General features: G+C 71.5%; 56 protein-coding genes, 1 tRNA gene and 1 riboswitch (2 of these 58 only partly in view). Of the genes, 21 read left to right on the top strand and 36 right to left on the bottom strand.

The features are described from left to right. Positions 1–233 carry the 3' portion of an LLM class F420-dependent oxidoreductase gene (locus ACFYWG_RS11790; protein WP_389200919.1) on the top strand. The gene continues 634 nt to the left of window position 1, outside the view, so only the last 233 of its 867 coding nucleotides appear in the window; its start codon lies off the left edge, out of view; the stop codon is at positions 231–233. 41 nt (positions 234–274) lie between these two features. On the opposite strand, the gene ACFYWG_RS11785 is transcribed toward ACFYWG_RS11790, so the two are convergent. The 5 genes from ACFYWG_RS11785 to ACFYWG_RS11765 form a co-directional block, all read right to left on the bottom strand. After that, positions 275–820, bottom strand: a complete 546-nt coding sequence (locus ACFYWG_RS11785) for a hypothetical protein (protein ID WP_389200917.1) — start codon at positions 818–820, stop codon at positions 275–277. 59 nt (positions 821–879) lie between these two features. Further along, positions 880–2,760 (bottom strand): serine/threonine-protein kinase, encoded by a 1,881-nt coding sequence (locus tag ACFYWG_RS11780; protein ID WP_389200915.1) that lies wholly within the window; start codon positions 2,758–2,760, stop codon positions 880–882. A 315-nt stretch (positions 2,761–3,075) separates the two neighbouring features. Beyond that, entirely contained in the window at positions 3,076–3,933 is an 858-nt protein-coding gene (locus ACFYWG_RS11775) for a fumarylacetoacetate hydrolase family protein (protein WP_376334575.1), read from the bottom strand. A gap of 144 nt (positions 3,934–4,077) precedes the next feature. Next, a complete protein-coding gene (locus ACFYWG_RS11770) occupies positions 4,078–4,788 on the bottom strand; it encodes a YidC/Oxa1 family membrane protein insertase (RefSeq protein WP_376334576.1) in 711 nt (236 codons plus the stop codon). A gap of 86 nt (positions 4,789–4,874) precedes the next feature. Then, on the bottom strand, positions 4,875–5,186 hold the full coding sequence (locus ACFYWG_RS11765; protein WP_383499409.1) for a DUF6412 domain-containing protein: 312 nt from the start codon (positions 5,184–5,186) through the stop codon (positions 4,875–4,877). Positions 5,187–5,434: 248 nt separating this feature from the next. On the opposite strand from ACFYWG_RS11765, the gene ACFYWG_RS11760 reads away from it, so the two are divergent. After that, positions 5,435–6,451: an SEC-C metal-binding domain-containing protein gene (locus tag ACFYWG_RS11760; protein ID WP_383499412.1), complete on the top strand. Its 1,017-nt coding sequence runs from the start codon at positions 5,435–5,437 to the stop codon at positions 6,449–6,451. Positions 6,452–6,638: 187 nt separating this feature from the next. Next, complete coding sequence (locus ACFYWG_RS11755) at positions 6,639–9,785, top strand: DUF3427 domain-containing protein (protein ID WP_389200912.1); 3,147 nt, start codon at positions 6,639–6,641, stop codon at positions 9,783–9,785. A gap of 50 nt (positions 9,786–9,835) precedes the next feature. Here the strand turns inward: ACFYWG_RS11755 and ACFYWG_RS11750 are convergent, their stop codons facing one another. From ACFYWG_RS11750 to ACFYWG_RS11735, 4 genes are all read right to left on the bottom strand, one after another. Further along, positions 9,836–10,210 (bottom strand): VOC family protein, encoded by a 375-nt coding sequence (locus tag ACFYWG_RS11750; RefSeq protein ID WP_389200910.1) that lies wholly within the window; start codon positions 10,208–10,210, stop codon positions 9,836–9,838. A 77-nt stretch (positions 10,211–10,287) separates the two neighbouring features. Next, positions 10,288–10,467, bottom strand: coding sequence for a hypothetical protein (locus ACFYWG_RS11745; RefSeq protein ID WP_389200908.1), 180 nt, complete (start codon positions 10,465–10,467; stop codon positions 10,288–10,290). Positions 10,468–10,692: 225 nt separating this feature from the next. Continuing rightward, positions 10,693–11,190, bottom strand: a complete 498-nt coding sequence (locus ACFYWG_RS11740) for a DUF2267 domain-containing protein (RefSeq protein WP_389200906.1) — start codon at positions 11,188–11,190, stop codon at positions 10,693–10,695. Positions 11,191–11,343: 153 nt separating this feature from the next. Further along, the gene (locus tag ACFYWG_RS11735; protein WP_376334587.1) at positions 11,344–11,766 is read right to left on the bottom strand and encodes an Hsp20/alpha crystallin family protein; all 423 of its coding nucleotides are present in this window, start codon (positions 11,764–11,766) and stop codon (positions 11,344–11,346) included. Between the two features lie 310 nt (positions 11,767–12,076). Here ACFYWG_RS11735 and ACFYWG_RS11730 point away from each other — a divergent pair, with 310 nt between their 5' ends. Further along, positions 12,077–12,391: a hypothetical protein gene (locus ACFYWG_RS11730; protein WP_385418879.1), complete on the top strand. Its 315-nt coding sequence runs from the start codon at positions 12,077–12,079 to the stop codon at positions 12,389–12,391. A gap of 655 nt (positions 12,392–13,046) precedes the next feature. Here the strand turns inward: ACFYWG_RS11730 and ACFYWG_RS11725 are convergent. Together ACFYWG_RS11725 and ACFYWG_RS11720 are read right to left on the bottom strand one after the other, a co-directional pair. After that, entirely contained in the window at positions 13,047–14,573 is a 1,527-nt protein-coding gene (locus ACFYWG_RS11725; RefSeq protein ID WP_383499430.1) for an MFS transporter, read from the bottom strand. Between the two features lie 53 nt (positions 14,574–14,626). Beyond that, the gene (locus ACFYWG_RS11720; protein ID WP_383499433.1) at positions 14,627–15,967 is read right to left on the bottom strand and encodes a DUF445 domain-containing protein; all 1,341 of its coding nucleotides are present in this window, start codon (positions 15,965–15,967) and stop codon (positions 14,627–14,629) included. 196 nt (positions 15,968–16,163) lie between these two features. Between ACFYWG_RS11720 and ACFYWG_RS11715 the strand changes: the two genes are divergently transcribed. Next, on the top strand, positions 16,164–17,498 hold the full coding sequence (locus ACFYWG_RS11715; protein ID WP_389200903.1) for an SGNH/GDSL hydrolase family protein: 1,335 nt from the start codon (positions 16,164–16,166) through the stop codon (positions 17,496–17,498). Positions 17,499–17,618: 120 nt separating this feature from the next. On the opposite strand, the gene ACFYWG_RS11710 is transcribed toward ACFYWG_RS11715, so the two are convergent. The 4 genes from ACFYWG_RS11710 to ACFYWG_RS11695 are packed head-to-tail and all read right to left on the bottom strand — an operon-like array spanning position 17,619 to position 21,001. After that, on the bottom strand, positions 17,619–18,344 hold the full coding sequence (locus ACFYWG_RS11710; protein ID WP_383499439.1) for a DUF1707 domain-containing protein: 726 nt from the start codon (positions 18,342–18,344) through the stop codon (positions 17,619–17,621). Positions 18,345–18,377: 33 nt separating this feature from the next. Continuing rightward, positions 18,378–19,385 carry an ATP-binding cassette domain-containing protein gene (locus ACFYWG_RS11705; protein ID WP_389200901.1) on the bottom strand — a complete coding sequence of 336 codons (1,008 nt, stop codon included), beginning with the start codon at positions 19,383–19,385 and terminating at the stop codon, positions 18,378–18,380. Between the two features lies 1 nt (position 19,386). Then, positions 19,387–20,208 (bottom strand): ABC transporter permease, encoded by an 822-nt coding sequence (locus ACFYWG_RS11700; protein ID WP_389200899.1) that lies wholly within the window; start codon positions 20,206–20,208, stop codon positions 19,387–19,389. Next, positions 20,201–21,001 carry an ABC transporter permease gene (locus tag ACFYWG_RS11695; protein WP_383499506.1) on the bottom strand — a complete coding sequence of 267 codons (801 nt, stop codon included), beginning with the start codon at positions 20,999–21,001 and terminating at the stop codon, positions 20,201–20,203. The genes ACFYWG_RS11700 and ACFYWG_RS11695 overlap by 8 nt, the downstream gene beginning before the upstream one ends. 473 nt (positions 21,002–21,474) lie before the next feature. Between ACFYWG_RS11695 and ACFYWG_RS11690 the strand changes: the two genes are divergently transcribed. Then, on the top strand, positions 21,475–23,862 hold the full coding sequence (locus tag ACFYWG_RS11690; RefSeq protein ID WP_389200897.1) for a transglycosylase domain-containing protein: 2,388 nt from the start codon (positions 21,475–21,477) through the stop codon (positions 23,860–23,862). Positions 23,863–23,943: 81 nt separating this feature from the next. Here the strand turns inward: ACFYWG_RS11690 and ACFYWG_RS11685 are convergent, their stop codons facing one another. From ACFYWG_RS11685 to ACFYWG_RS11675, 3 genes are all read right to left on the bottom strand, one after another. Further along, positions 23,944–24,264 carry a DMT family transporter gene (locus ACFYWG_RS11685; RefSeq protein WP_389200895.1) on the bottom strand — a complete coding sequence of 107 codons (321 nt, stop codon included), beginning with the start codon at positions 24,262–24,264 and terminating at the stop codon, positions 23,944–23,946. A 34-nt stretch (positions 24,265–24,298) separates the two neighbouring features. Further along, positions 24,299–24,368: riboswitch (guanidine-III (ykkC-III) riboswitch) on the bottom strand. Between the two features lie 57 nt (positions 24,369–24,425). After that, complete coding sequence (locus ACFYWG_RS11680) at positions 24,426–24,782, bottom strand: co-chaperone GroES (RefSeq protein ID WP_333933571.1); 357 nt, start codon at positions 24,780–24,782, stop codon at positions 24,426–24,428. A gap of 44 nt (positions 24,783–24,826) precedes the next feature. Then, entirely contained in the window at positions 24,827–25,156 is a 330-nt protein-coding gene (locus ACFYWG_RS11675) for a DUF3618 domain-containing protein (RefSeq protein WP_383499451.1), read from the bottom strand. A gap of 95 nt (positions 25,157–25,251) precedes the next feature. Between ACFYWG_RS11675 and bcp the strand changes: the two genes are divergently transcribed. The 4 genes from bcp (at position 25,252) to ACFYWG_RS11655 (ending at position 27,125) form a co-directional block, all read left to right on the top strand. Next, a complete protein-coding gene (gene bcp / locus ACFYWG_RS11670) occupies positions 25,252–25,719 on the top strand; it encodes a thioredoxin-dependent thiol peroxidase (RefSeq protein ID WP_383499454.1) in 468 nt (155 codons plus the stop codon). 162 nt (positions 25,720–25,881) lie between these two features. Beyond that, on the top strand, positions 25,882–26,544 hold the full coding sequence (locus ACFYWG_RS11665; protein ID WP_389200892.1) for an HNH endonuclease signature motif containing protein: 663 nt from the start codon (positions 25,882–25,884) through the stop codon (positions 26,542–26,544). After that, positions 26,541–27,035, top strand: a complete 495-nt coding sequence (locus tag ACFYWG_RS11660; protein ID WP_389200890.1) for an HNH endonuclease — start codon at positions 26,541–26,543, stop codon at positions 27,033–27,035. The genes ACFYWG_RS11665 and ACFYWG_RS11660 overlap by 4 nt, the downstream gene beginning before the upstream one ends. A gap of 15 nt (positions 27,036–27,050) precedes the next feature. After that, a tRNA-Leu gene (locus tag ACFYWG_RS11655) sits at positions 27,051–27,125 on the top strand. A 43-nt stretch (positions 27,126–27,168) separates the two neighbouring features. Here ACFYWG_RS11655 and rdgB read toward each other — a convergent pair. The 4 genes from rdgB to ACFYWG_RS11635 all read right to left on the bottom strand — a co-directional run bounded on the left by rdgB (position 27,169) and on the right by ACFYWG_RS11635 (position 29,514). Continuing rightward, entirely contained in the window at positions 27,169–27,771 is a 603-nt protein-coding gene (gene rdgB / locus ACFYWG_RS11650; protein WP_389200888.1) for an RdgB/HAM1 family non-canonical purine NTP pyrophosphatase, read from the bottom strand. Between the two features lie 128 nt (positions 27,772–27,899). Then, on the bottom strand, positions 27,900–28,298 hold the full coding sequence (locus ACFYWG_RS11645) for a hypothetical protein (protein ID WP_383499466.1): 399 nt from the start codon (positions 28,296–28,298) through the stop codon (positions 27,900–27,902). 142 nt (positions 28,299–28,440) lie between these two features. Continuing rightward, entirely contained in the window at positions 28,441–29,178 is a 738-nt protein-coding gene (rph, locus tag ACFYWG_RS11640; RefSeq protein WP_383499469.1) for a ribonuclease PH, read from the bottom strand. Positions 29,179–29,280: 102 nt separating this feature from the next. Further along, the gene (locus tag ACFYWG_RS11635) at positions 29,281–29,514 is read right to left on the bottom strand and encodes a PTS glucose/sucrose transporter subunit IIB (RefSeq protein WP_279552360.1); all 234 of its coding nucleotides are present in this window, start codon (positions 29,512–29,514) and stop codon (positions 29,281–29,283) included. A 176-nt stretch (positions 29,515–29,690) separates the two neighbouring features. On the opposite strand from ACFYWG_RS11635, the gene ACFYWG_RS11630 reads away from it, so the two are divergent. Continuing rightward, positions 29,691–31,004: a PTS transporter subunit EIIC gene (locus ACFYWG_RS11630; RefSeq protein WP_385418854.1), complete on the top strand. Its 1,314-nt coding sequence runs from the start codon at positions 29,691–29,693 to the stop codon at positions 31,002–31,004. A 176-nt stretch (positions 31,005–31,180) separates the two neighbouring features. Then, on the top strand, positions 31,181–32,443 hold the full coding sequence (locus ACFYWG_RS11625; protein ID WP_383499475.1) for a PTS transporter subunit EIIC: 1,263 nt from the start codon (positions 31,181–31,183) through the stop codon (positions 32,441–32,443). Positions 32,444–32,511: 68 nt separating this feature from the next. On the opposite strand, the gene ACFYWG_RS11620 is transcribed toward ACFYWG_RS11625, so the two are convergent. Further along, positions 32,512–33,264, bottom strand: coding sequence for an MBL fold metallo-hydrolase (locus ACFYWG_RS11620; protein ID WP_376334475.1), 753 nt, complete (start codon positions 33,262–33,264; stop codon positions 32,512–32,514). Positions 33,265–33,476: 212 nt separating this feature from the next. Here ACFYWG_RS11620 and ACFYWG_RS11615 point away from each other — a divergent pair, with 212 nt between their 5' ends. Next, positions 33,477–33,926 (top strand): type II toxin-antitoxin system PemK/MazF family toxin, encoded by a 450-nt coding sequence (locus ACFYWG_RS11615; RefSeq protein ID WP_376334473.1) that lies wholly within the window; start codon positions 33,477–33,479, stop codon positions 33,924–33,926. 105 nt (positions 33,927–34,031) lie between these two features. On the opposite strand, the gene ACFYWG_RS11610 is transcribed toward ACFYWG_RS11615, so the two are convergent. The 7 genes from ACFYWG_RS11610 to clpS form a co-directional block, all read right to left on the bottom strand. Beyond that, a complete protein-coding gene (locus ACFYWG_RS11610) occupies positions 34,032–34,982 on the bottom strand; it encodes a PLP-dependent cysteine synthase family protein (protein WP_389200883.1) in 951 nt (316 codons plus the stop codon). A gap of 2 nt (positions 34,983–34,984) precedes the next feature. Further along, positions 34,985–35,263 carry a MoaD/ThiS family protein gene (locus tag ACFYWG_RS11605; RefSeq protein WP_383499481.1) on the bottom strand — a complete coding sequence of 93 codons (279 nt, stop codon included), beginning with the start codon at positions 35,261–35,263 and terminating at the stop codon, positions 34,985–34,987. 112 nt (positions 35,264–35,375) lie between these two features. Continuing rightward, positions 35,376–35,471 carry a putative leader peptide gene (locus ACFYWG_RS11600; protein WP_311688247.1) on the bottom strand — a complete coding sequence of 32 codons (96 nt, stop codon included), beginning with the start codon at positions 35,469–35,471 and terminating at the stop codon, positions 35,376–35,378. 100 nt (positions 35,472–35,571) lie between these two features. Next, positions 35,572–35,994: a Mov34/MPN/PAD-1 family protein gene (locus tag ACFYWG_RS11595; protein WP_385418844.1), complete on the bottom strand. Its 423-nt coding sequence runs from the start codon at positions 35,992–35,994 to the stop codon at positions 35,572–35,574. Between the two features lie 131 nt (positions 35,995–36,125). Continuing rightward, positions 36,126–37,553, bottom strand: a complete 1,428-nt coding sequence (locus ACFYWG_RS11590; RefSeq protein ID WP_383499489.1) for an amino acid permease — start codon at positions 37,551–37,553, stop codon at positions 36,126–36,128. Positions 37,554–37,915: 362 nt separating this feature from the next. Then, positions 37,916–38,524, bottom strand: coding sequence for a DUF2017 domain-containing protein (locus ACFYWG_RS11585; protein WP_376334463.1), 609 nt, complete (start codon positions 38,522–38,524; stop codon positions 37,916–37,918). Between the two features lie 32 nt (positions 38,525–38,556). Next, positions 38,557–38,874, bottom strand: a complete 318-nt coding sequence (gene clpS, locus ACFYWG_RS11580) for an ATP-dependent Clp protease adapter ClpS (RefSeq protein ID WP_020270284.1) — start codon at positions 38,872–38,874, stop codon at positions 38,557–38,559. A 107-nt stretch (positions 38,875–38,981) separates the two neighbouring features. On the opposite strand from clpS, the gene ACFYWG_RS11575 reads away from it, so the two are divergent. After that, complete coding sequence (locus ACFYWG_RS11575; RefSeq protein ID WP_389200879.1) at positions 38,982–40,331, top strand: nicotinate phosphoribosyltransferase; 1,350 nt, start codon at positions 38,982–38,984, stop codon at positions 40,329–40,331. Positions 40,332–40,443: 112 nt separating this feature from the next. Further along, on the top strand, positions 40,444–41,034 hold the full coding sequence (locus ACFYWG_RS11570; RefSeq protein ID WP_376334459.1) for a nicotinamidase: 591 nt from the start codon (positions 40,444–40,446) through the stop codon (positions 41,032–41,034). 13 nt (positions 41,035–41,047) lie between these two features. On the opposite strand, the gene ACFYWG_RS11565 is transcribed toward ACFYWG_RS11570, so the two are convergent. Next, on the bottom strand, positions 41,048–41,392 hold the full coding sequence (locus ACFYWG_RS11565) for a hypothetical protein (protein ID WP_333933591.1): 345 nt from the start codon (positions 41,390–41,392) through the stop codon (positions 41,048–41,050). A 122-nt stretch (positions 41,393–41,514) separates the two neighbouring features. Then, a complete protein-coding gene (locus tag ACFYWG_RS11560) occupies positions 41,515–43,869 on the bottom strand; it encodes an immune inhibitor A domain-containing protein (protein ID WP_389200876.1) in 2,355 nt (784 codons plus the stop codon). A 413-nt stretch (positions 43,870–44,282) separates the two neighbouring features. On the opposite strand from ACFYWG_RS11560, the gene ACFYWG_RS11555 reads away from it, so the two are divergent. Continuing rightward, entirely contained in the window at positions 44,283–44,558 is a 276-nt protein-coding gene (locus ACFYWG_RS11555; RefSeq protein WP_385419032.1) for a hypothetical protein, read from the top strand. Between the two features lie 17 nt (positions 44,559–44,575). On the opposite strand, the gene ACFYWG_RS11550 is transcribed toward ACFYWG_RS11555, so the two are convergent. After that, the gene (locus ACFYWG_RS11550; RefSeq protein ID WP_389200874.1) at positions 44,576–45,358 is read right to left on the bottom strand and encodes an RDD family protein; all 783 of its coding nucleotides are present in this window, start codon (positions 45,356–45,358) and stop codon (positions 44,576–44,578) included. Positions 45,359–45,493: 135 nt separating this feature from the next. Then, positions 45,494–47,362 (bottom strand): RDD family protein, encoded by a 1,869-nt coding sequence (locus ACFYWG_RS11545; RefSeq protein ID WP_389200872.1) that lies wholly within the window; start codon positions 47,360–47,362, stop codon positions 45,494–45,496. Positions 47,363–47,606: 244 nt separating this feature from the next. On the opposite strand from ACFYWG_RS11545, the gene ACFYWG_RS11540 reads away from it, so the two are divergent. Beyond that, a complete protein-coding gene (locus ACFYWG_RS11540; protein ID WP_383504338.1) occupies positions 47,607–48,017 on the top strand; it encodes an SsgA family sporulation/cell division regulator in 411 nt (136 codons plus the stop codon). Positions 48,018–48,086: 69 nt separating this feature from the next. On the opposite strand, the gene ACFYWG_RS11535 is transcribed toward ACFYWG_RS11540, so the two are convergent. Next, positions 48,087–49,493 (bottom strand): FAD-binding oxidoreductase, encoded by a 1,407-nt coding sequence (locus ACFYWG_RS11535; RefSeq protein WP_389200869.1) that lies wholly within the window; start codon positions 49,491–49,493, stop codon positions 48,087–48,089. Between the two features lie 92 nt (positions 49,494–49,585). Between ACFYWG_RS11535 and ACFYWG_RS11530 the strand changes: the two genes are divergently transcribed. Further along, positions 49,586–51,010: a tetratricopeptide repeat protein gene (locus tag ACFYWG_RS11530; RefSeq protein WP_389200867.1), complete on the top strand. Its 1,425-nt coding sequence runs from the start codon at positions 49,586–49,588 to the stop codon at positions 51,008–51,010. A gap of 93 nt (positions 51,011–51,103) precedes the next feature. Here the strand turns inward: ACFYWG_RS11530 and hppD are convergent, their stop codons facing one another. Further along, positions 51,104–52,249, bottom strand: a complete 1,146-nt coding sequence (gene hppD, locus ACFYWG_RS11525; protein ID WP_383504346.1) for a 4-hydroxyphenylpyruvate dioxygenase — start codon at positions 52,247–52,249, stop codon at positions 51,104–51,106. Positions 52,250–52,372: 123 nt separating this feature from the next. On the opposite strand from hppD, the gene ACFYWG_RS11520 reads away from it, so the two are divergent. The 3 genes in view from ACFYWG_RS11520 to ACFYWG_RS11510 are tightly spaced (at most 19 nt apart) and all read left to right on the top strand, a layout consistent with a single transcriptional unit that may run on beyond the window. Then, positions 52,373–52,843: an Lrp/AsnC family transcriptional regulator gene (locus tag ACFYWG_RS11520; RefSeq protein ID WP_333933600.1), complete on the top strand. Its 471-nt coding sequence runs from the start codon at positions 52,373–52,375 to the stop codon at positions 52,841–52,843. 19 nt (positions 52,844–52,862) lie between these two features. Further along, a complete protein-coding gene (locus ACFYWG_RS11515; RefSeq protein WP_376333355.1) occupies positions 52,863–53,510 on the top strand; it encodes an ABC transporter permease in 648 nt (215 codons plus the stop codon). Next, positions 53,503–54,130, top strand: partial view of a betaine/proline/choline family ABC transporter ATP-binding protein gene (locus tag ACFYWG_RS11510; protein ID WP_383504350.1) — the 5' portion only. Its footprint extends 614 nt past the window's final position; 628 of the gene's 1,242 nt are visible here — the first part of the coding sequence; the start codon lies at positions 53,503–53,505; the stop codon falls past the right edge of the window. Before ACFYWG_RS11515 ends, ACFYWG_RS11510 begins: the two co-directional genes overlap by 8 nt.

Below are 54,130 nucleotides of genomic sequence, written 5' to 3'. Positions count from 1 at the left end.
ACACCGGCAACTTCCTGCGGCACGGCTTCACCGAGGACGACCTGCGGGACGGCGGCAGCGACCGGCTGGTGGACGCCCTGTTCGCCTGGGGCGACGACGCGGCGATCCGCGCCCGGCTCGACGCGTTCTTCGCCGCGGGCGCGGACCACCTGGCCCTCCAGGTCCTGGACGGCGCCCCGCGCGACGGCCTGCCGCGGAAGGCGTGGCGCGAGGTGGCGTCCCTGCTGGACTGACACCGGCCGCGAGCGGCCGGCACCCCGAGGGCACGTCGGTGTCAGCCCCCGGAGGTCTGGCGCACGTAACTGACGCCGTCCAGCAGGAGGTTCTCGAAGGTGTACCCGTACCCGGCGTCGAACTCCTCGACGAACCAGTACGCGTAGGCGATGGGGCCTCCCGGCACGTACAGGGTCAGGGAGGTGCCCTTGGCGACCGCCGTTCCCTCCAGGACCAGGCCGTTGGCGTAGAGCAGGCGCACACCGCCGTCGCCGGCGAAGCGGATCCTGTCGAACCGCAGGGCCGTGCCGTCCCCGTCCCACTCGCCGACCAGCCGGGCGGGGACGGAACCGCGCGGCGCGGCGAACGCCGGCGGCGACGACGGCTCCGCCACGGTGGGCGTGGGCGTGAGCACGGGCGTGAGCGGATCGGGGGTGCCGCCGGCGGGCGCCCGGGGCGTCGCTCCGGTGACGGTCCCGGCCGGCCGGTCCGGGGCCGAGGGGGCGGTGGTGGGCGTATCGGCCGCCCGCCCGGAGCCGCCGCAGCCCGCGACGACGGCGGCCACCAGCACTGCTCCCGCGATCGCGCGCGCAGGTGAGTAGGTCATGAGCTGAGCCCTGTCTGCGAGGGGAGGCGGACCGCCGCCCGCCCGGGTGCGTGCCGTCGCTACTCCGCGGCCACGAACCGCAGTCGGCGCCGGGGCCGCGGACCCGGCGCCCGCCGCCGGCCGCGCACCTCCTGCACGACGGCCACGAGTGCGGCCAGCGCCCAGCAGACGCAGAACACGCCCAGCTGGCCGTCCTCGTCGAAGGCCAGCCAGCTGACCGCCAGCCCGGCCAGCGTGATGCCGGTGGCCGCCAGGAGCGCGGAGAGCCGCCCGGTGCGCAGCGCCCGCGCCAGGCACAGCACGGCGAGCAGCACGACCGGGAGGCCGAGGAAGGGCATCGGCTCGTGCCCGGTGTAGTACGTGGTGACCATGGCGGAGGCCGGCTCGTACGCACCGCCGTAGCCCTGCTCGAAGAGGGTGCGGCCGGACGGGTCCTGGGACAGCTGGTAGTACTCCTTGTAGAGGGAGCCGTAGTAGTAGAGCGAGCCGCCGAAGTCGCTCTCGGTCACGTAGGTGTAGTCGCTCTCGGACGAGGCCGCCCCGGCGGTGACGCTGGCGATGGACAGGGCTCCGGCGCCCCACCACAGCAGGGTGGACGTCAGGGGCAGCCAGCGGAACACGGCCAGTCCGAGGACCGCGCTCAGCACCAGGGGCCCGCCGAGGTCGGCCTGCGGCTCGGCGTCCAGGTGGGAGACGACGACCAGGGCGGAGACGACGAGCCCGAGCAGGGCCATCACGCGGTTCCCGGCCGGGCCGCGCCACCATCTGCGCCCCGGCGCCGCGGCGGCGGAGCCGGCGACGGTCGCCCCGGCCGGCTCGCCGTGCTCGCCGGGACCGGTGGAGGCCGGTGCCGAGGCGGTGGCCCGTGACCGGCGGGGATGCGGGGTGGCCGGGGGCGTGTGGTCTGCGGGGTCCGCGGGGGCCGGTCCGGCGTCGCCGCCGGTGCCGGTCGCCGGGCCCGGGGCGTGGGGAGGCGGTGGGGGCGTGGTGGCCGCCTGCCGGGGCAGCGCGGCGGCCTCGGTCTGCTGCTGCGCGAGCATCGTCCGCCCCGGCCCGGCACCCGGCAGGGGTGCCGGAACCGGCGGAAGCGGCGGCACAGGCGGCGGTGCGGGAGGCCCTGCGGCCGCGCCGGCCAGGGCCTGCTGCAGCTCGGTGATACCGGCGTAGCGCTGCTCCCGGTCCTTGGCCAGCGCGCGCAGGACGACGGCGTCGACCTCCGCGGGGATCTGCGGGCGCAGCCGGGAGGGGGCCAGGGGCTCCTTGCTGATGTGCTGGTGCATCACGGCGAACGGCGAGTCGCCGAGGAACGGCGGGCGTCCCGTGAGCAGTTCGTACAGCAGGCAGGCCGTGGAGTACTGGTCAGAACGGCCGTCGACCGCCTCGCCCGTCAGCTGCTCCGGGGAGAGGTAGGCCGGGGTCCCGACCGTCATGCCGGTGGCGGTCAGGCGTGTGCCGGTCTCCGCCACCACCTTGGATATCCCGAAGTCGAGGACCTTGACCCCGCCGTCGGCGGTGAGCATGACGTTGGACGGCTTGATGTCCCGGTGGACCAGGCCCTGGCCGTGGCTGTGGGCGAGGGCCTCGGCGACGCCCCGGCCGACGTCCAGGGCCCGGCCGACCGTGAACGGCCCCTCGGCCAGTGCCTCCGCCACCGTGCGGCCGTCGATGAACTCCATGACGAGGAACGGTGTGTTCTCGCCGTCCCGGACGTCCTCGCCGACGTCGTGCAGGACGGCGATGTTCCCGTGGCTGAGCGAGGCGATGGTGCGCGCCTCGCGGCGGAAGCGGACCCGGAACTCCTCGTGCCGGGTCAGCTCCGGTGGCAGGACCTTCACGGCGACCACCCGGCCGAGCTCCCGGTCCAGGGCGCGCCACACCTGGCCCATGCCGCCGCGCCCTGCTTCCTCGATCAGCTCGTACCGCTGCGCAAGTACCCGCATGTGCTCCCCGTTCGCGTCAGGGTGCGATACCCGGCGCAGGGGCCGCCTCTTGGGAGCGCGCCACGGATCGGTTCACCCGAGCGCCCACCGTACTGGCTGATATCCATACATCGGGTGCCATCCGGGCCCGAGTGGGAGCGCGGGCCGGTCCCGCGCTCCCCTCGCGCACCACTGCGCCGGACGACACCTCCGCGGGCGCTCGCCTCCACGCCGAGCGCCCGGCGGAACGGGCCGCATCACCTCACACCGCCGGCCCTGGGAGCCGCTGCTCAGGCGTCCTCGTCACCTCACGGCGCCGGCCCCGGGAGCCGCTGCTCAGGCGTCCTTGATCTCCTGGCGCTGCCGCCCGAGCCCTCCGACCTCCAGCTCCACCACGTCCCCGGCCCGCAGGTAGGGCTTCGGCTCGGGCTGCCCCATGGCCACGCCCGCCGGGGTCCCGGTGTTGATGACGTCTCCCGGGTACAGGGTCATGAACCGGCTGACGTACCGCACGACTTCCCCGACGGGGAAGATCTGCTCGGCGGTGGTCCCGTCCTGTTTCAGCTCGCCGTTCACCCACAGTCTCAGTGACAGCGCCTGCGGATCGGGCACCTCGTCCGCGGTCACCAGCCACGGCCCCAGCGGGTTGAACGTCTCGCAGTTCTTGCCCTTGTCCCAGGTGCCGCCCCGCTCGATCTGGAACTCCCGCTCGGACACGTCGTGCGCGACCGCGTACCCGGCGACGTGCGCGAGCCCGTCCGCCGCGGACTCCAGGTACCTGGCCGTACGCCCGATGACGACGGCCAGTTCCACCTCCCAGTCGGTCTTGCGGGAGCCGCGGGGGACGAGCACGGTGTCGTCGGGGCCGACCACCGTGTCCGGCGCCTTCATGAACACCACCGGTTCCGCGGGCGGTTCGGCCCCCGTCTCCCGCGCGTGGTCGTGGTAGTTCAGCCCGATGCACACGATCTTGCCGATCCGTCCCAGCGGCGGACCGATCCGCAGCCCGGCCGCATCCAGGGCGGGCAGGGTGCCGGCGTCGGCGGCGGCCCGCACCCGGGCGAGCGCCTCCTCGTCGGCGAGCAGCGCGCCGTCGACGTCCGGGACGACACCCGACAGGTCCCGCAGGATCCCGTCGGTGTCGAGCAGCGCGGGCCGCTCCGCCCCGGCCGTACCGACTCGCAGCAGCTTCATGATCAGTCTCCCTCGATCGCGGGCGCCCGTCCGATGCGCGCGACCCGGATGCGGCGGGGAGCCATCGGCAGGGCTGGACGATCCTCCAAGGTCGGGGTCCGGTCCGCAAGACCCCGTTCACGTACTGGACCCCGGCCGGGCCGGTCAGCGGTACAGCACGGCCCGCTCGGCGACGCTCCACGTCGTACTGGTGACGACGTACAGCGCCGCGGCCAGCGGCACCACGGCGACGGTGACCAGCGTGAAGAACGACATGAACGGCATGACCCGGGTCACCGCCCCCATGCCGGGCACCTGTTCGGCGTCACCGGAGGGAGCCGGGGGATCGGCGGCCAGCATCCGCTTGCTGAGCCGGTAGCTGAACACCGCGACACACGCGACGACCGCGAACAGCCCCAGGTACACCAGCCCCGCCCCGCCGAACAGGCCGCCCTGGAGCGCGTCGGCCCACCGTCCGCCGAGCGGCGCGGCCAGCAGCCGGTGACCGAGCAGCCCGTTGGCCTCGCCGCCGATGGTGTCGCTGGAGAACAGGTGGTAGAGCAGGAAGAAGGCGGGGATCTGCAGCATCCCGGGCAGGCAGCCGGCCAGCGGCGACACCTTCTCCTGGGCGTGCAGGTCGAGCACGGCCCGCTGCAGCCTCTCGGGATCCCCGGCGTGCTTCCTGCGCAGCTCGGCGATCCTGGGCCGGAGCGCGGTCCGCGCCTTCTGGCCCCGCGCGGCGGCCCGGGACAGCGGATGGACGAGGAGCCGTACGAGCGCGGTGAACAGGACGATGGCGGCGGCGGCAGCTGAGGCGCCGAACAGCGGCCGGAGCAGGTCGGCGAGCTGCTCGACCAGGTGAGCGAAGACGGACATGGGTGAGCCCTCCGGGGGTCTCGTCGTGCCGGGACGGAACAGAACGGCATGACGACCCGCGCGGGGTCACCTACACGGAGACACCCCTACGCGACGGTCGCCCGGAGGGCGTGACCGGGTGCCCGGGGCCGGGTGCGCCCCCGGGCGTCGGGGTCGCGCTGGGGCAGGAAGGCCGTACGGCGGTCACGGTCGCGGATGGCCGTGCGCACCCGGGTGCGGGGCACGGCGGGCGCGCAGCGCGAGGCGACGAGGGAGCAGACCGCGAGGGCGGCCGAGACGGCGGCGGTCGCGGCGAGGGCGACGGTGGCGGAGAGACTGCCGGTGTCGAGCAGCAGCACCCCGGCGACGAGGAGGACCAGCGCGAGGACGGGACGCAGTGCGGAACGGGTCCGGTTCACCGTCTGCCCCTCCTCTCCTCGTACGCGCGCTGTTGTCGCGGGCGCGCAAGTCCTGTTGTCGCCACAGCCGTTATACAGGATGGCCCTCCGTGGACGGCGCGGGCGGTTGCGGGGGTGGGTCGGGGGCCCGGGGGACCCGAGGGGGGACGAGCCGGGCGAGGACGAGCCGGGGACCGCGGGGGGCTGTCGCCGGGGTCCGGCCCGTGCATCTCTCACGCTTGTCACCTCCCGGCAGTACGGTGTCCCCCATGCGCCCCGACACGCCTGCCGAAAACGTCGACCACACCGCCGAGGCGGCACGCCTGGAGCGGACCGCCGGCCTGTACCCCGAGGACGCCGAGGCCCTGCTGCTGCGCGCGGCGGCCCACCTGGAGCTTTCCGGCGACCGCCCCAGCGCGACCAAGCTCTACGACCGCCTCCTGGCCTCACCCGACGGCCTCGACAACCCGCACCTGGTCCGCGCCCTCAAAGCCTCGAACCTCTGGGAGTACGGCCACGAGGCCGAGGCCCGGGCGATCATCGAGGGCGTTCGGGCCTCGGCTCCCCGGGACCCGGCCCCCTGGGTCATCGTCGCGGAGGCCCTGGAGAACCACGACGAGCTGGAAGCAGCGCACGAGACCTTCACGGAGGCGGTGCGCCACCTCCTGACCGATGTGCCGCACCCCGCGCAGCCGACCCACCCGCTGCTCTTCGGCCGCCACCGGGTCCGCCGCATGCTGGGCCGCTCCCACGACGAGTGGGACGCCCTGGCGGACTCGGTGCACTCCCTGCCGGTCTCCCTGGACGAGCTGCACGACCCCAAGCGCGTGTGGTCGCTCGGCTCGGAGAACCCGGCGGAGCTGGAGGCCGAGATCCTCCGCCTCCGCGCGGAACTGGGTGCCTACCGCGCGGCCCTCTCCCGCCCGTTCCCGGTGGCGATGCTCCACTGGCCGGCGGCGGAGCTGACGGAACTCCTGGAGACCTATCCGGCCTTGGCCGAGGAGTACCCGTCCCACGAGGAGCACCTGGTCTCGATAGAGCGCGCCCTGCGCGAACTCTCCGCCTCCGGCACGCCCAACCTGGGCATCGTCACCGGCACGGTCCCGTCCTACGAGGCCTTCGCGGCCTCGGAGGGCAGTTCACCGGGGGACCCGACGCTGCTCCCCCAGTACGCGACGACGCTCGCCGCCCGGGGACGTGCGGTGGCGTGGCCGCCGCAGCAGCAGGCGAACTGCTGGTGCGGCTCGGGCCGCACGTACGGCGAGTGCCACGACGCGACGACCTGACCCCGCCGAACCCCTCAGGCGCTCCCCCGCTGAGCCGCCCGGCACGCACCCCTACGGACGCGCCACTACGCCGGGCGGCCGGCCAGCTGATCTGAACCCTCCTCATCTGTCAGACCCTGCTGTTAGAACTGATCCATATCGCCACGAGTGATCGTCGCGTACGGAATGGTGAACCAGGGGGAGCACGGTGGCAGCAGGGGGCCAGTCACAGCCGATCGCGGGTGTCTACGAGAAGCTGATCACCAGCGATGTCGAAGACGAACTGGAGAGCTTCAAGGCGGCTGGGTGGAAAGCCATTGACGCCGAGGTCACACCGGAGTCCGCTCCGCATGTACTGGCTCGCTACATCGGTGAAGCCGTGGCCGACAGGCTGAGCCGGCTGCGTCCTGAGGATCGCGTCCCTGTCGCGAACCGCATCCTCAAGTCGCTCGCTGAAGCCGGGCCCGACTCTGCCGACAGGGCGGCAGCACGCACGATTGCGGAAGGTCCACGGCAGCTGCTGACTCTTGCTCGGCAGGAGGCTCCCGGCGTCCACGCCCTACGCCCGCTCACGCCCCTCTCCGAGACCTCGCTGATCACGAACTCACCGGAGGATCTCAGTCTCGGCGCTGAGCTGCGGGCCGAGATCGCCACTGCTGACCGCATCGACCTGCTCTGTGCCTTCGTGAAGTGGTACGGCATCCGCGTCCTCGAAGACTCGTTGCGTGCCGCGAAGGAAAGGGGAGTGCCGATTCGCGTCATCACCACGACGTACATCGGGGCGACCGACCGGCACGCCCTCGATCGCCTCGTCCGCGATTTTGGAGCCACGGTCAAGGTCAACTACGAGATCCGCTCCACTCGACTACACGCCAAAGCTTGGCTTTTCCGACGACACACGGGCTTCGACACGGCCTACGTCGGCAGCTCCAACCTCTCGAAGGCAGCACTCCTCGATGGTTTGGAATGGAACGTCCGCTTGTCTTCGGTGGCCACACCGGCCGTACTGAACAAGTTCGAGGCGACCTTCGATGCGTACTGGAGCGACTCGGCCTTTGAGACCTACGATCCCGACCGGCACAGTGCCCGTCTCGACCAAGCCCTAGCACAAGCGGGCAGCAGCACCTCCACCACTGACCTCAAGATCAACCTGTCAGGGTTGGAGGTGCGTCCGTTCCCGTATCAGCAGGACATGTTGGAACGGCTGCGCGTAGAGCGCGAGCTCCGGGGACGCGACCGCAACCTCCTGGTGGCAGCCACTGGCACGGGCAAGACCGTCATGGCAGCTCTGGACTATCGGTCTCTGGCGAAGAACTTCGAGGACCGACGGCCGAAGTTGCTCTTCGTGGCCCACCGCAAGGAGATTCTCAAGCAGTCGCTGCGTACGTACCGTGAGGTGCTCGACGACGCGTCGTTCGGCGAACTGCTTTATGGCGGTGAAGACCCACAGGCTTGGGACCATGTCTTCGCCAGCGTCCAGTCGCTCAACGTGCAGCGGCTCGAAGAGCTGGCAGCGCACCACTTCGACATCATTGTCATAGACGAGTTCCACCACGCTACGGCCGCGACCTACCGCCGGGTCATCGATCACTTCAAACCCAAGGAACTACTCGGTCTGACGGCGACCCCCGAGCGCATGGACGGGCTCAACGTGCAAGACGAGTTCTTCGACGGCCGCATCGCTGCCGAGATGCGGCTCTGGGAGGCTCTCGAAAACGATCTGCTTTGCCCTTTCCACTACTTCGGCATCCCTGATGGAACCGACCTCACCAACCTCACCTGGCAGCGGGGCACCTACACGGACCAGGATCTCGGCAACCTCTACACGGGCAATGAGGCACGGGCCCGGATCATCGTCAAGCAGATCCGTGACAAGGTGTCTCAGCCCGGAGCCATGCGGGCGCTGGGCTTCTGCGTGAACAAGCAGCATGCGCGGTTCATGGCGGACTTCTTCCGTAGGGCGGGCTTTGCGGCGACCGCATTGACCAGCGACTCGCCCGCGGCGGAACGGGCCCAGGCTCTGACGGACCTGCGAGCGGGAAAACTGCAGGTCATCTTCTCCGTCGACCTATTCAACGAGGGCCTCGACATCCCCGATGTGGACACGCTCCTCCTCCTTCGCCCCACCAACAGCGCCACGGTCTTTCTCCAGCAGCTCGGTCGAGGGCTACGGCGTACGGAGACGAAGCCGGTCCTCACCGTCCTTGACTTCATCGGACAGCATCGGGCGGAGTTCCGATTCGAGGAGCAGTTCCGCGCCCTCACGAACCTCTCCCGGAACCGGCTCCTCGATCACATCGAGCGCGACTTCCCTCTTCTTCCGTCGGGCTGCCAGATCATCCTGGAGGGCAAAGCAAAGAACCTGGTGCTCGACAACATCCGTACCCAGCTAAGCGCGAACGTCAAGACCTTGGTCGCCGAGGTCAAGTCCTATGGCACGAACCGGCTGGCTGACTACCTGAGGGAGAGCCGCAGAGAGATCAAGGAGCTGTACAAGAGCGACAACTCCTGGACGTCGGTGGCTCGCCGAGCGGGCTTCATCGAGACCGCCGCACCAGAGGGGGAGTCAGCCCTCCTCAAGCGCGTCCACGCCTTCCTTCACGTGGATGACCCTGACCGGGCCAGCGCCTACCTCCGTCTCCTGGCCGACGACGTACCGCGCTACGACCAACTGAACGCCACAGAGCAGGCGTATGCGCGGATGCTCTTCTTCAACCTGTGGGACAACGCCGGCGGTTTCACCAGCTACCAGGAAGGTCTGGACGCACTGCGAGACCAGCCCGTGGTCCGCGACGAACTTCGCCAGGTTCTCGCTCACGTCATCGGGCAGGCGGACCACCTCCCCCTTGCCTTGTCCGGGAACCTCAGTCAGCTCCCGCTGAAGGTGCACTGCTCCTACAACCGGTCCGAGGTCCTCGCAGCACTGGGAGTGGCCCGCTTTGGCGGGCAGATGCCCAGGTCGTTCGCCAAGGGCGTCCAATGGGTCGAGGACCTCCAGACGGACGCTCTCCTGATCACGCTGGAGAAGAACGAGAAGGACTTCTCCCCCACTGTCCGATACAAGGACTACGCGTTGAGCCCGACGCTCTTCCACTGGGAATCGCAGAACGCAACAGCCGCGAACTCCCCCACGGGCCTGCGATACCAGCGCCACGCTGAACAGGGCAGCCACGTCCTGCTCTTCATGCGCCGCTACAAGGACACCGACATCGGTAAGCCCCACCCGTGGATGCTTCTCGGCCCGGCCACCTATGAAGAACACACGGGCAGCAAGCCAATGGCTATTAGGTGGCGCTTGCAGCACGAGCTCCCCGCAGATGTGTCGACGTACGCAGCCATCGCAGCTGGTACTTGACCGAACCCTCACCTGGGCCCCGGGCGGGAAGCACGGGGGTGTCTGGTCTTCTAGCCCCTCTCTCCCCGCTCGATGCAGAACTCGTTGCCCTCCGGGTCCGTCATCACGACCCAGCCTCGGCCGTTCGGGAGGGTGCGGTCCGCGTGGATGCGGGCGCCCAGGGAGACCGCGCGTTCGACCTCCTCGGCTCGGGTGCGGCCCGTCGGTGCGAGGTCGAAGTGGATGCGGTTCTTGGTGCTCTTCGGCTCCTCGACCCTCACGAAGAGCAGGCCGGGCGTGCCGGCGGGGAGTTCGATCAGGACTTCGTCGTCGCCGGGCTTGTCGACGTCCGAGATGGGGTGGCCGAGGAACTCGGACCAGAAGCGGGCCAGTTCGTAGGGCTCGCCCGTGCAGTCGAAGGTGAGGTGGCGAAGGGTGGGGTTCAACGGTCGGTTCCGTCCCGTCGGTTGGCAGCGGTGCCGTGCGCTCCGCAGCATCGTCGGCGAGGGCAGGTGCTGTCGAACTATTTGGCGGGATCGGGGAGGTTCCCGTCGCCGCCCAGGTTGGCGACCATGCGCCTGAGGACGTTGACCGTGGTGATGAAGTCGGCCTGGCTGACGCCCTCGTGGGTCCGGGTGTGGACGCGGAGATTGCGTTCCCGGGCGCGGAGCCGGGCCGCCTCGCCGTCGTCCGTGAGCGTCATGCCGCCTCGCCGCTCCTCCCTGAGCCAGCCCCGGGCGTTCAAGTCGTCGTAGACCGCGTCGAAGTCGGTGTCCTGGTCGTCGTAGCGGGCGAGGCGGTCCGTGAGGGACGCGCGGGTCCAGTGGCCGGGCGCGCCGGCGGCGTGGTTGAGGGTCCACCAAAGACGACAACGCGGCAGATGCGCCTGCCGGGCCCCGCGTCTGCGTCATGATCCAGACGACAGGCCCTAGGGTGCCGGGCTCAGGTCCGCTCGGCCGAAGAGGAGGGCGTAGCCGGGCGGGAGTTGGGCCAGGATGCGGGTGACCAGGTCGTCGCCGACCAGGGGCGGCAGCACGCTGAGGACGGAGCTGACGTCCCAGCGGGCCGTCGCGGGAGTCGCCCCCTCGATGCGGGCCGCGACGGAGTCGACGAACTCCGCGGCGGTGAGCCGGCGCGTGGCCGGGATCTGGGACGCGACGACCCTGGCGGCCTCTTCCGGCAGGGCGCGTGCGAGGTCGACCCGTTCGTCTCCGACGACGTGACCGCCGAGGGCGGACAGGACGATACGGGTGATCCGCTCGGCCTCCGGCCTGGTCGGGTACTGGCCCGACTCCCGTACCGCGTCGACCAGGCGGGCCCAGGCACGGTCGTCGCCCCGGGTCTCCCGGTGTTGCGGCGGGGCCGGGATCAGGGTCTTCGGGGCCGCGGGTGTCGTCGTCACACTGGGCACCATCGTCACGCTCATCTGCGGGTCTTCCTCCGGATCCGGTACTGCTGCCCGCGTGCCGCCGGGCTCCTCCGACGCCGGCGGCACGGGGCGTGGGTGGGGTTGCGCGGGGTCGTCCCCCCAGGGGGACGGGAGGGACGGCCTCGTGCGTGCGTGGGTACGGTCGGCCGGTCAGCCGCTGATCTGCCTGCGCGCGTCGCCGCCCGTGATCTGGATGCGGCGGGGCTTGGCCTGCTCGGCCACCGGGATGCGCAGGGTCAGCACGCCGGACTCGTAGGACGCGTCGATGCGCTCCGTGTCGAGCGTGTCGCCGAGGAACAGCTGGCGGGTGAACGTGCCGGTGGGACGCTCGGCCACCAGTGGTTCCGCGCCCTCGGGGGCCGGCGAGCGGCGCTCGGCCCGGACGTTGAGGACGTTGCGCTCCACGTCCAGTTCGATCGTCTCGGGGTCGATGCCCGGGAGGTCGAAGTGGACGAAGAAGTCGTCTCCCGAGCGGTAGGCGTCCATCGCCATGGCGGACGGGCGGGCGGCGGAGCCGAGAACCTGCTGGGTGAGACGGTCGAGTTCACGGAAGGGGTCCGTGCGCATGAGCATCACGGGTCACTCCTCTCTTCTGGCGCAGTAGGTGCGATGCCCAACGGTCTGCGTCTTCTTATATAGCTCGGAGGAGGAAAGTTGACAACCCCCGGCTCATGTTGGGGTGAGCCTGAGTGGGTGAGGGGCGCTGCTGCGCCCTGGCGCGGGTGACGGGGCGCGTGCGGGTTAGCCTCGGGCTTCGAGGGATCCGAGGACCTCCTGGCCCGACTGATTCGGTTCAAGTGACCGACTGGGTCTGAGTGTCCGGGGGTGCGAGGGTTCGAGGATCCGAGGGTCCGAACGAGGACGCGGCACGCAGGAGGCAGGTATGGCGAAGGTTCCCAGCGCGGTGGTCGCCGCGAGCGGGCTCGTGGGCGGGTACGGGGCGGCCCGCTGGACCAGGCAGCGGCCGCTCGGCGGTGTCGTGCTGGCCGTCGCCGGGGCGGCGGCCGCCCGGCAGTGGCGGCAGCAGGCGGGCGGGGTGGCCGCGGGCGCCCTGACCGCCGCGTACGTCGCCGCCTTCGCGGGGTCGCATCCGCTGGCGAAGAAGGTGGGGGCCTGGCCGGCCGTGTTCGGTGCGGCCGGAGCCGTGGCGCTCGCGTCCTGGGCCGTGGCGGACCGGCGGGGGCGCGGCGACGCGTAGTGCGTCGTGGCGGGCCGGCGGCGGGCGCGCGACGCCCTCCTGCCTCGCTCGCGGCGGCTGGTGGGGGTGCGGCGGTGCCTCCTGCCTCACGGCGGGCCGGGGGGCGCGGGCGGCGCCTCCTGCCTCGCGGCGGGCCGGCGGCGTACGAGGCGCGCGGTCGGAGCGTTGCGACAGCGCGCCGCAACCTTCGGGCGCCCGTCCGCCGACTCGGCGCGGCAGCCCGGCGCAGGGCCGTTCGGTACCCCACCGACCGGCCACCCGGTAGGCCGCCGACTGGACCCGGCAGCACGCCACTCGGCACCCCGCTGACCCGCAGACGGGTCCCGGCGGGCCGGCGACCGCCAACCCCGCCAACCAGGCAGGCCACCCCGCCAACCCCGCAACCAGCAGGCCGCCGTCAGGCGCACAGCAAAGAACCCGGCCCTGAATCTTCAGGGCCGGGTTCTCGTCGGAGCGCCGGGCAGGCCTTGCACCTGCATCTCCCCACAGGAAGTGGGGCGTCTTTCCTTGGACCACCAACGCACTGTCCCCCCACCGGAGTTCCGGCGGCTGGACGCAGATCAACTATAGCGCAGTTCCGGCGTGCCGCTCACCGACCGCGAGGCCGGGGGCAAAGGAGGTCGAGGGCGGGGGCCGCAGCGCCCCGCCCTCACGCTCACGCCGTCGCCGGCTTGGAGCCCGCCGCGCCCGGGCCGTCGGGGTCGCCGCCGCCCGCACGCTTGACCTTGCTCGCCGCCGCGGTGAGCGGCTTGGCGATGTCCTCCAGGGAGCGCCGCTCCGCGTTGACGGCCAGGAACGCCGCCACGAGGCCCGCCAGGCACATCAGCGTCGCGCCGATGCAGAAGGCGAGGACCGTGTCCCCGACGACGCCGGTCTCCGTCAGCTCGGCGAACAGCAGCGGGCCGCTGATGCCGCCGGCCGCCGTGCCGATGGCGTAGAAGAAGGCGATGGACATGGCCCTGGTCTCCATCGGGAAGACCTCGGAGACCGTCAGGTAGGCGCTGGAGGCGCCGGCCGAGGCGAAGAAGAGGACCGCGCACCAGCAGGCCGTCATCGTGGTCGCGCTCAGCGAACCCTGGTCGAAGAGCCAGGCCGTGCCGAACAGGAGCAGGCCGGACAGGATGTAGGTGCCGGCGATCATGATGCGGCGGCCGACGGTGTCGAAGAGCTTGCCGAGGAGCAGCGGGCCGAAGAAGTTGCCCACCGCGATGACGGCGAAGTAGTAGCCGGTGTTGCCGCTCGGGACGTCGAAGAACTTCGTGAGGATCGCGCCGAAGCCGAAGGTGATGGCGTTGTAGAGGAAGGCCTGGCCGATGAAGAGGGAGAAGCCGAGGATGGCGCGCCTGCGGTAGTCGGAGAAGACCGTGCGGCCGATCTCCAGGAAGGAGACGCTGCGGCGCTGGTGGATGGTGATCTCACCCTCGGCGGGCGGCAGCGGCTTGCCGTTCTCCCGTTCGATCTCCTGCTCGATGGAGGAGACGATGCGTTCCGCCTCCTCGTCGCGGCCGTGGATCAGCAGCCAGCGCGGGCTCTCGGGTACATGCCGCCGCACGAGGAGGATGACCAGGGCGAGGACCGCGCCGAGGGCGAAGGTCAGACGCCAGCCGACGTTCGCCGCGAAGATGTCGGTGTCCAGGGCGACGATCGACAGCAGGGAACCGAAGATCGCGCCCAGCCAGAAGCTGCCGTTGATCATCAGGTCGACGCGGCCGCGGTACTCCTTGGGGATCAGCTCGTCGATCGCGGAGTTGATGGCCGCGTACTCGCCGCCGATGCCGAAGCCGGTGAGGAAGCGGAAGAGGAAGAACCACCACGTGTCGAAGGAGATCGCGGTGAGGGCGGTGGCCCCCAGATACACCGCGAGGGTGATCATGAAGAGTTTTTTACGCCCCCATTTGTCGGTCAGGCGGCCCCAGAACAGGGCTCCGAGGCAGGCGCCCGCCACATAGAGGGCGGCCGCCATGCCGGTGACCTCGCCCGAGGTGATGGGCAGGCCGCTGCCCGGTTCGGACAGGCGGCCGGCGATGTTGCCGACGACGGTGACTTCCAGACCGTCGAGGATCCACACGGTGCCGAGACCGATGACGATGGTCCAGTGCCAGCGCGACCACGGGAGGCGGTCGAGGCGGGCGGGGATGCTGGTGGTCAGGGTTCGGCCGGTCCCGGCCTGCGCGGTGGTCATGGGCTCCCTCCTCAGCGAGAAGAACGCCCTTCGGGTGCCCGGGCCCGAAGCGCTTACGCCCCGAGCGCGTGCGTCACCGTGTAGATCAGCAGGCCGGCCAGGGAGCCGACCACCGTGCCGTTGATGCGGATGAACTGCAGATCGCGGCCGATGTTCGCCTCGATCTTCCTGGTGGTGTGCTCGGCGTCCCAGCTCGCCACGGTGTCGGTGATCAGGGAGGTGATCTCCCTGCGGTAGGTGGTGACGACGTAGACGGCCGCGTCCTCCACCCACTTGTCGACCTTGTCCTGCACCTTGCGCTCGGCGGCCATGCGGGACCCCAGCGACAACAGGGAGGCCCGCACGCGCAGCCGCAGCTCGCTGCGCTCGTCCTCGGCGGCCGCGACGATCATGGACCGTACGGCCGTCCAGGCGCTGGCGATGAGGTCCTGGACCTCGCCGCGGCCGAGGACCTCGCCCTTGAGCCGCTCGACGCGGGCGCGGGTGTCGGTGTCGGACTGCAGGTCGGAGGCGAAGTCGGTGAGGAACCGGTCGAGGGCGCCGCGCGCCGGGTGGGCGGGCATGTCGCGCATCTCCGTGACGAAGCGCAGCAGTTCCTTGTAGACGCGCTCGCCGACCTTCCGGTCGACGAACTTCGGGGTCCAGCCGGGGGCGCCGCCCTGCACGGCGTCCATCACGGAGTCGCCGTGCAGCACGAGCCAGTCGTGCGCGCGGGTGACGACCAGGTCGACGACCCGTCTGTGGCCGCCGTCGGCGACGACCTTCTCCAGCATCTTGCCGAGGCCGGGCCCGATCTCCTGGGCGCCCGCCCGGCGGGTGATCGCCTCGCCGACGACGGCCTGGACGTCGGAGTCGCGCAGCACGGTCAGGGCGCCGCGCAGGGCCGCGGACAGCTCGGCCGTGACCCGGTCGGCGTTCTCCGGGACGGCGAGCCAGGCGCCGAGGCGGCTGCCGATGCCGACCGCCCGCAGCCGCTGCCGTACGACGTCCTCGGAGAGGAAGTTCTCCCCCACGAACTCGCCCAGGGAGACGCCGAGCTGGTCCTTCTTCTTGGGGATGATCGCGGTGTGCGGGATGGGGATGCCCAGGGGGTGGCGGAAGAGGGCGGTGACGGCGAACCAGTCCGCGAGCGCACCGACCATGCCGGCCTCGGAGGCGGCGGCGACATAGCCCGCCCAGGCACCGGCGCCCGAGTTCTGGGCCCACTTGGCGAGGACGTAGACCACGGCGACGAAGAGCAGCAGCCCCGTGGCGGTGAGCTTCATACGGCGTACGCCGCGCTGCTTCTCCTCGTCCGCCGGGCTGAAGGTCGTCATCGCCCGGTTCACCCCGGCGCCGGGGCGGGCATGCTGCCCCTCGGTCTCGCCCGCTTGTTCGCTCTTCGTCCGATCCATCCGCTCCACCCGCTCGGTGATCCCGCACACACATTGTCCCTTCCTGACCGACTCCTGGAACGGAACAGGAGTTCCCGGCGTCTGTCGGAAGGGGGCTTCGCCACGGGGCCCTGTGAGCTTCCCCCGGCCCATGACGCATCATGGGCACATCAGATCGGAGCCTTGGGCTCCCATCGCCCGAGGAGAACTACACAGCATGACCCGAGGACGTGGTTACGCCCTCTTGGCCGTCGTCGTCGCAGCGATCATGGCCCTTTCCGCCGCCCTGTACGTCGGCGCGGCGTCGAACGACGGCACCCGCGGCCGCAGCGCCCTCGGCGACGGCCGCGCCCCCCACAACTCCGCCGCACCCGCCTCCGCCGGCACCTGGGTCGGCACCTGGTCCGCCTCCCCCTCCGCGGCCGAACCGGGCACCGAGGTGACCGGCATGGCGGACCGTTCCGTGCGCAACGTCGTCCACACCAGCGTCGGTGGTACGAGTGCCCGCGTGACGCTGTCCAATCTCTACGGCCAGTCGCCGCTGAACATCACCCAGGCCTCGATCGCCCTCGCCGCCGGCAGCGGCACGCCCTCGGCGATCGGCGACACCATGCGGCGGCTGACCTTCAACGGCGGCCCGGCGGTCGTCATCCCGCCCGGCCGGCAGGTGCTCAGCGACGCCGTGCGCCTCACCGTCCCCGCCGACAGCGACGTCCTGGTCACCACCTACACCCCGGCCGCCTCCGGCCCGGTGACCCACCACCGGCACGCCCGGCAGATCTCCTACGCCGCCCCGGGCGACCACACCCTCGACGCCACCGGCGCGCCCTACACCGAGCGGACCGGCTCCTGGCGCTACCTGACCGCGCTGGACGTCCTCGGCAACGAGTCCGACGGCACGGTCGTCGCCCTCGGCGACTCCCTCACGGACGGCGTCACCTCCACCGTCGGCGCCAACAGCCGCTGGACCGACGTGCTGTCGGACCGGCTGCGCGAGGAGATCGCGGCCGGGCGGGACGTGCCCCGCTACAGCGTCGTCAACCAGGGCATCAGCGGCAACCAGGTCCTCGCCGACGGCCTCGGCCGCCCGGCGGACAACCCCAGCGGTCTGAACCGCTTCCAGCGCGACGTGCTGGAGCGGACCAACGTGAAGGTCGTCGTCGTCGACCTCGGCGTCAACGACATCCTGCGCAACCCCCGCCTCGCCGACCCGCAGGCGATCCTGGGCGGCCTGCGCACGCTGGTCGACCGGGCCCACGCCCGGGGCGTGAAGGTCGTCGGCGCCACCTTGATGCCGTTCCACGGCCACCGCGGCTACACACCGGCCCGCGAGGCGGTGCGGCAGAGCATCAACGCCGAGATCCGGGCCGGCCGCGTCTTCGACGCCGTGGCCGACTTCGACCAGGCGCTGCGCGACCCGTACGACCCGCGCCGGCTGCGGGCGGTGTACGACTCGGGCGACCACCTTCACCCCAGCGACCAGGGCTACGCGCGGATGGCGCACTCCTTCGACCTGCGGACGCTGAAGGGCTCCGCGCCCGCGAAGCTGTAGGTCCGCCGAGCGCCTGCCCCGCTTCCCGGGCGGGCGCTCACCCCCGCGGAGACCGGCCCGCAGCCTCTCGCCCGGCGCCCGGGCCGAGACCGCGAGCGGCGCCGGACCCCGCTCAGCGGCTCAGTGCTCCCAGTGGGAGTCCCGGCGCCGGGAGGGGTCCAGCTCACGGCCGCCCTCCTTGCGCTCCAGCTTCTCGCGCCGCCGCTCCTCACGGATCCGCAGCTTCTCCGCCCGGGTGAGCTTGCGCTGCACCCCGACACCGCCCCAGAAGGCGAACCCCGTCACGATCACCCGCGGCGCCCCCGGCTCCCCCGGCACGCCCTCCTCGCGGTGGTCGAAGCCGCCCATGATGCCGATGCCGCGCACCACGACCTCCACCCCGGGCGGGACGATGACGTCCACGCCGCCCATGACCGCGATCGCGTTGATCTCGACCTCGCGGTCGGCGAAGTTCGCCTCGCGCAGGTCGATCTCACCGCCGCCCCAGAAGGCGAAGCAGGTGAACCGGCGGGGCACCGTCCAGCGGCCCTTGCGCTGGAAGCCGGACATCACGGCCACCGCCCACGTCGAGGAGCCCTCGCCGCCGACGATCCGCCCCCGCCAGCCGGGCCCGGCGGCCGGCTCCTTGTGCAGCGACACCGCCGGCGCCGTGACACCCTCGGCCGGCAGATCCCGGGTGATCGGTGCCAGTTCGCCGTACGTCCGTGCCCGGTAGGTCGCGTCCAGCCGCTCCTCGAACTCCCCCATGTCCAGGCGGCCCTCGGCGAGGGCGTCCCGCAAAATGTCGGCGACCCGCTCGCGGTCGGCGTCGGAGGCACGGAGGTCCGGCACTGCGTCGTCGGTCATACCCAGCAGCCTACGAGCCGACCGCGCCGGGCACTATGCGGTCGCACGCTCCGCCGGCGGTTCGGGGGCCCGCCCCGGCGACCGCAGCAGCTTGGCGATCACCGCCTCGATGTCCGGCTCCCGCACCGACAGGTCCACCAGCGGGTGGCGCGCCGCGATCCGCGCCACCAGCGGGGCCGCCGACTCCGAGGCGGGGAACGCCAGCCACTGGCGCGGCCCGTCCACCCGCACCACCCGCGCGGGCGCCGGCACCTCGATCGGCGGCAGTTCCCGCTCCAGGTCCACCACCAGCGTCCGCTCGCTCTCCCCCACCGAGTGCAGCCCGGCGAGCGCCCCGTCGTACATCAGGCGCCCGTGGTCGATGACCATCACCCGCTTGCACAACTGCTCGATGTCCTGCAGATCATGGGTGGTCAGCAGCACCGTCGTACCGTGCTCGGCGTTCACCTCCCGCAGGAACGCGCGCACCTTCGCCTTGGAGACGACGTCCAGGCCGATGGTCGGCTCGTCCAGGTACAGCACCTCCGGGTCGTGCAGCAGCGCCGCCACGATGTCGCCGCGCATCCGCTGCCCCAGGCTGAGTTGCCGCACCGGCACCTCCAGCAGGCCGGACAGGTCCAGGAGTTCGACCAGGCGGTCGAGGTTCTCGCGGTAACGGGCGCCGGGGATGCGGTACATGCGCCGCATCAGCCGGTAGGAGTCGACCAGGGGCAGGTCCCACCACAGCGTGGTGCGCTGCCCGAACACCACCCCGATGCGGTGCGCGAGCCGCGTCCGCTCCGCCGACGGGTCGATCCCGGCCACCCGCAGCCGGCCCGCGCTGGGCGTCAGGATGCCCGTCAGCATCTTGATCGTGGTCGACTTCCCGGCACCGTTGGGGCCGATGTAGCCGACCATCTCGCCCCGGCGCACCCGGAAGGAGATCGAGTCGACGGCCCGCACCAGCCGCCGCTCACGCTTCAGGAACCCCGTCCTGCGGCGCACCTCGAAGACCTTCTCCACACCGTCGAGTTCGATGAAGTCACGGTCCGACCCGGTCAACTCAGCTCCCTGTACTGCGGTACGAACGAAGCCCCGTCCGCCAGGCCAGCCCGGCCAGGACGGAGCAGGCCAGGGCCACCGGCGGCGAGGCGTACGCCGTCCACTGCGGCAGCCCCACCGGATACGGCCGGCCCAGCACATGGGCGGCCGGCACCCAGTTGACGAAGGCCAGCGGCAGCACGAAGGTCACCCCCCGCACCAGGTCCTTCCCGAACACACCGGGCGGGTACTGCAGCAGCGTCGTCCCGCCGTAGGTGAACGCGTTCTGCACCTCGGCGGCGTCCTGCGCGAAGATCTGGAACGCCGCGCCCGCCACGAACACCGACGAGAAGATCACCGCCCCGCTGACCACCGTCACCGGCACCAGCAGCACCTTCCCCGGGCTCCAGTCGACGTCCACCGACACCAGCGCCCAGCCCAGCACCACCGCCCCCTGCGTGATCCGGCCCAGCCGGCGCAGCGCGAACCGGTCGGCGCCGACCTGCGCCAGCACCGGCGCGGGCCGCACCAGCAGCGTGTCGAAGGAGCCGTCGCGCATCCGGGCACCCAGCACGTCCGTCGACCCCAGCGCCAGATCCGCGACGCCGAACGCCGTCACCGACAGCCCGTACAGGAACGCCACCTCCGGCAGCGACCAGCCGCCCAGCGAGTCCACCTGCGAGAACATCAGCAGGATCCCCACGAAGTCCAGCCCCGTCAGCACGAGGTTGCCGCACAGCGTGACCGCGAACGACGCGCGGTAGGTCATGCTGGAGCGCACCCACATCCCCGCGATCAGCCGGTAGGCCCGCACCCCCTCCCGCAGGGCACCGCGCTCACCCACCCTGCACCACCACCCGCCGCGTCGCCGCCGACTGCACCGCACGGCCCGCCGCCAGCAGCACCACCGCCCAGCCCGCCTGGAACCCGAGCGCCCCGAGCGCACCCCTCTCCCCCATCAGCACATCGGCCGGCATCTGGATCTGCGCCGCCCACGGCAGCACCCCCACCACCTCGCCGAGCACCCCCGGGAAGGCGTTCAGCGGCAGCACCATGCCCGAGAAGAAGATGCCCGTCACCGCCAGCACCTGGCTGACCCCCATGCCGTCCATCAGCCAGAACACGCTCAGCGCCGCCAGATGACGGATCGCGAAACTGACCACCGCCGCCAGCAGCAGCGTCACCGCGAACGCCGCCCAGCGGCCCACGTCCGCGGGCAGCGCCATCGGGAAGAACAACGCGCCGAACAGGAACGGCACCACCCCCCGCCCCAGCATCTGGAACAGCGCCCGGCCCAGGTCACCGGCCATCCACCACAGCTGCAGATCGGCCGGACGGTACAGGTCGACGGCGATCTCACCCGTGCGGATCCGCTCCATCAGATCCTTCTCCGCCCCGCCGCCCTGGATCGCGAGCGTCGCGTACAGGCACTGCCCGAGCCACACATAGGTCACCGCCTGGGCCTGGTCGTACCCGCCGAGGTGCGGCCTCTCCTCCCACAGCGCGAGGTAGGTGTGCACGAGGACGACGCCGAAGACCGTGTTGGTGAACACCCCCGCCAGCGTGGCCGCCCGGTAGGTCGCGTACCGCCGGAAGCCCCCCGCCGCGACGGCCGCGTACAACCGCCACGAGCCCACGTCCACCGCCCTCCTCGCCGCCGCCCGGCACCGAAGCGCAGGAGCCTAACGGCCCGCACACCGCGCCCGCCACGGGATTTCGCCGCGGCACCGGGCGCGCGCGACGGGCCCCGCCGGGCCAGACGGTACGATCCGACACGTCCGCCTCGGCCGGGGCGCCCCGCGGCCGGGCCGAGCAGCACGGCGGCGGTGCCGGCCGGAGCGGGGCGCACGACCCGTCCCGCCGTCGGCCCTGCCCCCTTCGGGCGACCCCGCGCGAGCAGGACGGTGACGAACAGGCGTACCGGGCGGCGGAGCCACCCTCCACCCGCCTGCGCGTCCGCCCGTGCACCGCCGGACCGGCCAACCGCCCACGACACGGCCCTCGATCAGGGAACTGATCGCCGGATGCGACAGTCTTCATCACCGGGGCACAAGAGCGAGCAGAGACGTACGGAACGACGTACGACGCGAAACAGGAGTCCGTGCACGACATGAGTGACGAGCCTCAGCAGCCGAGTCAGGGCTGGGCACCGCGAGAGCCGCAGGCGGACGCCGGCGGCGACCCGGGCGCGCCCGAGGGCCAGGCCGCCGGCAAGCGCAAGCGGACCGGATGGCGCCGGCTGATCCCGACCTGGCGCATGACCCTGGGAGCCTTCCTCGTCACGGCCCTGCTGCTCGTCGGCGCGTTCTTCCTGGGCTACTCGCTGGTGAAGATCCCCCCGGCCAACGCGCTCGCCACCCAGCAGGCCAACGTCTACCTCTACGCGGACGGCTCCGTCATCGCCCGCGACGGCGAGGTCAACCGGGAGAACGTCACCCTCGCGCAGATCTCCAAGGACGCCCAGCACGCCATCCTGGCCGCCGAGGACCGCGACTTCTACACCGAGTCCGCCGTCGACCCCAAGGCCATGGTCCGCGCCGCCTGGAACACCGCCCTCGGCAAGGGCAAGCAGTCCGGCTCCACCATCACCCAGCAGTACGTGAAGAACTACTACCTGCGCCAGGAGCAGACGGTCACGCGCAAGGCCAAGGAGTTCTTCATCGCGATCAAGCTGGACCGCGAGGTCAGCAAGGACCACATCCTCGAGGGCTACCTCAACACCAGCTTCTTCGGCCGCAACGCCTACGGCATCCAGGCCGCCGCCCAGGCCTACTACGGCATGGACGCCAAGGACCTCGACCCCGCCCGCGCCGCCTACCTCGCCGCGCTCGTCAACGCCCCCAGCCAGTACGACGTCGTCGCCCACCCCGAGAACCGCAAGGCCGCCGAGTCCCGCTGGAACTACGTACTGGACGGCATGGTCAAGAAGGGCTGGCTCGGCGAGTCCGAGCGCACCGGCATGAAGTTCCCGGTGCCGAAGGAGTCCACCCTGTCCACCAGCATGTCCGGGCAGCGCGGCTACATCGTCCGGATCGTCAAGGACCACCTCGTCCAGAACAAGATCGTCGACGAGTCCCGGCTCGACGCCGGCGGCTACCGCATCACGACCACCCTGCAGAAGCCCAAGCAGGACGCCTTCGTCAAGGCCGTCAACGACAAGCTGATGGACAAGCTGGACAAGAAGCGCAACAAGGTCGACCGGTACGTGCGCGCCGGCGGCGCCGCCGTCGACCCCAAGACCGGCAAGGTCGTGGCGATGTACAACGGCATCGACTACGTCAAGCAGTACACCCCCAACGCCACCCGCCGGGACTTCCAGGTCGGCTCCACCTTCAAGCCCTTCGTCTTCACCGCCGCCGTCGAGAACGACTCCCGGACGCAGGACGGCCGCACGATCACCCCCAACACCGTCTACGACGGCACCAACCGGCGCCCCGTCCAGGGCTGGACCGGCCAGCCGTACGCCCCCGAGAACGAGGACCAGGTCTCCTACGGCGACATCACCGTCACCGAGGCGACCGACAAGTCCGTCAACTCGGTGTACGCGCAGCTGGCCGCCGACGTCGGCCCCCAGAAGGTCAAGCAGACCGCCATCGACCTCGGCATCCCCGAGACCACCCCCGACCTCGCCGACGGCCCCGCCATCGCGCTCGGCACGGCCACCGCCAGCGTCCTGGACATGGCCGAGGCCTACGCGACCCTCGCCAACCACGGCCGCCACGGCACCTACACCCTCGTCGAGAAGGTCACCCGCGGAGGCGCCCCGGTCGACCTGCCCGACCGGCGCACCCGCCAGGCCGTCAGCCGCGAGGCCGCCGACACCACCACCAAGGTCCTGCAGAGCGTCGTCCAGAACGGCACGGCCTCCGCCGCCCAGGCCACCGGCCGCCCCGTCGCCGGCAAGACCGGCACCGCCGAGAACGACAAGGCCGCCTGGTTCGCCGGCTACACCCCCGACCTCGCCGTGGTCGTCTCCGTCATGGGCCAGGACCCCGTCACCGCCGCCCAGAAGCCGCTGTACGGCGCCCTCGGCCTGCCCCGCATCAACGGCGGCGGACCGCCCGCCGAGATCTGGGCCCAGTTCACCCGCGACGCCCTCAAGGGCAAGCCGGTCAAGGCCTTCGACCTCGACCTCCAGCCCGGCTCCGACGTCACCGACATCCCCCGCACCACCGCCCCCTCCGACCCGGCCACCGGCGACACCGACGAGAGCGGCACCACCGGCGGCGAGGACGACAGCAGCCAGAAGCCCGAGCAGAGCCCGAGCGCGCCCCAGGGGCAGAACCAGGGCCAGACCGACGGCACCACCGGCGGCGAGTCCCCCACCGGCGGCGGCACCACGGACGGCGGCACCGGCGACGGCGGGGCGACCGGAGGCGACACCGGCACCACCGACGGCGGCGCGACCGGCGGCGGCGACCCGGCGGACGGCGGCGCCACCGGCGGCCCGACCGGCCCCGGCTGGGGCGTGGTCCCGCAGACCGCCCGCCGCGAGTAGACGCGGAGAGGACGGGTCAGGGCCCTGCTCGCCCGATCAGGGCCCTTCTCGCGGGACGGGTCACGAAGCCGTGCGGACGGGTCAGTGACCCGAGGTCGCCTTCAGGCCCACCACGGCGACCAGCAGCAGACAGACGAAGAAGATCCGGGCGGCGGACGCCGGCTCCCCCAGCACCACCATGCCGAACACCGCCGCCCCTGCCGCGCCGATCCCCACCCACACGCCGTAGGCGGTACCGATGGGCAGGGTCTTGGCCGCCTGCGACAGCAGCAGCATGCTGGCGACGATCCCGGCGCCGGTGAGCACACTCGGCACCGGACGGGTGAAGCCGTCGGTGTACTTCATGCCGACGGACCACCCCACCTCGAGCAGACCGGCGACGACGAGCAGAACCCAGGCCATGACGGGCACCTTCCGGAAACGGGCTGACGATGTCGGTGCGTCGTCTTTGCCTTGGTCCCGGTACGGCGCGTCTCGTCGGGGGGTCACTCCACGCTAGCAAACGCACGCCGAAGGGGCCGGTGACCCCGGTCACCGGCCCCTTCACGCTCCTGCCGGCGGGCCTACAGGTACAGGCCCGTGGAGTCCTCCGACCCCTCGAACCGGTCCGCGGCCACGGCGTGCAGGTCGCGCTCGCGCATCAGCACGTACGCGATGCCCCGCACCTCCACCTCGGCCCGGTCCTCCGGGTCGAACAGGACCCGGTCACCCGGCTCCACCGTCCGTACGTTCTGCCCCACCGCGACGACCTCGGCCCAGGCCAGCCGCCGGCCGACCGCCGCCGTGGCGGGAATCAGGATGCCGCCACCGGAACGCCGCTCGCCCTCGCCGGTCTCCTGCCGCACGAGTACGCGGTCGTGCAGCATCCGGATGGGCAGCTTGTCCGGATGGGTGCTGTGCTCGTTTCTGTTGGCGCTCACGCCCTGAAACCTACCTGTCCTCCCGGCCCGGGTCGGCAGTCGGGTCAGCCCTTGCGACGCCGTGTACCCAGTGCGAGCAGCCCCACCACACCCACGACGACGAGCGCGACGGGCACGACCCGCTCCAGGCGCGGCGCCCCGTCCTCGTCCACGAAGCGGGACCGCACGTCCGTGACGGCCTTGTTGACCCCCACGTAGGCCCGTCCGAGGGTGTGGTCGATGTTCGACGCGACCCTGGCCTTGGCATCCCCGACGATCGTCTTCGGGTGCACCCGCACCCCGATCTCGTCGAGCGTCTCGGCCAGGGTCGCGCGGCGGCGCCTGATGTCCGCCTCGATCTGCGCCGGGGTCCTGGTGTCCGCCGTGTCCGCCACCGTGTCGCCTCCGAAGTCGGTATGAAGCCTGTGCCGGACAGTCTGTCAGCTCCACGGCTCGGCGCATCGTCAGGACCCCCGGTTACCCTGGTCCGATGAGCGAGCGACTCCAGCCGGGGGACGTGGCCCCCGCCTTCACCCTCCCCGACGCCGACGGCACCGAGGTGTCCCTGTCGGACCACAAGGGCCGCAAGGTCATCGTCTACTTCTACCCGGCCGCCCTCACCCCCGGCTGCACGAAGCAGGCCTGCGACTTCACGGACAACCTGGAGCTGCTGGCCGGCGCGGGCTACGACGTCATCGGCATCTCCCCCGACAAGCCGGAGAAGCTGGCGAAGTTCCGTGACAAGGAGTCCCTCGAGGTCACGCTGCTCGCGGACCCGGACAAGAAGGTGCTGGAGGCGTACGGCGCGTTCGGCGAGAAGAAGCTGTACGGCAAGACGGTCGTCGGCGTCATCCGCTCCACGGTGATCGTGGACGAGGAGGGCAAGGTCGAACGGGCCCTGTACAACGTCAAGGCGACGGGCCACGTAGCGAAGATCATCAAGGACCTCTCGATCTGACCCTCTGATCCGACACCCCACCCCCCCCCCGCCCACCCGAGAGCGGCCCGTCCCGGCGACCCCCGGTACGGGCCGCTCCGCTTTCCGCACGTGACCGCCCGGCGGACGGTTCGTTACTCCGTACGAGACCACGAACGGGTGGTCGAGCGGGGAGGGCGAGGGATGGGGACGAGTGCGTACACCCGGGAGCGGCTGGAACGGGCGGCCCGGGATGCACGGACGCTGTCGGAGGCGCTGGTGCGGATGGGGGTGGATCCGCGGAGTTCGACGCGGCGGTACGTGTTCGAGCGCATGAAGAAGCTCGGCGTGGACGTGTCGCACTTCGAGCGGGAGGGTGTGAAGTGGACGAAGGAGGTCCTCGAACGGGCGGTCGCCGCTTCGACGAACACGTGCGAGGTGCTGCGGACGCTGGGGCTGGACGTCGTCGGCGGACACCACACGCACATCAGCCGCCGCATCAAGGCGTACGGCATCGACACCTCGCACTTCGTGCCCGCGGTCCGCACGGAGAGAATGAGGTACAACCAGCGCCGCCGCACCGCGGCGGAGATCCTCGTCGAGGACACGTCGCCGCACGCCCGTCGCGTTCCGAGCGCCCGCCTGAGGAGGGCCATGCGGGAGCTGGGGGTCGAGGAGCGCTGCGCCTTGTGCGGCACCGGGGGCCTCTGGCTGGGGGAACCGCTCTCCCTTGAGGTCGACCACGTCGACGGCGACTGGCGGAACAACAGGATCGACAACGTCCGGTTCCTGTGCCCCAACTGCCACGCGACGACCGACAGATACCGAGGTCGGGGCGCCCGGCGCACGCAAGGGCGTCCGTCATGAGCGGACGACGGGCCCGTCCCACTCCTGAACAGTTGCGGACCGCGGTTGCCGAGTCCGCCTCCCTCGCCGAGGTGCTGCGCCGTCTGAGCCGGCCGGACAACGGCGGGCAGCGGACGATGCTGCGTCGTTGGATCGCCCAGGAGCGTCTCGACACGACGCACTTCCTGGGGCAGGCACACAACCGGGGCAGGCCGGGAACGGTCCCGGTGAAGCGTCCCGAGCAGATTCTGGTCCGGCACGAGGGTCGGCAGCGAACCGGGACGTCACTGCTGCGCCGCGCCCTTCGCGCCGTCGGCGTCCCGGAGGTGTGTGCGCGGTGTGGCACCGGTCCCGAGTGGCTCGGCAAGCCCATGACGCTCGAGGTGGATCACATCAACGGGGACTGGAGCGACGACCGGCGGGACAACCTGCGCTTGCTGTGCCCGAATTGCCACGCGATCACCAGGACGTGGTGCCGAGGTGGCCGCCGCGCGGTCAGCGAGGCCCAGTAGAGTGGGCACGGCTGTGGGCCCGTACCCCAGCTGGCAAGAGGGCGCCGGTTTAGGTCCGGTGTGTCGTGGGTTCGAGTCCCACCGGGCCCACTCGGAAGGGCGCACCACAGGAGTGGGCGCCCTTCGCCATGTGTCAGCCCACCAGTTCGCGGATCGCCGGTACCAGTGCCCGGAACGCCTTGCCCCGGTGGCTGATCGCGTTCTTCTCCTGGGGGGTCAGTTCCGCGCAGGTGCGGTTCTCGCCGTCCGGCTGGAGGATCGGGTCGTAGCCGAAGCCGCCCGAGCCCGCCGGTTCGTGGCGGAGCACGCCGCGCAGCCGGCCCTCGACCACCCGCTCCGTGCCGTCGGGCAGGGCCAGGGCCGCGGCGCACGCGAAGTGCGCCCGGCGGTGCTCGTCGGCGATGTCCGACAGCTGCGCGAGGAGCAGGTCGAGGTTGGCCTTGTCGTCGCCGTGGCGGCCGGACCAGCGGGCGGAGAAGATGCCGGGGGCGCCGTTGAGGACGTCGACGCACAGGCCCGAGTCGTCGGCGACGGCCGGCAGGCCGGTGGCCCGGGCCAGGGCGTGGGCCTTGAGCAGCGCGTTCTCGGCGAAGGTGACGCCGGTTTCCTTGACGTCGGGGATGTCGGGGTAGGCGTCGGCGCCGACGAGGTCGTGGGGCAGTCCGGCTTCGGCGAGGATGGCGCGAAGTTCGGTGATCTTTCCGGCGTTGCGGGTGGCGAGGATCAGGCGGGTCATGGCCCCCAGTATGGCCGGGGGCGCGCCCCGCAAGGGGCGCGGGGAACTGCGCAATCAACCACGGCCGACCCGCACTCGGCCACCCGCTCAACCCGGCAGACGGGAAGCCCTGTCCGGCCGGCGCAGCGCTACGGCGTGCAGACCTTCGTCAACTCGCCCGCCGCGTCTGTCACCGGGCTGATGTCGGGCGTCTCGTCGCCGTTCTCGACGGCCCCTTGGAGCTCGATCAGAGCCTTGCGCATGTCCTCGGTCGCCTTGTCCAGGTCGGCGTTGTCCGTCTTGTCGCCGATCTTGTTGAGGTTGTCGCCGATGGACTGGATGGACTCGTCGACCTGCGTCGGGTCGTTCGCCGCGTTGTCGACCGCCTGCTGGAGGTCCGTGACGCTGTCGGCGATGGCGTCGGCGGTCTGGACGCAGTCCAGTGCCTTGTCGACGGCGGCGCAGCCGGTGGTGAGTCCGGCGGTCAGCGCGACGGCCGCCAGGGTGGCGGCGACGGCTGCGGTGCGGCGTCGGCGGCTCGCGGCCATGGAACGGTCCCTCTCGTTCGACGGGCCGGTCGGGCCCGGTGGCTGGCCGGGCGCACAGGGTTGAGCCGTGCGCCCGTACTCCTTCAGACGCGTGTGTGCTCGGCGCGGTTGCCCGGGCCGAGCACCGTTCTTGGCGCGTCCTTTACTTTTCGAGCAGTGCGTCGAGCGCGGTGCGCTGGTGTGCGGCGAGTTCGGTGCAGCCGGTGACGGCGAGGTCGAGGAGGGCGTTGAGTTCCTCGCGGGCGAAGGGTTCGGCCTCGGCGGTGCCCTGGACCTCGACGAAGCGGCCGTCGCCGGTGCAGACGACGTTCATGTCGGTGTCGGCCTTGACGTCCTCCTCGTAGCAGAGGTCGAGGAGGGGGACGCCGCCGACGATGCCGACGGAGACGGCGGAGACGGTGCCGGTGAGGGGCTGGCGGCCGGCCTTGACGAGTTTCTTGCGCTGGGCCCAGGCGACGGCGTCGGCGAGGGCGACGTAGGCGCCGGTGATGGCGGCGGTGCGGGTGCCGCCGTCGGCCTGGAGGACGTCGCAGTCGAGGACGATGGTGTTCTCGCCGAGGGCCTTGTAGTCGATGACGGCGCGCAGGGAGCGGCCGATGAGGCGGCTGATCTCGTGGGTGCGGCCGCCGATCTTGCCGCGGACGGATTCGCGGTCGCCGCGGGTGTTGGTGGCGCGGGGCAGCATGGAGTACTCGGCGGTGACCCAGCCTTCGCCGCTGCCCTTGCGCCAGCGGGGGACGCCTTCGGTGACGGAGGCGGTGCAGAAGACCTTGGTGTCGCCGAAGGAGACGAGGACGGAGCCTTCGGCGTGCTTGCTCCAGCCGCGCTCGATGGTGATGGGGCGGAGCTGCTGGGGGGTGCGGCCGTCGATTCGAGACATGCGGCTGAGCCTATCCGGAGGAGCGGAAGAGGCCCCTCCCGCGGGGGGAGGGGCCTCTTGGGTGCGGCCGTGGGGCCGAGCGCCCGGGGCGGTGCCCGGGGGTCACATCATGTCTTCGATCTCCGCCGCGATGGGGTCGGCGTCGGTGCCGATGACGACCTGGATGGCGCTGCCCATCTTGACGACGCCGTGGGCTCCGGCGGCCTTCAGGGCGGTCTCGTCGACCTTGGCGGGGTCCACGACCTCGGTGCGCAGGCGCGTGATGCAGCCTTCGACTTCCTCGATGTTGTCGATGCCGCCGAGCCCGGCAACGATCTTCTCAGCCTTGCTGGCCATCTTCGTTCTCCCTGATCCGAACCGCTTTGTCGCAGTAACCCACAGTTGGCCCATCTTCGCGAGCGGTCGTGTCGTGCGTGCCGAAGGATGGCGTCACGTCTGCGCGACCGTCCGTTCGACTGGTCTACACCACAAGGGTGTCCGACGACAAAAGTCTCTCGGCGAAGGGGAGCGGAATGAGTGCCGACAGCCCGGCCGCGCGGGAGGCGGCGGTCAGTGCGGGGCGGGCGCGCTGGAACCGGTTGTTCCAGGGGCTGCAGAAGATGGGCCGGAGTCTGCAGCTGCCGATCGCGGTGCTGCCGGCGGCGGGCATCCTCAACCGGCTGGGGCAGCCGGACGTGTTCGGGGACGAGGGGCTGGGCTGGACGAACGTCTCGAAGGTGATGGTGGGGGCGGGCGGGGCGCTGCTGGACAGTGCGCTGGGGCTGCCGCTGCTGTTCTGCGTGGGTGTCGCGATCGGGATGGCGAAGAAGTCGGACGGTTCGACGGCGCTGGCGGCGGTGGCGGGGTTCCTCGTGTACTTCACGGTGCTGCGGCAGTTCCCGGAGGACTGTCCGGAAGGGTCGGTCGCGGTGCCCAATGTGGGGTGCCAGGTGAGCGACGGGGGCCGGGAGGTGACGGCGTTCGCGTTCCAGAATCCGGGGGTGTTCGGCGGAATCGTGATGGGGCTGCTGGCGGCGTTCTTCTGGGCGCGTTTCCATCGGACGCGGCTGGTGGACTGGCTGGGGTTCTTCAACGGGCGGCGGCTGGTGCCGATCATCATGGCGTTCGTCGCGATCGCGTTCGCGGCGCTGTGTCTGTGGGTGTGGCCGCCGATCGGTGACGCGTTGGAGAGCTTCAGCGACTGGATGAGCGGTCTGGGTGCGTGGGGCGCGGGTGTGTTCGGGGTGGCGAACCGGGCGTTGCTGGTGGTGGGGCTGCACCAGTTCCTGAACGTGCCCATCTGGTTCCAGTTCGGTTCGTTCACGAAGCCGGACGGGACGGTGGTGCACGGTGACATCAACATGTTCCTGGCGGGTGATCCGGACGCGGGCCAGTTCACCTCGGGTTTCTTCCCGATCATGATGTTCGCGCTGCCGGCGGCGGCGTTGGCGATCACGCACTGCGCGCGGCCGGCGCGGCGCAAGGAGGTCGGGGGTCTGATGCTGTCGGTGGCGCTGACGTCGTTCGTCACGGGCATCACGGAGCCGATCGAGTACTCGTTCCTGTTCGTGGCGCCGGCGCTGTACGTGGTGCACGCGCTGCTGACGGGTGTGTCGATGGCGGTGACGTGGGGGCTGGGAGTGCACGACGGGTTCAGTTTCTCGGCGGGGCTGATCGACTACGTCATCAACTGGAATCTGGCCACGCGGCCGTGGCTGATCGTCCCGATCGGGCTGGGCTTCGCGCTCGTCTATTACGCGGTCTTCCGGTTCGCGATCACGAAGTTCGACCTGAGGACGCCGGGGCGGGAGCCCGAGGAGGACGTGGAGGACAGCGCCGGGGGGTGATCCCCGCGGCGGGTGGAATTGGCGGGTTCCACTCGTTCGGCCTACCGTGCTACAACTGGTCTACACCACTCACTGGTGGAGGTCGCGCGGTGATGACCGCGTTCCCCTTTCTTTGAGACGCCGCCGTCCCCCTTCGCATGCTTCCTGGGCGGCGCCGTGCCCCCTGGAGGAAGTTCATGTCCACAGACACAGCCGCGCCCGCGAGCCCGAGCAAGGGCTCGGCCGTGATGGCCGTCATGCAGCGCATCGGCCGCAGCCTCATGCTGCCGGTCGCCGTGCTGCCCGCCGCCGCCCTGCTGGTCCGGCTCGGCAACGACGACATGCTGGGCCGCCCCGAGTTCCCCGCGTTCCTGACGAAGATAGCGAGCTTCATGGCCGCGGGCGGCAACGCGATCCTCGACAACATGGCGCTGCTGTTCGCCGTGGGCATCGCGATCGGCTTCGCCAAGAAGTCGGACGGTTCCACGGCGCTGGCGGCCGTCACCGGTTACCTGGTCTTCCAGCGGGTGCTCGCCACCTTCACCGACCCGAACCAGCCCAAGGTGCCGACCGCCGTCGACGGCAAGGTCGTCATGGTGGAGAAGGCGGTGAACGCCGGCGTCCTGGGCGGCGTGGTCATGGGCATCGTGGTCGCCCTGCTCTACCAGCGCTTCTACCGCACCAAGCTGCCCGACTGGGCGGGCTTCTTCGGCGGCCGCCGCCTGGTGCCGATCCTGTCGGCCTTCGCGGGTCTGCTCATCGGCATCGTCTTCGGTTACATCTGGCCGGTCCTCGGTGCGGGTCTGCACAACTTCGGTGAGTGGCTGGTCGGTTCCGGCGCCGTCGGCGCGGGCATCTTCGGTGTCGCCAACCGTGCGCTGATCCCGGTCGGCATGCACCACCTGCTGAACTCCTTCCCCTGGCTCCAGGCCGGTGAGTACGAGGGCAAGAGCGGTGACATCGCCCGCTTCCTGGCCGGCGACCCGACCGCCGGGCAGTTCATGACCGGCTTCTTCCCGATCATGATGTTCGCCCTGCCGGCCGCCTGCCTCGCGATCGTGCACTGCGCCCGGCCCGAGCGCCGCAAGGTCGTCGGCGGCATGATGTTCTCCCTCGCGCTGACCTCGTTCGTCACGGGCGTCACCGAGCCGATCGAGTTCACCTTCATGTTCATCGCGCCGGTCCTGTACGCGATCCACGCCGTGCTCACCGGTGTCTCGATGGCGCTGACCTGGGCGCTGGGCATGAAGGACGGCTTCGGCTTCTCGGCCGGCGCGATCGACTTCGCCCTGAACCTGGGCATCGCGACCAACCCGTGGGGTCTGGCCCTGGTCGGACTGTGCTTCGCGGCCGTCTACTACGTGGTCTTCCGCTTCGCGATCACGAAGTTCAACCTGCCCACGCCGGGCCGGGAGTCCGACGAGGAACTCGCCGAGCTGCAGAAGGCGGAGGCGAAGTAGCCCGCTGACGGCACGCGAAGGCCCCGGAACCCGAGTGGGTTCCGGGGCCTTCCGCGTGCCGCCGGCCTTCAGATCTCGTACGTCTGCCCGGGCGCCGCGAGGTTCACCGGGCCGTCGTAGACCTCGCGGGCGTCGGCGAGGTTGACCTGGGGGTCCGTCCACGGCGGGACGTGGGTGAGGACCAGGCGGCGGGCGCCGGCCCGGGCCGCCGTCTCCCCCGCCTCGCGGCCGTTGAGGTGCAGGTCGGGGATGTTCTCCTTGCCGTGCGTGAACGCCGCCTCGCACAGGAACAGGTCGCTGTCGCGGGCCAGTTCGTCCAGGGCGGGGCTCACGCCGGTGTCACCGGAGTACGTCAGGACCCTGCCGCCGTGCTCGATGCGGATGCCGTAGGCCTCCACGGGGTGGGCCACCCGCTCGGTGTGCACCGTGAAGGGGCCGATCTCGAACGTGGACGGCTTGACCGTGTGGAAGTCGAAGACCTCGCTCATCGAGGAGGCGGAGGGGGTGTCCGCGTAGGCGGTGGTCAGCCGGTGTTCCGTGCCCTCGGGTCCGTGGACGGGGAGCGGATCGCAGCGGCCGCCGTCGTGGCGGTAGTAGCGCGCGACGAAGTACGCGCACATGTCGATGCAGTGGTCGGCGTGCAGGTGGCTGAGGAAGATCGCGTCGAGGTCGTAGAGACCGCAGTGGCGCTGCAGCTCGCCCAGGGCACCGTTGCCCATGTCGAGAAGCAGCCGGAAGCCGTCGGCCTCGACGAGGTAGCTCGAGCAGGCCGATTCCGCGGACGGGAACGACCCCGAGCAGCCGACGACGGTGAGCTTCATGAAGCAGAAACCTCCGCTGGCGGGACGATTCGGTGAGGGGCGTCGGGGGTCGTGCGGTCCGTCGAGCGTAAGGCGCGAAACCTCCGGTAGCTCCTCCGCCAAGGCCTGTTGTGGGCGAACTCACCTGTGCTGTCACCGGTTCGGCTGGCAGGGCCGGACGTGATCCTGGTGAGGGGGGCGCGCGACAGGGATGGCGCCGGTAACGTCTCAGTATGGACACGTCCTGGTGGCTGGCGCTCGCCGCGGTGGTACTGCTCGCGCTCGTCGCCACGCTCGTCGACGGCTGGGGGCGCAGCCGGCGGCCGCCGAAGCGGCGGGACCGCACGACCGGACCGGGCGCCGGGCCGGCGAACCGGCCGCGGCCGTCGGAGATCTGGTGGGCCGAGGTGCCCTACGAGGACGAGCCGCGCAGCAAGGACCGGCCCTGCCTGGTGCTCAGGGTGCGCGGCGGGCGGGCCACGGTCGCGAAGATCACCACGCGGTTCCGCGACGAGCGCGCCGGGGTGATCCCGCTGCCGCCCGGCTCGGTCGGCGACGCCCGGGGGCGGGCGAGTTTCCTGGAGACGGACGAGCTGCGCGAGGTCCCGGTGCGCCGTTTCCGCCGCCGGGTCGGCGTGGTGGACCCGGCGCTGTGGGACCGGGTGCGTCACCTGGCGAAGTGAGCAGCGGGAAGGGCCGGAGCCCTCGGTGGCTTCCGGCCCTTCGCACGTCTGCGCCGTGCCCGGATGTCCGCGGCGGACGTCCGCGGGTGTCCGCGGGTGTCCGCCCTAGGCCCAGAGCTGGCCCTGGAGGGTGTCGATGGCCTCCTCGGTGGTGGCCGCGGTGTAGACGCCCGTGGAGAGGTACTTCCAGCCGCCGTCGGCGACGACGAAGACGATGTCGGCGGGTTCCCCCGCCTTGAGGGCCTTCTTGCCCACGCCGATCGCGGCGTGCAGCGCGGCCCCGGTGGAGACGCCGGCGAAGATGCCCTCCTGCTGGAGCAGCTCCCGGGTGCGGGTGACGGCGTCGGCGGAGCCGACGGAGAAGCGGCTGGTGAGGACGGACTCGTCGTACAGCTCGGGGACGAAGCCCTCGTCGAGGTTGCGCAGGCCGTAGACCAGGTCGTCGTAGCGCGGTTCGGCGGCGATGATCCGGACGTCCGGCTTGTGCTCGCGCAGGTAGCGGCCGACGCCCATGAGAGTGCCGGTGGTGCCGAGTCCGGCGACGAAGTGGGTGACGGACGGCAGGTCGGTGAGGATCTCCGGGCCGGTCGTGGCGTAGTGGGCGCCGGCGTTGTCCGGGTTGCCGTACTGGTAGAGCATGACCCAGTCGGGGTGCTCGGCCGAGAGCTCCTTGGCGACGCGCACGGCGGTGTTGGAGCCGCCCGCGGCCGAGGAGGAGATGATCTCGGCGCCCCACATCGCCAGCAGGTCCCGGCGTTCCTGCGAGGTGTTCTCCGGCATGACGCAGACGATGCGGTAGCCCTTGAGCTTCGCCGCCATGGCCAGGGAGATGCCGGTGTTGCCCGACGTCGGCTCCAGGATGGTGCAGCCGGGGGTCAGGCGGCCGTCCTTCTCCGCCTGCTCGATCATGTGCAGGGCGGGGCGGTCCTTGACCGACCCGGTCGGGTTGCGGTCCTCCAGCTTCGCCCAGATGCGGACGTCGGCGGACGGCGACAGCCGCGGCAGGCGCACCAGGGGGGTGTTGCCGACCGCGGCCAGGGGTGAGTCGTAGCGCATGATCAGACCATGCCGCCGGCCACCGCCGGCAGGATCGTGACGTTGTCGCCGTCCGACAGCTTGGTGTTGATGCCGTCGAGGAAGCGGACGTCCTCGTCGTTGAGGTAGACGTTGACGAAGCGGCGCAGCTGGTCGCCGTCCACGATGCGGGCCTGGATGCCGGGGTGCCGGGTCTCGAGGTCGGTGAAGAGATCGGCGAGGGTGTCTCCCTTGCCCTCCACTGCCTTCTGACCGTCGGTGTAGGTGCGGAGGATGGTCGGGATGCGGACCTCGATGGCCATGGCTTCAGGGCTCCTGTCGGGAGTAGTCGGTCGGGGCGCGCGGCAGCGCAGGAACAGCGGGTGGTGCGTGTGTGCAGCGCCGCGGCTCACGGCCGTACGGCGACAGAGTGCGTCAACAGATGGCGCTGGCGAGCCTGCACAGGTCGACGTGCAGCCGCGCCACGAGCAGATCGCCCGGCGTCTTTTCGCTCACGTCGTGGAAAACCATGGGCTCATCGTATCGATTCCCGGACCGGCTCCCGGAGTGTGATCCCACACTTCGGACACTATTCATCCACGGGTCGAGATGCTGCCTGCGGAGGCCGAGCTCAGTACGTTTCGACCACCCGGACCTCCTCCTCCGTGACCTCGCCCTCGACGATGCGGAAGGAGCGGAACTGGAACTCGCCGGCCCCGTCGGTGTCGGCGGTGGAGACCAGGACGTAGTGGGCGCCGGGCTCGTTGGCGTAGGAGATGTCGGTGCGCGAGGGGTAGGCCTCGGTGGCGGTGTGGGAGTGGTAGATGACCACGGGCTCCTCGTCGCGGTCGTCCATGTCGCGGTAGAGCCGGAGCAGATCGCCGGAGTCGAACTCGTAGAACGTGGGCGACATGGCCGCGTTCAGCATGGGAACGAAGCGCTCCGGGCGGTCGGAGCCGGCCGGTCCGGCCACGACGCCGCACGCCTCGTCGGGGTGGTCCTTGCGCGCGTGGGCGACGATCTGGTCGACGAGGGCCTGGGTGATGGTCAGCATGCGGGCAAGGATAAGCAGAAGGGCCGTTCCGTACCGAGGGATGGTACGGAACGGCCCATATGCCGGACGCCCTGAGCGGCGGCCGCAGGGGGTGCCACGAGTACTCCCTGCGGCCGGGCGTCCTGGGTTGGTCAGCCGACCTTCTCGAACTCCGCGTCGCCGCGGCGCTCGGTGAGCTGCGGGTTGCGGCGCTTGAGGACCGCCCAGCCGACACCCAGGGCGACGGCCCAGCCGGCCGCGACGTACAGGCAGACCCGGGCGTCCTTGTCGTAGGCGATCATGCAGGTCACGCCGATGAGGAAGAGGAGCGCGACCCAGCTGAACAGGGCGCCGCCGGGGGCGGGGAAGGACGAGGCGCGCAGCCGGCCCGCGTCGACCGCGGCGCGGTAGCGGATGTGGCTGACGAGGATCATCATCCAGGTCCAGATGCCGGCCGCGGTGGCGACGGAGGTGACGTAGAGGAACGCCTTCTCCGGGACGACGTAGTTCAGGACCACGCCGATGCCCATGAGCGCCACCGAGACGGTGATGCCGACGGCGGGCGTCTTGCGGGCGTTGAGCTTGCCGAACGCCTTGGGCGCCTCGCTGTTGGAGGCCAGGTCGCGCAGCATGCGGCCGGTGGAGTACATGCCCGAGTTGCAGGACGACAGGGCCGCGGTGAGCACCACGAAGTTCACGATGCCTGCGGCGAGCGGGATGCCGATCTTGCCGAAGGCGTGCACGAAGGGGCTCTCGCCGGCGGAGAACTCGGTCCACTTCACGACGGAGAGGATCACCAGCAGGGCGCCGACGTAGAAGACGATGATGCGCCAGGGCAGGGTGTTGATGGCCTTGGGCAGGGTCTTCTCGGGGTTCTCGGACTCGCCCGCGGTGACGCCGACCAGCTCGACGGCGAGGTAGGCGAACATGACGCCCTGGAGGGTCATCAGGCTGGAGCCGATGCCGTTGGGGAAGAAGCCGTCGTGCGCCCAGAGGTTGGAGACGGTGGCGGTGTCACCGGCGTCGGAGAAGCCGAGGGTGAGCACGCCGAGGCCGATGACGATCATGCCGATGATGGCCGTGACCTTGATCATCGAGAACCAGAACTCGACCTCGCCGAAGATCTTGACGGAGATCAGGTTGACGCCGAAGAGCACCACCAGGAACACCAGGGCGCTGACCCACTGCGGGATCTCCGGGAACCAGAAGTGGATGTAGATGGCGGCGGCCGTGAGCTCGGCCATGCCGGTGACCACCCACATGAGCCAGTACGTCCAGCCCGTCACGAACCCGAAGAACGGGCCGAGGAACTCGCGCGCGTACTCGGCGAAGGAGCCGGAGACGGGCCGGTAGAGGAGCAGCTCGCCCAGGGCCCGCATGATGAAGAAGATCACGACGCCGGCGAGGGCGTACATGAGGATGATGCTGGGTCCCGCTTTGGCGATGTTCGCTCCGGCGCCCATGAACAGGCCGACGCCGATGGCGCCGCCGATCGCGATCATCTGGACCTGGCGACTGCCGAGTCCCCGCTCGTAGCCCTCTTCGGCCACGTTTTCCGTGTCGACCTGCGCAGAGGTCATGTGTGGTGCGCCTTTCTCCATGCCGACCCGGGCCTTTCGTCGGCCCCGGATCGGGTCTCGATCCCCCCGGAATGATGGAGTTGAGCGAGCCCGAGCCCGCTCGTGCCTGGCCGGCGGTCGCCGGCTCGGTGGCGCACCCGGCCGAACATTCGGGTGGTGCTCGCCGGGCGGTCGTGAAGATTTATCACGCCGGCAACACTGATCACAGGGCCGCGATGTGGCGCACCGCACAAGGAGAACCGGACAAAGAGCACCTGAAAAGGTCATAGGGGACGGGCGCGGTGACGCGATCGTTATCCGGATTTGAGTGTCCTCTGAGCGAACACCGCGGCGTCACCCGGCGGTCACCGAACCCGCACGAATCAGGGCATCAGGGTCCCGACCAGCGTTTCCTGCAGTCCGCCCAGCCACAGGTAGGCCATCACCATGGGCTTGCGCGGGTCCTCGTCGGGGAGGCGGAAGAGGAGGTCGCTGTCCTCCTCGTCGGTGATCTCCAGGCGGGAGCCGATCGCCAGCCGCAGGTCGTTCAGGGCGCCCAGCCACTGCTGCGAGTCCTGCGGGGACAGCTTCAGCACCGCCCCGCCCTCCCCGGCGGAGGTGGAGGACAGCGCGTCCAGCGAGCGCACCACTGCCAGGGCGTTGTCCCGCTTGCCGGCGCGCAGGTCGTTCTCGGTGTAGCGGCGGAACTCGGCGGAGTACGCGCGCTGCTCCTCGGCGTCGCGCGGCGAGGCGGACTGCTCGGGGTCGCCGTAGGCGTCCGGGAACAGGCGCCTGAGCACCGGGTCGGAGGGCGGCTCGCTCGGCCCCTCGGCGAACAGCCCGGCGAGCGGGTCGGCGGAGGCGTCCTCGGCCGGGCCGGGTCCGATCAGCTCCAGGAGCTGGACGGCCAGGGACCGGATGATGGAGATCTCGACGTCGTCGAGGGCGACGGCCGCGCCGCCGCCGGGGAGCGGTTCGAAGGTACCGGGCATGAACGCCTTTTCGCTGCTGGGCGGGGTGCTGGCTACTTGCGGTCCTGCTGGAGGGTGGCCCACAGGCCGTAGCCGTGCATGGCCTGCACGTCGCGTTCCATCTCCTCGCGGCTGCCGCTGGAGACGACCGCCCGGCCCTTGTGGTGGACGTCGAGCATGAGCTTGGTGGCCTTGTCCTTGGAGTAGCCGAAGTACGTCTGGAACACGTACGTCACGTAGCTCATGAGGTTGACCGGGTCGTTGTGGACGATCGTGACCCACGGGAGGTCCGGCTCGGGTACGGCGAAGACCTCCTCCGCCGACTCGGTGCGTTCGATCTCCAGGGGCGCGGGTGACGTCACACTGCCCATGCTGCCACCCGAGGGGGGTGGACGCACAAACGGGCCTGGCCGCAAGGCGATCGGCTCCCCGGACCCTGCAATCGTCAGATTGACGAAATGGGGGTACGCTCCTGTCCATGAACACAGCGGACCTTTCGCTGCCGGTGGATGTCCCGTCGACGGCGCTCTTCACGGACCAGTACGAGCTGACGATGCTGCGCGCCGCCCTCGCCGCGGGCACGGCCGAGCGGCGGAGCGTGTTCGAGGTCTTCACCCGGCGGCTGCCGGACGGGCGCCGCTACGGCGTCGTGGCGGGTACCGGGCGGGTGCTGGACGCGGTGGAGAACTTCCGCTTCGACCCGGCCGTCCTCGCCTTCCTGCGCGAGCGGCAGATCGTCGACGAGCGGACCCTGGAGTGGCTCTCGGACTACCGCTTCCGCGGGGACGTCTGGGGCTACCCCGAGGGCGAGGTGTACTTCCCGGGCTCGCCGATCATGCGGGTGGAGGGCACCTTCGCCGAGTGCGTGCTGCTGGAGACGGTGATCCTGTCGATCCTCAACCACGACTCGGCGATCGCCGCGGCGGCCTCGCGGATGTCGGCCGCCGCGGGTGAGCGGCCGCTGATCGAGATGGGTGCCCGGCGCACCCACGAGCTGGCCGCGGTGGCCGCCGCCCGGGCCGCCTACGTCGGCGGTTTCGCGACCACCTCCGACCTGGCGGCGGGGTTCCGCTACGGGATCCCCACGGTCGGCACCTCCGCGCACGCCTTCACCCTGCTGCACGACAGCGAGCGGGACGCCTTCCGGGCCCAGGTGGAGACGCTGGGCGGGGGCACCACGCTGCTGGTGGACACCTACGACGTCGCCGAGGCGGTGCGCACGGCCGTGGAGGTCGCCGGGCCCGGGCTGGGCGCGGTGCGCATCGACTCCGGCGACCTGCTGCTCGTGGCGCACCGGGTGCGCCGCCAGCTGGACGAGCTGGGCGCCACCGGCACGAAGATCGTCGTGACCTCGGACCTCGACGAGTACGCCATCGCCTCGCTGGCGGCGGCCCCGGTGGACGCGTACGGCGTGGGCACGCAGCTGGTGACCGGCTCCGGCCACCCGACGTCCTCGATGGTCTACAAGCTGGTGGCCCGGGCCGGGTCCGACGGCCCCGAGGCGCCGCTGGTGGCGGTGGCGAAGAAGTCCAGCGGCGGCAAGACGTCGGTGGGCGGGCGCAAGTGGGCCGCGCGGCGCCTGGACGCCAACGGGGTCGCCGAGGCCGAGGTGATCGGCACCGGGCCGGTGCCGGGCGAGCTGGCCGGCCGGCAGCTGCTGGTGGAGCTGGTCAAGGGCGGCGAGGTCGTGGCGCGCGAGCCGCTGGACGCGGCGCGGGAGCGGCACATGACGGCGCGCGCGGGCCTGCCGATGTCGGCCACGCAGCTCTCGCGCGGGGAGCCCGTCCTTCCCACGGAGTACGTGCACGGCGCCTCGGGTAGCCAATAGCGGTGTGCCGTGACGCGCCGATCCGTCCCTCCTCCCGTCCCCTCGTCCCCGCCCCGGGACCCGGTCGCTCGCCGGCCGGGCCCGCCGACCCCCTAGCCGAAGGATGCCGACCATGCGCCGCGCCTTGATCGTCGTAGACGTGCAGAACGACTTCTGCGAGGGGGGCAGCCTCGCGGTGTCCGGCGGTGCCGACGTGGCCGCCGCCATCACCGAGCTGGTCGGGCAGGCGGCCGGCGCCGGCTACCGGCACGTCGTGGCCACCCGGGACCACCACATCGCCCCGGGCGGGCACTTCTCCGCCAGCCCCGACTACGCCCACTCCTGGCCCGCGCACTGCGTGGCCGGCACGGAGGGCGTGGGCTTCCACCCGAACTTCGCCCCGGCCGTCGCCTCCGGCTCGGTCGACGCCGTGTTCGACAAGGGGGCCTACTCGGCGGCCTACAGCGGCTTCGAGGGCACCGACGAGAACGGCACCTCCCTGGCCGACTGGCTCCGCTCCCGCGAGATCACCGAGGTCGACGTGGTGGGCATCGCCACCGACCACTGCGTACGGGCCACGGCCCTGGACGCCGCCCGTGAGGGCTTCCGCACCCAGGTGCTGCTGGACCTGACGGCCGGGGTGGGGCAGGAGACCACGGACCGGGCGCTGGAGGAGCTGCGCGAGGCGGGCGTGGAGCTGTCGGGCAAGCCGGTGGTGCAGTAGCCGCGGGGCCGGGTCAGGTCTGGGCCGTCGGCCGCCGCAGCAGGGAGCGGATCGGGCGCCACAGCTCCTGGACCAGGTCCGGACCGGTCGCGACACCGTTGTCGGGGGCGGTGCGCCATATGAGGCCGTCGGGGTGGTGCAGGACCGCCGTGATCTCGTCCGGCGTGGGCGGGGCGGCGTTGCCGCGCAGGTAGACCGACCGGAGACCCAGGTTGCGGAGCCTGGTCAGGGCCCGCGCGCGGTTCACGGAGTGGACGAGGACGCGGACGGCCCCGGGGCCGTCGGCGGCGGGGCTGGGCAGGTTCAGTGCCACCACCACCGTGCCGTTCGGCAGCTTGCAGAAGCCTCCTGCGGCCATGCGGTCATCCCCCCGTGTCGGTCGGTGTCAATAAGAGAGCCACAGGACGCACCTAAACACGGATCGGCGGCGACCCGCCAGTGGGTCACCGCCGATCATGTTCTGACCTGCAAGGATGCGGATTACCTACCCGCGGGGCCGACCTCCAGCTCGATGGTCGAGCCGTTCTTGGCCTCCTTGAGGATCTTGATCTTCGTGTTGGTGTCAGTGATCTTGACACCCGCGGTCGGGTTCGACTCGTCGTAGTAGTCGTTCTTGCGGTCGTTGAAGACCGAGACGCCCTTCGAGCCCGGGATGTACTTCGCCACGTCCGCCTTGTGCAGCGTCATGCCGTCGGTGCGGTAGAGGCTGAACGGCGAGTCGTAGGACTGGATGCGGTTGCGCATCAGCGTGCCGTCGGCCCACTTCAGCGCGTCCGGGTGGGAGTCGATCGGCAGAACCAGACCGGTGCCCTTGTGCTGGCTGGTGTTGTTGTCCGCCTGGGAGGTGTCCCACTTCCAGATCAGCAGGCCGTTCTGGTACGCGTAGTGCTCGACCCAGTCCGGGCGCGCGGTGAAGCCGAAGTTGTACGGACCGGTCTTCAGCGTCTTGTCGTACGACACGTACTGCCGGTTCTCGGCGATGTAGTACTGCGCGTAGTCCTTGGTGAAGGACGCGCCGATGCGGGAGAAGCCGGTGGCCTTCCACGCGGCGTCCGCGCTCTCGGCGTTGTCGGAGAAGACCGGCGTGCCGTCGGCGGTCACCGTGATCGAGTCGGCCGCGAAGCCCTTCTGGGCCACGCCGCCGTCGGTCTGGTAGCGGAAGCGCAGGTCGATCTTCTTGCCGGCGTAGGCGTCCAGCGAGAAGGCGAGCTTCTTGTAGCCGTCGACCGTGCCGGTCAGGGCCGGCTTGTCGCTGCCGTCGCGCGGGATCGGCTGGCCGTCCACCGTGCCGTCCAGGGCGGTCCAGTTGGCGCCGCCGTCGGTCGAGACCTCGGTGTAGAGGTAGTCGTACTCGGCCTCGATGTCGTACCAGCCGTCGAGGCTCAGCTGCGCCTTGGACTTGCCGGTGAGGTCGACCGAACGCGTCAGGGTGTTCTTGAGGTTGTCACCGCTGCCGCTCCACCACTGCGTCTTGCCCTCGGCGGGCACGACGATCTCGGTGGTGACCGCCTTCTGGGGCAGGTCGACGACCAGGGCCTGCTTGTGCTTGGTGTTGTACTCAGCCACGCCCAGCTTGTGCCAGGAGTTGACCCCCGCCTTGGCGCGGTCGTAGTTGAGCCAGCCGAGCTGGAGCTTGTCCCAGGCGGTCATGTCGCCGGGCAGGTCGCCGATCTCGTTCTTGCCGGTGCCCAGCCAGGAACCGGACGACATCAGCGTCCAGAAGCCGGTGGAGTTCTCGCCGCCCGCGGTGTCGTAGTGGTCCGGCAGACCGAGGTCGTGGCCGTACTCGTGGGCGTAGACGCCGAGTCCGCCGTTCTCCGGCTGGACGGTGTAGTCGCCGACCCAGATGCCGGTGTCGCCGATCTTCGCGCCGCCGAGCTTGTTGTTCTCGGGGCCGGTGGCGCCGGCGTCGGTGCCGAAGGCGTACCAGCGGTGGGCCCAGATCGCGTCCGTGCCCTGGGCGCCGCCGCCCGCGGACTCGTCCTCGCCTGCGTGCACGATCTGGAAGTGGTCGATGTAGCCGTCGGGCTCGTTGAAGTCGCCGTCGCCGTCGAAGTCGTAGCGGTCCCACTCGTCGAACCGCGCGACGTCCGCCTTGATCTGGGCGTCGGTCCGGCCGGCCGCCTTCTGCCGGTCGACCCAGGCGTTCAGACCGTCGCTGACGACGTTCCACACGCTGGAGCAGTTGGTCTGGCCGCAGGCGTTGTTGCCGTAACGGGCCTCGTTGTAGGGCACCTTGACCCAGTCGGAGACCTCGCCCTCGACCGAGTAGCGGCCCGAGGACTGCTTCTCGTAGTACGTCTTGACGGAGTCGACGCCCTTGCCGGACCCGAAGTACAGGTCCTGGAAGTACTCCTGGTCGTAGTCGGCCCGCCAGGCCGTGGAGTTGTCCTTCTTGCGGTCGGGCTTGGGGATCGTGTTGTGCAGCGGTCCCGCGGTGCCGCCGTAGCGGCTGTCGATCTTGTCGCCGAACTCGACCAGGATCGTGAAGATCTTGTCGGTCTTCTCGCGGCCGAGCTCGACGTACTTGCTGTCGCCCTTCTTGCTCTTGAGCTGGACGACCTTGGAACCCTCGCGGTTCTTGACCTTGGTCTCGCCGGATATGACCTGCTCGAGGGCTTCCTGGCGCTGCGCCTCCTGGGTCTTGCTCAGAGGGCCTTCGAGGTCGTGCTCGTCGTGGTGACGGTCCGCCGGGTCGTGCCGGTCCACGGTGGTGGACCGGGGCGCGGAGGCGTCGTCGGCCACCGCGTAGGTCGAGGCGGTGACGGTGGCGGTGGCCGCCGCGAGCGCCACTCCGATGGCGGCTGCTCTGAACGTCCAGGGTCTACTGGTCACTTGATTTCCTCCCCCGCGTTCGCGCGTGCGGAAGGGAAGGGGGTATGTGCGGTCCGCAAGCGCGCGTGATCAACGCGTGTAGTCAAGTGACGACATTTGACTAGAGGTTCACCGGAAAAGACAGACCTTGACTTGGACAAGTCAAGTGCACTATGCGGAGCCGAGGTTCGTTTTACGAACAACCGAACGGTTGTCCCGAGCCTCCCGGGCAGGCCCCGCGGGCGCGTGCCCCCGTCCACTCCGTGGACGTCATGACTCCGTGCGCCCCCCGTGCACCGCCCCTGTTGAAGAGGTCACGCTTATCGCGCGTTCCGCTCGGGCACGCTGCGGGAGAGAATGTCGGTCGGCAGACGCCCGGAAGCCGGCGGAATGCCAGGACGACACCCCCGTGGACCCCCACTTTCGAGGACATGATGGCCATGCCCCGTCCGACTGCCGCACAGCTCGCCTACGGTGCGTGCACCGTGATCTTCTCGACCCTCGCCATGCTGCTGCTGTCACAGACGAGTTCGGGCGCCTGGATCGCCGTCATCGCCGTCGCGGCCCTGGCCCTGGGGCTGCTGGTCGCCATGACGGTGCCGCTGCCGCAGCGGCGCCGGGCCGCCGTCGAGCAGCCGGCGCCGCGCGAGCCGGTACGGGCGTCCAGGACCGCGCAGGACCGGGAGCCGGTGCGAGGGCGGGCGGCCTGACCGGCCTCCAGTCCGCCTCACCTGGTGCTGACCACGACCGTCTTGGCCGCCTTGTCGTGCAGGCCCTGCTTGTAGGGCCGGTCGAAGAAGCTCCAGCCGCCCGAGATCGCCGTCCAGACACAGGCGCAGCAGAAGGCGAACGGGATCCACAGCACCGCCGCGCGCGTCAGCGCGGTCTGCACGGAGGGCGTGGCACCGTTGTCGAGGTCGGCCACGCGCATGTGCAGCAGCTTCTTGCCCAGGGTCTGGCCGGTCCGCGCGGTCATGACGGTGTCGTAGGCGATGTACAGCACGGCGGCGACCGCCGACTGCCAGAAGGACTTGCCGACTTCGATGCGGTCGCTGTCCACGTCGTACTCGCTGACACCGAAGCCCCAGGTGAGCAGCCAGACGACGACACCGACCAGGATCATGTCGATGATGCGGGCGAGCGTGCGCTTGCCGCTGTCGGCGAGCGGGGGCATGCCGGCGAGCGGGTCGGCGGGACGGCCGCCGTAGGGATCACCGCCGTAGGGGCCACCGCCGCCGGGAGGACCGCCGTAGGGGCCGCCACCACCACCCGGAGGGCCGCCGTACGGGCCGCCGCCGCCACCGCCGGGAGGGCCGCCGCCGTACGGGCCGCCGGGGCCCCCGCCGGGGGTCTCCGGGCCGCCGGGACCGCCGCCCGGGTAGGACGGCGGGGGGTCGCTGCCGTAGGGCGAGCCCGTCCCCTCGCCGGGCTGCTCGCCCGGCGGGCGCTTCCTGAACGGGTCGTCCTCCGGGGGCTGCTGACCGGAGCCGGGAGGCGGTTCACTGCTCATGGCCCGAGTCGACCGCGAACGCACCGGCGCCGCATCCGGCAGACGGCCGTCCGGAGTACGTGATCACCCGCCGCGGCGGCAGCGTGGTGCTGCCGGATGCCGCGGGACGACGTGGGATGCCGCCGGTTGCGCCGTTCAGCCCGCCACGAAGGTGTGGGCGGCCTTGTCGTGCCAGCACTGGCGCCAGGGCCGGTCGAACAGGCACCAGGCGATCCCGACCAGGCCGACGACCAGGAGCCCGGGCACGCTGTAGACCAGCCAGCGCCGCAGGGCCGCGCCGAACTCCGGTGCCTCGTGCCCCTCGATGTCCCGCACCTCCAGGCCCATCAGCTTCTTGCCCAGCGTGCGGCCCCACTTGGCCGTGGGCAGCACCTCGGAGACGACGCCGGCGAGCAGCAGGACGGCCAGGACGATGCCGAGGTAGACCGAGGTGGTGCCGTCGAGCAGCCAGACCGTGACGGTCTCGCCGGACAGCTTGGCGGCGTCGATCTTCTCCGTGACGTGGTCGACGGCCTTGGCGCCGAGCGGGACGGCGGCGACCGCGGTGACCGCGGCGAGGACGACGGTGTCCAGCAGCCGGGCGGCCAGCCGCTTGCCGAGTCCTGCGGGGCGGGCCGAGGCCTGGCGCCGGGCGGCCGCCTGGAACACGTCCTCGACCGGGGGCTTCCAGGGGGCGACGGGCTGCTCGTCCCCGCCTGCGCCACCGGCGAGCCGGTGCACCTGCTGCGCCCAGGACGACTGGCCGCCGCCGGGACCCGGGCTGAGCGGGGCGGCGCCGCCCGGCGGGGTGCCGGGTCCGGCGGACTGCGGCGGCACCGTCGGGCTCGCCTGCGGGCCGGACCCGGCCGCGGGCGCGGCGGCGGCCTGCGCCGCGGCGGCCCGGGCGGCAGCGGCCTTCCCGGCGGCGAACCCGGGCCCGTTGCCGGCCCCGCCCGGCCCCGCGGGGGCCGCACCGCCGACCGCCCCGGCGTCGCCGACGGGCGCCGGAACACCGCCCGGCGCGCCGAAGGCGGGACCTGACGGGGCGCCGCCCGGTGCCGGAGAACCGCTCAGGGCGCCGAAGGCGGCCGCGGGCGAGGCACCGGCCGGTCCCGGCGCACCGGAGCCTCCCGCCCCGGCCGGAGCACCCGTCACCGCGGCGCCCGCCTGCCCGCTGAAGGCGGGACCTGACGGAGCACCACCCGGCCCTGCGGAAGCGTCACCGGCCCCAGCACCGGAGCCCGGGGCGCCACCGTGCCCGCCGAAGGCCGGACCTGACGGGGCGCCGCCCGGTGCCGTCGAGGGGGCCTGCGCGCCGGGCGCCGTGCCCGGGGCGGCGTTCGGGGCCGGGGCGGCGGAAGCCGCTGTCCGGGGCGGGACCGCGCGGAAGGTCATGGTGCCGTCGTCGGGCGCGCCGGGGGCGCTCGGTGCGCCGGGGCCGCCCGCCGGACGGCGGAAGACGAACGTGCCGTCCCCGGCGGCGTTCCGGTCCCCGGCGGACGCGGTGCCGTCGGCCGGGGCGGAGGCACCGCCCGCAGCGCGGCCGTCGGCGCGCGCCACCCTCGGATCGGCCCCCGGCCGCGCGGCCGCACCCTGCTGTCCCGCGCCCTGTACGCCCGGGGCACCTTGCGGTGCCCCGCCCTGCGGTCCCGCGCCCTGGGCGCCCTGTGGTGACCCCCATGACACCCGGCGGTCCTGGTCGCCTCCGAAGCCGGACTGGCGGGAGCGGTCCGCGCCCCAGGCGGAGGCCGGTTCGGGCCGGCTGCCGTGCTGCGCGTCGGCGGGGGACGGCTCGTCGACGGGGTCCTCGTCGAAGAAGTGCGGGCCCGTCTCCTCCACCGACGCGGGTGCCGTCCCCGCACCGGGCGGCGGCGCGAGCGGCTCGCCGTCGTTCGGCGCCGGACGGCTGGTGCCCGGGACCCAGGACGCTCCGTTCCAGTACCGGACGTATCCAGGAATGGACGGGTCCGGGTAATACCCTTCGCGGGGCCTGTCGTCACCGGGGGCCGGGGTTGGGGCGCTCATGTCCGTCGTCCCGTATCTGCTCGGGGGCCAACTGGGGGGCTCCACATCTATCAGACCGGCGCGACGCCCACGGCCGCTCCCACCGGACCGGCCCCTTTCGAGCACCGATGTGCTACGCAGGGCGCCACCCCGGCGGACATCCCTGCGAAAAAGCCTGCGCGACCCGCGTAATGCCGCGGGCCCTTCCCGCTCTCCACCGGGTGAACGGCCCTCGCGGCCGGCCGCCAGCGGAAGGGAACACGTCATGCACAGCGTGGTGGAGCGCGAACTCGAACTGAACCTCGTCCTGTCGCCGGAACACCGGATCGCGGTGCCGGCCCGGCTCGGCTACCTCACCGGCGACCCCTACGCCGTCCACGTCACCTTCCACGTCGACTGCGAGCACCCGGTGCACTGGACGTTCGCCCGGGACCTGCTGGTGGAGGGTGTCTTCCGCCCCTGCGGCCAGGGGGACGTGCGGGTGTGGCCGACGAAGACCGACGGGCGCGACGTGGTGCTGATGGCGCTGACCTCGCCCGACGGGGACGCGCTGCTGGAGGCCCCGGCGGGGCAGGTGTCGGCCTGGCTGGAGCGCACCCTGCGCGTGGTCCCGCCGGGGACGGAGTCCGAGCAGCTCGGCCTCGACGACGAACTGGCCGAACTGCTCGCGCAGTGAGGCCGGGCAGCGAGGGCCGGCCCGGCCGGGTGGGTCCGGCCGGGGTGGGTCCGGCGCTTCGCCGAGGGGTCAGAACAGCTTGCCGGGGTTCAGGATGTTCAGCGGGTCGAAGGCGTGTTTGACGGCCCGCTGCATCTCCATCCCGACGGGGCCGATCTCGCGGGCGAGCCACTCCTTCTTCAGGACGCCCACGCCGTGTTCGCCGGTGATGGTGCCGCCGAGTTCCAGGCCCAGGGCCATGATCTTGTCGAAGGAGTCGCGGGCCCGCCGGGACTCCTCGGGGTCGGCGGGGTCGAAGCAGACCGTCGGGTGGGTGTTGCCGTCGCCCGCGTGGGCGACGACGCCGATGGTGAGCCCGTACTCGGCCGAGATCCGGTCGACCCCGGCGAGCATCTCGGCCAGCCGGGAGCGCGGCACGCACACGTCGTCGATCATCGTCACGCCCTTGACCGCCTCCAGCGCGGTGAGGGACAGCCTTCGGGCCTGCAACAGCAGTTCGGACTCGGCTGCGTCGTCGGCGGGGACGACCTGGGTGGCCCCGGCCGCCTCGCACAGCGCGCCGACGGCGGCCAGGTCGGCGGCCGGGTCGGTGGTGTCGAAGGCGGCGAGCAGCAGGGCCTCGGTGGTCTCGGGCAGGCCCATCTGCGCCAGGTCGTTGACGGCCTTGACCGTCGTGCGGTCCATGAGTTCGAGGAGTGACGGCACATGGCCGCCCTCCATGATCCGGCAGACGGCGTCGCACGCGGCGGCGCCGGAGGCGAACTCGGCGGCCAGCACCAGCTGGGCTGGCGGCTTGGGCCGCAGCCCGAGGACGGCCCGGACGACGATGCCGAGCGAGCCCTCGGAACCCACGAACAGGCGGGTCAGGTCGTAGCCGGCGACGCCCTTGGCGGTGCGGCGGCCCGTGGACATCAGGCGGCCGTCGGCCAGGACGACGTCGAGGCCGAGGACGTACTCGGCGGTGACCCCGTACTTCACGCAGCACAGGCCGCCGGAGGCGGTGCCGATGTTGCCGCCGATGGTGCACATCTCCCAGCTGGAGGGGTCCGGCGGGTAGTACAGGCCGTGCTCGCCGACGGCCCGGGACAGGGCGGCGTTGACGACTCCGGGTTCGACGACGGCGATGCGGTCGACCGGGCTGATCTCCAGGATCCGGTCCATCTTCGTCAGGGACAGCACGATGCAGCCCTCGGAGGCGTTGGCGGCGCCGGACAGTCCGGTGCGGGCGCCCTGCGGGACGACGGGGACGCGCAGGGCGGTGGCGGTGCGCATCACGTGCTGGACCTCTTCGACCGTGCGCGGCAGGACCACCGCGGCCGGGGTGCCGGCCGGGCAGAAGCTCGCCATGTCGTGGGCGTAGGAGGCCGTGACGTCGGGGTCGGTGAGGACCGCCTCGGCGGGCAGGCCGCCGAGCAGCAGGTCGACGAGCTTGCCGGTCCGGTCGTCGCGAGGCGCTTCGATACGGCTCATGATCACAGGTTCGCACCCGGGGCCATCGGTGTGAACCCCGTCGGCGGCACCCTTCACCTGCCCGGGCGCGCTCGCCGCGGTGACGCACAGTGAGCGCCATGGAGAACCAGGAGGAGGGCTTCGGTCGGCGGGAGAACGGCCCGCTGCGCCGCGTCCGCGCGCGGGTGCTGATCGGCTCGGTGGCGGGGTGCGCCGTGCTCGGCGGGGTGTTGTGGGCGCTGCCGTGGGAGCGGCCCGGGGAGCCGGCCGGGCCGTCGCCCGGGGCGCTGGCGAGGGCGGCGGTCGGCGCCGGGGTGCCGGCCGATCCGGCGGGCCTGGCGGAGCTGATCGACGAGCGGGAGGAGCACGTTCGGGCGCGGCCGCGGGACGCGACGGCCTGGGCGGTGCTCGGGACGGCGTACGTGGAGCAGGGGCGGCGCCTGGGCGACCCGGCGTTCTACCCGCGGGCCGAACGGGCGCTGCGCAGGTCGATGTCGGTGCGGCCGCGGCGCAACGTGGGAGCGCTGACCGGGCTGGCCGCGCTGTCCAACGCCCGGCGCGACTTCCCCGCCGCGCGGCGCTGGGCCGAGCGGGCGCGCGAGCTGGAGCCCCGGCGGTGGACGACGTACCCGCTGCTCATCGACGCCTGCACCGGGCTGGGCGAGCACGCGGCGGCGAAGCGGATGCTGGACCGGCTGACCGGGCTGCGCTCCGGGCCGGCGGTGCTGGCGCGGGCCGCGTGGGTGTACCGGGACCGCGGCTGGCGCGAGGACGCGGCGGCCTCGCTGGCGGACGCGGCGGCGGGCGCGCGGGAGCCGGCCGAGCGGGCGGCCTACGTCGAGCGGGCCGGGCAGCTGGCCTGGGAGCGCGGGGACCCCCGGGTGGCGCTGCGGCACTTCCGGGAGGCGCTGCGCCTGGACGCCGGACTGGGGCCGGCGCTGGCCGGCCGGGGCCGGGCCCTGGCCGCGCTGGGGCGCACGGGGGAGGCGCTGGACGCCTACCGGGCAGCGCTCGCCCGGCAGCCGCTGCCGGGCCACGCGCTGGAACTGGGCGAGCTGTACGAGTCGCTGGGGAGGGGCGAGGAGGCCCGGGAGCAGTACGGCCTGCTGCGCGAGCGGGTGCGGGACGCCACCGCTGCGGGGGCCGACGAGGAGCTGGTCCTCGGGCGGTACGAGGCCGACCACGGTGATCCCCGGGCCGCGGTGCGGCGGCTGCGGGCGGAGTACGCGCGGCAGCCGGGCACGGAGGTCGCCGACGCGCTCGGCTGGGCGCTGCACCGGGCCGGGCGCTCCGAGGAGGGCCTGCGGTACGCGGTGCGGGCGACGGACGCCGAGCGCGGGGGCGGGGTGCGCAGCGCGGTGTTCATGTACCACCGCGGCATGATCGAGCGGGAGCTGAAGCGGTACGGCGCCGCCCGCCGGCATCTGGCGGAGGCGCTCCGGATCAACCCGCACTTCTCCCCGCTGCACGCCCCTGCGGCCCGGGCGGCGGCGCAGGAACTCGGCGACCCGCCGGACGTACGGCCACCGGAGCTGGCCGGCTGACGTGCCGGATCCGCGCCCGGACCCGGTGGGAAAGGCCCGTCGGGCCGTGCGGGTGCCCCGTGACACCCGCACGGCCCGGGGGACGCCGGACGGCTAGAGGTTGCCGCGGCGGGCCTGCTCGCGCTCGATCGCCTCGAACAGGGCCTTGAAGTTGCCCTTGCCGAAGCCCATCGAGCCGTGGCGTTCGATGATCTCGAAGAAGACCGTCGGGCGGTCCTGGACCGGCTTGGTGAAGATCTGCAGCAGGTAGCCGTCCTCGTCGCGGTCGGCGAGGATCTTCAGCTCGCGCAGGGTGTCGATCGGCACGCGCGTCTCGCCGACCCACTCCCCCAGCGTGTCGTAGTAGGAGTCGGGCGTGTTGAGGAACTCCACGCCGGCGGCGCGCATCGTGCGCACCGTCCGCACGATGTCGTTGGTGTTGAGTGCGATGTGCTGCACCCCGGCGCCGCCGTAGAACTCCAGGTACTCGTCGATCTGGGACTTCTTCTTGGCGATGGCCGGCTCGTTGATCGGGAACTTGACCTTCAGGGTCCCGTCCGCGACGACCTTGGACATCAGCGCGCTGTACTCGGTGGCGATGTCGTCGCCCACGAACTCCTTCATGTTCGTGAAGCCCATGACCTTGTTGTAGAACGCGACCCACTCGTTCATGCGGCCGAGCTCGACGTTGCCGACGCAGTGGTCGATCGCCTGGAAGGTGCGCTGCGCGGGCGGCTCGACCATCGGCTTGGCCGCGACGTAGCCGGGCAGGTAGGGGCCGTCGTAGCCGGAGCGCTCGACCAGGGTGTGGCGGGTCTCGCCGTAGGTGGCGATCGCGGCCAGCACGACCGTGCCGTTCTCGTCCTTCTGCTCGTACGGCTCGGCCACCGAGCGGGCGCCGTGCTCCAGGGCGTAGGCGTACGCGGCGCGGGCGTCCGGGACCTCGATGGCGAGGTCGACGACGCCGTCGCCGTGCTCGGCCACGTGCCGGGCGAGGAAGTGGCCCCAGTCGGTGGTGGGCTTGATGACCGAGGTCAGGACGAACCGGGCGGAGCCGTTCTCCAGGACGTAACTCGCGGTCTCGCGGCTGCCGTTCTCCGGTCCGGAGTAGGCGACGAGCTTCATGCCGAAGGCGGTGGAGTAGTAGTGCGCCGCCTGCTTGGCGTTGCCCACGGCGAAGACGACCGCGTCCATTCCCTTGACCGGGAAGGGGTCGGCCTGCCGGGCGGTGTCGGGAGTGTGGTGTGTGGTCTGCGTCATAGGCGCAGGGTCTCCCCAGTCGGCAAGGTGCGCAATAGTTTGCGTTTCGGCTGGGCAACCTGTTCAGCAATACGGGCGTACCGACGGTCTTTCTGTACAGGATGACCATGCCGGGAGGCTGCTGTGGCGATCGATCATCTGGACGGCCGGATCCTGTTGCTGCTGGCCCGCGAGCCGCGGATCGGGGTGCTGGAGATGTCCCGGCGGCTGGGTGTGGCCCGGGGCACCGCGCAGGCCCGCCTGGACCGGCTTCAGTCGAACGGAGTCATCCGCGGATTCGGCCCCGAGGTGGATCCGGCGGCGCTCGGCTACCCGGTCACGGCCTTCGCCACGCTGCAGATCCGCCAGGGTCAAGGTGCCGACGTGCGCGCGCACTTGGCCGGTGTGCCGGAGGTGCTGGAGCTGCACACCACGACCGGCAGCGGGGACATGCTGTGCCGGCTCGTGGCCCGCTCCAACGCCGATCTCCAGCGTGTGATCGACCGGGTCGTCGGTTTTGATGGCATCGTCCGGGCCTCCACGGCGATCGTCATGGAGAACCCCGTTCCGCTGCGGATCATCCCGCTCGTGGAGCAGGCCGCGGAGGAGACCTGACGTGTAGGGGTGAGCGCGTGTGAACTTCTGGGAGTACCTGGTCAACCGGCACCAGCAGTTGCTCACGGACGCCTACCAGCACGCGAGCGCCGTCTTCCAGTGCATGGTCGTCGCGACCGCGCTCGGGGTGCTGATCGCCGTCGCGACCTACCGCAGCGAGTGGGCCGGGAACCTCGCGACCACCACCACCGCCACCATCCTGACGGTGCCGGCCCTCGCCCTGATCGGTCTGCTCATCCCGGTCGTGGGGCTGGGCGTGCCGCCGACGGTGGTGGCGCTGACGCTGTACGGGCTGCTGCCGGTGGTCCGCAACGCGATCGTGGGGCTGCGCGGGGTCGACCCGTCCCTGGTGGACGCGGCCACCGGCATCGGCATGTCCCGTCCGGCGCGGCTGCTGCGGATCGAGCTGCCACTGGCCTGGCCACCGATCCTGACCGGCATCCGGGTCTCCACGCAGATGCTGATGGGCATCGCGGCCATCGCCGCGTACGCCTCGGGGCCGGGCCTGGGCAACGTCATCTTCCGCGGGCTGGCCTCGCTGGGCAGCGCGAACGCGCTCAACCAGGTCCTCGCCGGCACGCTCGGCATCATCGTCCTCGCCCTGCTGTTCGACGCCGCGTACGTCCTGATCGGGCGGCTGACCATTCCGAGGGGGATCCGTGCCTGAGACCGGCGACCACGGTGCCTCGATCGAGCTGGAGGGGCTGACCAAGCGCTTCCCGGGCAGTGCGCAGCCCGCCGTGGACAACGTGAGCATGGAGATCAAGGCGGGCGAGGTCGTGGTGTTCGTCGGCCCCTCCGGCTGCGGCAAGTCGACCACGCTCAAGATGATCAACCGGCTGATCGAGCCGACCGGCGGCCGGATCCGCATGGGCGGCGAGGACGTCACCGACATGGACCCGGTGAAGCTGCGCCGCAAGGTCGGGTACGCGATCCAGTCCGCCGGGCTGTTCCCGCACATGACGGTCGCGCAGAACATCGGCCTGGTCCCGCGGATGATCGGCTGGCCGAAGGCCCGGATCAAGGAGCGGACCGAGGAACTGCTCGACCTGGTCGGCCTGGACCCGGGCGAGTTCCGCGGCCGCTATCCGCGCCAGCTCTCCGGCGGGCAGCAGCAGCGCGTGGGCGTGGCCCGGGCGCTGGCGGCCGATCCGCCGGTGCTGCTGATGGACGAGCCGTTCGGGGCGGTCGACCCGATCACCCGCGACCACCTCCAGGACGAGCTGATCCGCCTCCAGCACGAACTGCACAAGACGATCGTCTTCGTCACCCACGACTTCGACGAGG

This window comes from Streptomyces sp. NPDC003456, from assembly GCF_042878735.1.
GTDB lineage: Bacteria > Actinomycetota > Actinomycetes > Streptomycetales > Streptomycetaceae > Streptomyces.
The sequence above is the reverse complement of the archived record's forward strand: the minus strand, read 5'-3'. Positions and strand labels throughout refer to the sequence as shown.

Bases quoted from the DNA above. Each gene is read 5' to 3' on its own strand.
- ACFYWG_RS11785 (WP_389200917.1), bottom strand. From the start codon at position 820: ATGACCTACTCACCTGCGCGCGCGATCGCGGGAGCAGTGCTGGTGGCC.
- ACFYWG_RS11780 (WP_389200915.1), bottom strand. From the start codon at position 2,760: ATGCGGGTACTTGCGCAGCGGTACGAGCTGATCGAGGAAGCAGGGCGC.
- ACFYWG_RS11775 (WP_376334575.1), bottom strand. From the start codon at position 3,933: ATGAAGCTGCTGCGAGTCGGTACGGCCGGGGCGGAGCGGCCCGCGCTG.
- ACFYWG_RS11770 (WP_376334576.1), bottom strand. From the start codon at position 4,788: ATGTCCGTCTTCGCTCACCTGGTCGAGCAGCTCGCCGACCTGCTCCGG.
- ACFYWG_RS11760 (WP_383499412.1), top strand. From the start codon at position 5,435: ATGCGCCCCGACACGCCTGCCGAAAACGTCGACCACACCGCCGAGGCG.
- ACFYWG_RS11745 (WP_389200908.1), bottom strand. From the start codon at position 10,467: ATGACGCTCACGGACGACGGCGAGGCGGCCCGGCTCCGCGCCCGGGAA.
- ACFYWG_RS11740 (WP_389200906.1), bottom strand. From the start codon at position 11,190: ATGAGCGTGACGATGGTGCCCAGTGTGACGACGACACCCGCGGCCCCG.
- ACFYWG_RS11735 (WP_376334587.1), bottom strand. From the start codon at position 11,766: ATGCTCATGCGCACGGACCCCTTCCGTGAACTCGACCGTCTCACCCAG.
- ACFYWG_RS11730 (WP_385418879.1), top strand. From the start codon at position 12,077: ATGGCGAAGGTTCCCAGCGCGGTGGTCGCCGCGAGCGGGCTCGTGGGC.
- ACFYWG_RS11725 (WP_383499430.1), bottom strand. From the start codon at position 14,573: ATGACCACCGCGCAGGCCGGGACCGGCCGAACCCTGACCACCAGCATC.
- ACFYWG_RS11720 (WP_383499433.1), bottom strand. From the start codon at position 15,967: ATGGATCGGACGAAGAGCGAACAAGCGGGCGAGACCGAGGGGCAGCAT.
- ACFYWG_RS11715 (WP_389200903.1), top strand. From the start codon at position 16,164: ATGACCCGAGGACGTGGTTACGCCCTCTTGGCCGTCGTCGTCGCAGCG.
- ACFYWG_RS11710 (WP_383499439.1), bottom strand. From the start codon at position 18,344: ATGACCGACGACGCAGTGCCGGACCTCCGTGCCTCCGACGCCGACCGC.
- ACFYWG_RS11690 (WP_389200897.1), top strand. From the start codon at position 21,475: ATGAGTGACGAGCCTCAGCAGCCGAGTCAGGGCTGGGCACCGCGAGAG.
- ACFYWG_RS11685 (WP_389200895.1), bottom strand. From the start codon at position 24,264: ATGGCCTGGGTTCTGCTCGTCGTCGCCGGTCTGCTCGAGGTGGGGTGG.
- bcp (WP_383499454.1), top strand. From the start codon at position 25,252: ATGAGCGAGCGACTCCAGCCGGGGGACGTGGCCCCCGCCTTCACCCTC.
- ACFYWG_RS11665 (WP_389200892.1), top strand. From the start codon at position 25,882: ATGGGGACGAGTGCGTACACCCGGGAGCGGCTGGAACGGGCGGCCCGG.
- ACFYWG_RS11660 (WP_389200890.1), top strand. From the start codon at position 26,541: ATGAGCGGACGACGGGCCCGTCCCACTCCTGAACAGTTGCGGACCGCG.
- rdgB (WP_389200888.1), bottom strand. From the start codon at position 27,771: ATGACCCGCCTGATCCTCGCCACCCGCAACGCCGGAAAGATCACCGAA.
- ACFYWG_RS11645 (WP_383499466.1), bottom strand. From the start codon at position 28,298: ATGGCCGCGAGCCGCCGACGCCGCACCGCAGCCGTCGCCGCCACCCTG.
- rph (WP_383499469.1), bottom strand. From the start codon at position 29,178: ATGTCTCGAATCGACGGCCGCACCCCCCAGCAGCTCCGCCCCATCACC.
- ACFYWG_RS11635 (WP_279552360.1), bottom strand. From the start codon at position 29,514: ATGGCCAGCAAGGCTGAGAAGATCGTTGCCGGGCTCGGCGGCATCGAC.
- ACFYWG_RS11630 (WP_385418854.1), top strand. From the start codon at position 29,691: ATGAGTGCCGACAGCCCGGCCGCGCGGGAGGCGGCGGTCAGTGCGGGG.
- ACFYWG_RS11625 (WP_383499475.1), top strand. From the start codon at position 31,181: ATGTCCACAGACACAGCCGCGCCCGCGAGCCCGAGCAAGGGCTCGGCC.
- ACFYWG_RS11620 (WP_376334475.1), bottom strand. From the start codon at position 33,264: ATGAAGCTCACCGTCGTCGGCTGCTCGGGGTCGTTCCCGTCCGCGGAA.
- ACFYWG_RS11615 (WP_376334473.1), top strand. From the start codon at position 33,477: ATGGACACGTCCTGGTGGCTGGCGCTCGCCGCGGTGGTACTGCTCGCG.
- ACFYWG_RS11610 (WP_389200883.1), bottom strand. From the start codon at position 34,982: ATGCGCTACGACTCACCCCTGGCCGCGGTCGGCAACACCCCCCTGGTG.
- ACFYWG_RS11605 (WP_383499481.1), bottom strand. From the start codon at position 35,263: ATGGCCATCGAGGTCCGCATCCCGACCATCCTCCGCACCTACACCGAC.
- ACFYWG_RS11600 (WP_311688247.1), bottom strand. From the start codon at position 35,471: ATGGTTTTCCACGACGTGAGCGAAAAGACGCCGGGCGATCTGCTCGTG.
- ACFYWG_RS11595 (WP_385418844.1), bottom strand. From the start codon at position 35,994: ATGCTGACCATCACCCAGGCCCTCGTCGACCAGATCGTCGCCCACGCG.
- ACFYWG_RS11590 (WP_383499489.1), bottom strand. From the start codon at position 37,553: ATGACCTCTGCGCAGGTCGACACGGAAAACGTGGCCGAAGAGGGCTAC.
- ACFYWG_RS11585 (WP_376334463.1), bottom strand. From the start codon at position 38,524: ATGCCCGGTACCTTCGAACCGCTCCCCGGCGGCGGCGCGGCCGTCGCC.
- clpS (WP_020270284.1), bottom strand. From the start codon at position 38,874: ATGGGCAGTGTGACGTCACCCGCGCCCCTGGAGATCGAACGCACCGAG.
- ACFYWG_RS11575 (WP_389200879.1), top strand. From the start codon at position 38,982: ATGAACACAGCGGACCTTTCGCTGCCGGTGGATGTCCCGTCGACGGCG.
- ACFYWG_RS11570 (WP_376334459.1), top strand. From the start codon at position 40,444: ATGCGCCGCGCCTTGATCGTCGTAGACGTGCAGAACGACTTCTGCGAG.
- ACFYWG_RS11565 (WP_333933591.1), bottom strand. From the start codon at position 41,392: ATGGCCGCAGGAGGCTTCTGCAAGCTGCCGAACGGCACGGTGGTGGTG.
- ACFYWG_RS11555 (WP_385419032.1), top strand. From the start codon at position 44,283: ATGGCCATGCCCCGTCCGACTGCCGCACAGCTCGCCTACGGTGCGTGC.
- ACFYWG_RS11550 (WP_389200874.1), bottom strand. From the start codon at position 45,358: ATGAGCAGTGAACCGCCTCCCGGCTCCGGTCAGCAGCCCCCGGAGGAC.
- ACFYWG_RS11545 (WP_389200872.1), bottom strand. From the start codon at position 47,362: ATGAGCGCCCCAACCCCGGCCCCCGGTGACGACAGGCCCCGCGAAGGG.
- ACFYWG_RS11540 (WP_383504338.1), top strand. From the start codon at position 47,607: ATGCACAGCGTGGTGGAGCGCGAACTCGAACTGAACCTCGTCCTGTCG.
- ACFYWG_RS11530 (WP_389200867.1), top strand. From the start codon at position 49,586: ATGGAGAACCAGGAGGAGGGCTTCGGTCGGCGGGAGAACGGCCCGCTG.
- hppD (WP_383504346.1), bottom strand. From the start codon at position 52,249: ATGACGCAGACCACACACCACACTCCCGACACCGCCCGGCAGGCCGAC.